Annotated in this window: 48 protein-coding genes (1 of these 48 running past the window's edge); 19 read left to right on the top strand and 29 right to left on the bottom strand. The window is 73.8% G+C overall.

Annotation, left to right across the window (positions count from 1 at the left end; translation table 11 throughout):
* The 3 genes in view from ettA to ABZ354_RS05520 are tightly spaced (at most 4 nt apart) and all read left to right on the top strand, a layout consistent with a single transcriptional unit that may run on beyond the window.
* Positions 1-697, top strand: partial view of an energy-dependent translational throttle protein EttA gene (gene ettA, locus ABZ354_RS05530; protein ID WP_358653261.1) — the end only. The gene continues 968 nt to the left of window position 1, outside the view; the window shows 697 of its 1,665 coding nt (coding positions 969-1,665); its start codon lies off the left edge, out of view; the stop codon is at positions 695-697.
* 4 nt (positions 698-701) lie between these two features.
* On the top strand, positions 702-1,154 hold the full coding sequence (locus ABZ354_RS05525) for a thioesterase family protein (protein WP_358653260.1): 453 nt from the start codon (positions 702-704) through the stop codon (positions 1,152-1,154).
* On the top strand, positions 1,151-1,831 hold the full coding sequence (locus ABZ354_RS05520) for a hypothetical protein (protein WP_358653258.1): 681 nt from the start codon (positions 1,151-1,153) through the stop codon (positions 1,829-1,831). Before ABZ354_RS05525 ends, ABZ354_RS05520 begins: the two co-directional genes overlap by 4 nt.
* Before the next feature lie 37 nt (positions 1,832-1,868).
* Here the strand turns inward: ABZ354_RS05520 and ABZ354_RS05515 are convergent, their stop codons facing one another.
* The 9 genes from ABZ354_RS05515 to ABZ354_RS05475 form a co-directional block, all read right to left on the bottom strand.
* A complete protein-coding gene (locus ABZ354_RS05515) occupies positions 1,869-2,273 on the bottom strand; it encodes a globin (RefSeq protein ID WP_358653256.1) in 405 nt (134 codons plus the stop codon).
* Positions 2,274-2,378: 105 nt separating this feature from the next.
* Positions 2,379-3,731 carry an FHA domain-containing protein gene (locus tag ABZ354_RS05510; RefSeq protein WP_358653254.1) on the bottom strand — a complete coding sequence of 451 codons (1,353 nt, stop codon included), beginning with the start codon at positions 3,729-3,731 and terminating at the stop codon, positions 2,379-2,381.
* A gap of 118 nt (positions 3,732-3,849) precedes the next feature.
* Positions 3,850-5,196, bottom strand: coding sequence for a VWA domain-containing protein (locus ABZ354_RS05505; protein ID WP_358653252.1), 1,347 nt, complete (start codon positions 5,194-5,196; stop codon positions 3,850-3,852).
* A gap of 133 nt (positions 5,197-5,329) precedes the next feature.
* Complete coding sequence (locus ABZ354_RS05500; protein WP_358653250.1) at positions 5,330-6,832, bottom strand: protein phosphatase 2C domain-containing protein; 1,503 nt, start codon at positions 6,830-6,832, stop codon at positions 5,330-5,332.
* Positions 6,833-6,835: 3 nt separating this feature from the next.
* Positions 6,836-9,409 (bottom strand): tetratricopeptide repeat protein, encoded by a 2,574-nt coding sequence (locus ABZ354_RS05495; protein ID WP_358653248.1) that lies wholly within the window; start codon positions 9,407-9,409, stop codon positions 6,836-6,838.
* Between the two features lie 22 nt (positions 9,410-9,431).
* Positions 9,432-10,745: a hypothetical protein gene (locus tag ABZ354_RS05490; protein WP_358653247.1), complete on the bottom strand. Its 1,314-nt coding sequence runs from the start codon at positions 10,743-10,745 to the stop codon at positions 9,432-9,434.
* Positions 10,746-10,848: 103 nt separating this feature from the next.
* Positions 10,849-11,895, bottom strand: a complete 1,047-nt coding sequence (locus ABZ354_RS05485) for a glutamate ABC transporter substrate-binding protein (RefSeq protein WP_358653245.1) — start codon at positions 11,893-11,895, stop codon at positions 10,849-10,851.
* A gap of 14 nt (positions 11,896-11,909) precedes the next feature.
* Complete coding sequence (locus ABZ354_RS05480; RefSeq protein WP_358653730.1) at positions 11,910-13,307, bottom strand: hypothetical protein; 1,398 nt, start codon at positions 13,305-13,307, stop codon at positions 11,910-11,912.
* Positions 13,308-13,811: 504 nt separating this feature from the next.
* A complete protein-coding gene (locus tag ABZ354_RS05475; RefSeq protein ID WP_358653729.1) occupies positions 13,812-14,948 on the bottom strand; it encodes a mechanosensitive ion channel family protein in 1,137 nt (378 codons plus the stop codon).
* Between the two features lie 318 nt (positions 14,949-15,266).
* On the opposite strand from ABZ354_RS05475, the gene ABZ354_RS05470 reads away from it, so the two are divergent.
* Positions 15,267-15,803 (top strand): HNH endonuclease, encoded by a 537-nt coding sequence (locus ABZ354_RS05470; RefSeq protein WP_358653243.1) that lies wholly within the window; start codon positions 15,267-15,269, stop codon positions 15,801-15,803.
* A gap of 86 nt (positions 15,804-15,889) precedes the next feature.
* On the opposite strand, the gene ABZ354_RS05465 is transcribed toward ABZ354_RS05470, so the two are convergent.
* The 3 genes from ABZ354_RS05465 to ABZ354_RS05455 are packed head-to-tail and all read right to left on the bottom strand — an operon-like array spanning position 15,890 to position 18,464.
* Entirely contained in the window at positions 15,890-17,218 is a 1,329-nt protein-coding gene (locus ABZ354_RS05465; RefSeq protein WP_358653241.1) for an ABC transporter permease, read from the bottom strand.
* Positions 17,215-17,934, bottom strand: coding sequence for an ATP-binding cassette domain-containing protein (locus tag ABZ354_RS05460; RefSeq protein WP_358653239.1), 720 nt, complete (start codon positions 17,932-17,934; stop codon positions 17,215-17,217). The genes ABZ354_RS05465 and ABZ354_RS05460 overlap by 4 nt, the downstream gene beginning before the upstream one ends.
* A complete protein-coding gene (locus tag ABZ354_RS05455; RefSeq protein WP_358653238.1) occupies positions 17,931-18,464 on the bottom strand; it encodes a PadR family transcriptional regulator in 534 nt (177 codons plus the stop codon). Before ABZ354_RS05455 ends, ABZ354_RS05460 begins: the two co-directional genes overlap by 4 nt.
* 759 nt (positions 18,465-19,223) lie before the next feature.
* Here ABZ354_RS05455 and ABZ354_RS05450 point away from each other — a divergent pair.
* On the top strand, positions 19,224-19,391 hold the full coding sequence (locus ABZ354_RS05450) for a hypothetical protein (RefSeq protein WP_358653236.1): 168 nt from the start codon (positions 19,224-19,226) through the stop codon (positions 19,389-19,391).
* 169 nt (positions 19,392-19,560) lie between these two features.
* Here ABZ354_RS05450 and ABZ354_RS05445 read toward each other — a convergent pair whose 3' ends face one another.
* Complete coding sequence (locus tag ABZ354_RS05445) at positions 19,561-22,512, bottom strand: beta-N-acetylglucosaminidase domain-containing protein (RefSeq protein WP_358653234.1); 2,952 nt, start codon at positions 22,510-22,512, stop codon at positions 19,561-19,563.
* A gap of 393 nt (positions 22,513-22,905) precedes the next feature.
* On the opposite strand from ABZ354_RS05445, the gene ABZ354_RS05440 reads away from it, so the two are divergent.
* From ABZ354_RS05440 to ABZ354_RS05430, 3 genes are all read left to right on the top strand, one after another.
* On the top strand, positions 22,906-23,208 hold the full coding sequence (locus ABZ354_RS05440) for a hypothetical protein (RefSeq protein ID WP_358653232.1): 303 nt from the start codon (positions 22,906-22,908) through the stop codon (positions 23,206-23,208).
* Positions 23,209-25,521 (top strand): 4-alpha-glucanotransferase, encoded by a 2,313-nt coding sequence (gene malQ / locus ABZ354_RS05435; protein ID WP_358653231.1) that lies wholly within the window; start codon positions 23,209-23,211, stop codon positions 25,519-25,521.
* Positions 25,522-25,632: 111 nt separating this feature from the next.
* On the top strand, positions 25,633-25,902 hold the full coding sequence (locus ABZ354_RS05430; protein ID WP_358653229.1) for a hypothetical protein: 270 nt from the start codon (positions 25,633-25,635) through the stop codon (positions 25,900-25,902).
* A 132-nt stretch (positions 25,903-26,034) separates the two neighbouring features.
* Here ABZ354_RS05430 and ABZ354_RS05425 read toward each other — a convergent pair whose 3' ends face one another.
* Both ABZ354_RS05425 and ABZ354_RS05420 read right to left on the bottom strand, forming a co-directional pair.
* The gene (locus ABZ354_RS05425; RefSeq protein ID WP_358653227.1) at positions 26,035-26,814 is read right to left on the bottom strand and encodes a GntR family transcriptional regulator; all 780 of its coding nucleotides are present in this window, start codon (positions 26,812-26,814) and stop codon (positions 26,035-26,037) included.
* Complete coding sequence (locus tag ABZ354_RS05420; protein ID WP_358653727.1) at positions 26,811-27,347, bottom strand: UTRA domain-containing protein; 537 nt, start codon at positions 27,345-27,347, stop codon at positions 26,811-26,813. Before ABZ354_RS05420 ends, ABZ354_RS05425 begins: the two co-directional genes overlap by 4 nt.
* 97 nt (positions 27,348-27,444) lie before the next feature.
* Between ABZ354_RS05420 and ABZ354_RS05415 the strand changes: the two genes are divergently transcribed.
* Positions 27,445-27,894 (top strand): ATP-binding protein, encoded by a 450-nt coding sequence (locus ABZ354_RS05415; protein WP_358653225.1) that lies wholly within the window; start codon positions 27,445-27,447, stop codon positions 27,892-27,894.
* A gap of 280 nt (positions 27,895-28,174) precedes the next feature.
* Here the strand turns inward: ABZ354_RS05415 and pepN (ABZ354_RS05410) are convergent, their stop codons facing one another.
* The gene (pepN, locus tag ABZ354_RS05410) at positions 28,175-30,742 is read right to left on the bottom strand and encodes an aminopeptidase N (RefSeq protein WP_358653223.1); all 2,568 of its coding nucleotides are present in this window, start codon (positions 30,740-30,742) and stop codon (positions 28,175-28,177) included.
* 289 nt (positions 30,743-31,031) lie between these two features.
* Positions 31,032-32,048, bottom strand: coding sequence for an aspartate-semialdehyde dehydrogenase (locus ABZ354_RS05405; RefSeq protein WP_358653221.1), 1,017 nt, complete (start codon positions 32,046-32,048; stop codon positions 31,032-31,034).
* Between the two features lie 371 nt (positions 32,049-32,419).
* Between ABZ354_RS05405 and ABZ354_RS05400 the strand changes: the two genes are divergently transcribed.
* Together ABZ354_RS05400 and ABZ354_RS05395 are read left to right on the top strand one after the other, a co-directional pair.
* The gene (locus ABZ354_RS05400) at positions 32,420-32,944 is read left to right on the top strand and encodes a sigma-70 family RNA polymerase sigma factor (protein ID WP_358653725.1); all 525 of its coding nucleotides are present in this window, start codon (positions 32,420-32,422) and stop codon (positions 32,942-32,944) included.
* 1 nt (position 32,945) lies between these two features.
* Positions 32,946-33,719: a hypothetical protein gene (locus ABZ354_RS05395; RefSeq protein WP_358653219.1), complete on the top strand. Its 774-nt coding sequence runs from the start codon at positions 32,946-32,948 to the stop codon at positions 33,717-33,719.
* 67 nt (positions 33,720-33,786) lie between these two features.
* On the opposite strand, the gene ABZ354_RS05390 is transcribed toward ABZ354_RS05395, so the two are convergent.
* The 3 genes from ABZ354_RS05390 to ABZ354_RS05380 form a co-directional block, all read right to left on the bottom strand.
* Positions 33,787-37,095: a S8 family serine peptidase gene (locus ABZ354_RS05390; protein WP_358653217.1), complete on the bottom strand. Its 3,309-nt coding sequence runs from the start codon at positions 37,093-37,095 to the stop codon at positions 33,787-33,789.
* Positions 37,096-37,461: 366 nt separating this feature from the next.
* A complete protein-coding gene (locus ABZ354_RS05385) occupies positions 37,462-37,890 on the bottom strand; it encodes a hypothetical protein (protein WP_358653215.1) in 429 nt (142 codons plus the stop codon).
* 10 nt (positions 37,891-37,900) lie between these two features.
* Positions 37,901-38,644, bottom strand: coding sequence for a hypothetical protein (locus tag ABZ354_RS05380; protein WP_358653213.1), 744 nt, complete (start codon positions 38,642-38,644; stop codon positions 37,901-37,903).
* A 183-nt stretch (positions 38,645-38,827) separates the two neighbouring features.
* On the opposite strand from ABZ354_RS05380, the gene ABZ354_RS05375 reads away from it, so the two are divergent.
* The 3 genes from ABZ354_RS05375 (at position 38,828) to ABZ354_RS05365 (ending at position 42,583) form a co-directional block, all read left to right on the top strand.
* On the top strand, positions 38,828-39,559 hold the full coding sequence (locus ABZ354_RS05375; protein WP_358653211.1) for a Crp/Fnr family transcriptional regulator: 732 nt from the start codon (positions 38,828-38,830) through the stop codon (positions 39,557-39,559).
* A 159-nt stretch (positions 39,560-39,718) separates the two neighbouring features.
* Positions 39,719-42,313, top strand: coding sequence for an ATP-binding protein (locus ABZ354_RS05370; protein WP_358653209.1), 2,595 nt, complete (start codon positions 39,719-39,721; stop codon positions 42,311-42,313).
* A gap of 48 nt (positions 42,314-42,361) precedes the next feature.
* A complete protein-coding gene (locus tag ABZ354_RS05365) occupies positions 42,362-42,583 on the top strand; it encodes a hypothetical protein (protein WP_358653207.1) in 222 nt (73 codons plus the stop codon).
* 89 nt (positions 42,584-42,672) lie between these two features.
* Here the strand turns inward: ABZ354_RS05365 and ABZ354_RS05360 are convergent, their stop codons facing one another.
* Together ABZ354_RS05360 and pepN (ABZ354_RS05355) are read right to left on the bottom strand one after the other, a co-directional pair.
* A complete protein-coding gene (locus tag ABZ354_RS05360; RefSeq protein ID WP_358653205.1) occupies positions 42,673-43,701 on the bottom strand; it encodes a hypothetical protein in 1,029 nt (342 codons plus the stop codon).
* A 231-nt stretch (positions 43,702-43,932) separates the two neighbouring features.
* On the bottom strand, positions 43,933-46,581 hold the full coding sequence (gene pepN / locus ABZ354_RS05355; RefSeq protein ID WP_358653203.1) for an aminopeptidase N: 2,649 nt from the start codon (positions 46,579-46,581) through the stop codon (positions 43,933-43,935).
* A gap of 220 nt (positions 46,582-46,801) precedes the next feature.
* On the opposite strand from pepN (ABZ354_RS05355), the gene ABZ354_RS05350 reads away from it, so the two are divergent.
* The gene (locus tag ABZ354_RS05350; RefSeq protein WP_358653202.1) at positions 46,802-47,452 is read left to right on the top strand and encodes a DsbA family protein; all 651 of its coding nucleotides are present in this window, start codon (positions 46,802-46,804) and stop codon (positions 47,450-47,452) included.
* Positions 47,453-47,483: 31 nt separating this feature from the next.
* Here the strand turns inward: ABZ354_RS05350 and ABZ354_RS05345 are convergent, their stop codons facing one another.
* The 6 genes from ABZ354_RS05345 to ABZ354_RS05320 form a co-directional block, all read right to left on the bottom strand.
* Positions 47,484-48,605 carry a glycerophosphodiester phosphodiesterase family protein gene (locus tag ABZ354_RS05345; protein ID WP_358653200.1) on the bottom strand — a complete coding sequence of 374 codons (1,122 nt, stop codon included), beginning with the start codon at positions 48,603-48,605 and terminating at the stop codon, positions 47,484-47,486.
* A gap of 30 nt (positions 48,606-48,635) precedes the next feature.
* On the bottom strand, positions 48,636-50,060 hold the full coding sequence (locus tag ABZ354_RS05340; RefSeq protein WP_358653198.1) for an FGGY-family carbohydrate kinase: 1,425 nt from the start codon (positions 50,058-50,060) through the stop codon (positions 48,636-48,638).
* Positions 50,061-50,135: 75 nt separating this feature from the next.
* Positions 50,136-51,176: a 2-hydroxyacid dehydrogenase gene (locus ABZ354_RS05335; protein WP_358653196.1), complete on the bottom strand. Its 1,041-nt coding sequence runs from the start codon at positions 51,174-51,176 to the stop codon at positions 50,136-50,138.
* Positions 51,173-52,258 (bottom strand): ABC transporter ATP-binding protein, encoded by a 1,086-nt coding sequence (locus ABZ354_RS05330; RefSeq protein ID WP_358653194.1) that lies wholly within the window; start codon positions 52,256-52,258, stop codon positions 51,173-51,175. Before ABZ354_RS05330 ends, ABZ354_RS05335 begins: the two co-directional genes overlap by 4 nt.
* Positions 52,236-53,063, bottom strand: a complete 828-nt coding sequence (locus ABZ354_RS05325; RefSeq protein ID WP_358653192.1) for a DeoR/GlpR family DNA-binding transcription regulator — start codon at positions 53,061-53,063, stop codon at positions 52,236-52,238. The genes ABZ354_RS05330 and ABZ354_RS05325 overlap by 23 nt, the downstream gene beginning before the upstream one ends.
* A 7-nt stretch (positions 53,064-53,070) precedes the next feature.
* Complete coding sequence (locus ABZ354_RS05320) at positions 53,071-53,256, bottom strand: hypothetical protein (RefSeq protein WP_358653190.1); 186 nt, start codon at positions 53,254-53,256, stop codon at positions 53,071-53,073.
* A 186-nt stretch (positions 53,257-53,442) separates the two neighbouring features.
* Between ABZ354_RS05320 and ABZ354_RS05315 the strand changes: the two genes are divergently transcribed.
* The 3 genes from ABZ354_RS05315 to ABZ354_RS05305 all read left to right on the top strand — a co-directional run bounded on the left by ABZ354_RS05315 (position 53,443) and on the right by ABZ354_RS05305 (position 56,536).
* Entirely contained in the window at positions 53,443-54,915 is a 1,473-nt protein-coding gene (locus ABZ354_RS05315; protein ID WP_358653188.1) for an FGGY-family carbohydrate kinase, read from the top strand.
* 163 nt (positions 54,916-55,078) lie between these two features.
* Positions 55,079-55,717, top strand: coding sequence for a histidine phosphatase family protein (locus tag ABZ354_RS05310; protein WP_358653187.1), 639 nt, complete (start codon positions 55,079-55,081; stop codon positions 55,715-55,717).
* Between the two features lie 42 nt (positions 55,718-55,759).
* The gene (locus ABZ354_RS05305; RefSeq protein ID WP_358653185.1) at positions 55,760-56,536 is read left to right on the top strand and encodes an SAM-dependent methyltransferase; all 777 of its coding nucleotides are present in this window, start codon (positions 55,760-55,762) and stop codon (positions 56,534-56,536) included.
* A 34-nt stretch (positions 56,537-56,570) separates the two neighbouring features.
* Here the strand turns inward: ABZ354_RS05305 and ABZ354_RS05300 are convergent, their stop codons facing one another.
* Positions 56,571-56,699 carry a hypothetical protein gene (locus tag ABZ354_RS05300; RefSeq protein ID WP_358653183.1) on the bottom strand — a complete coding sequence of 43 codons (129 nt, stop codon included), beginning with the start codon at positions 56,697-56,699 and terminating at the stop codon, positions 56,571-56,573.
* 270 nt (positions 56,700-56,969) lie between these two features.
* On the opposite strand from ABZ354_RS05300, the gene ABZ354_RS05295 reads away from it, so the two are divergent.
* Positions 56,970-57,554, top strand: coding sequence for a biotin transporter BioY (locus tag ABZ354_RS05295; RefSeq protein ID WP_358653181.1), 585 nt, complete (start codon positions 56,970-56,972; stop codon positions 57,552-57,554).
* The last annotated feature ends 117 nt before the right edge of the window (positions 57,555-57,671 follow it).

Below are 57,671 nucleotides of genomic sequence, written 5' to 3'. Positions count from 1 at the left end.
GGTCAACAACCTCAGCAAGGCGTTCGGCGACAAGGTCCTCATCGACGACCTCAGCTTCACCCTGCCGCGCAATGGCATCGTCGGCATCATCGGCCCGAACGGCGTCGGAAAGACCACGCTCTTCAAGATGATCCAGGGCTTCGAGCAGCCCGACTCCGGCAGCATCAAGGTCGGCGACACGGTCAAGATCTCCTACGTCGACCAGAGCCGCGAGAACATCGACCCGAAGAAGACCCTGTGGGCCGTGGTCAGCGACGAGCTGGACTACATCAACGTGGGCCAGGTCGAGATGCCGAGCCGCGCCTATGTCTCCGCCTTCGGCTTCAAGGGCCCGGACCAGCAGAAGCCGGCCGGCGTGCTCTCCGGCGGTGAGCGCAACCGCCTCAACCTCGCGCTCACCCTCAAGCAGGGTGGCAACCTGCTGCTCCTCGACGAGCCGACCAACGACCTCGACGTCGAGACCCTCTCCAGCCTGGAGAACGCCCTGCTGGAGTTCCCCGGCTGCGCCGTGGTCGTCTCCCACGACCGGTGGTTCCTGGACCGCGTCGCCACGCACATCCTCGCCTACGAGGGCGACTCCAAGTGGTTCTGGTTCGAGGGCAACTTCGACTCGTACGAGAAGAACAAGATCGAGCGACTCGGAGCGGACGCCGCGCGGCCGCACCGCGCCACCTACAAGAAACTGACCCGGGGCTGATCCCGTGCGGCACATCTACCGCTGCCCGATGCGCTGGTCGGACATGGACGTGTACGGCCATGTCAACAACGTGGTCTTCCTCCGCTACCTGGAGGAAGCCCGCGTCAACTTCCTGTTCCGGCCGGACAAGAACTTCAAGCAGGGCTCCGTGGTGGCCCGCCACGAGATCGACTACAAGCAGCAGCTCGTCCACCGGCACGAGCCGGTGGACGTCGAGCTGTGGGTCACGGAGATACGCGCCGCCTCCTTCACGCTCACCTACGAGGTGAAGGACGGCGACCAGGTCTACGTCCGCGCCTCGACGGTGATCGTGCCGTTCGACTTCGAGCATCGGAGGCCGCGCAGGATCACCGACGAGGAGCAGGAGTTCCTGGAGGAGTACCTGGAGGAGCCCGAGGTCAAGAACCGGGCGAAGGGCAAGGGAAAGAAGAAGGACCAGGAGGCCGTCACCGTATGACGGTGCTCCACCTCGCCGACGAGGGGGAGGCGGCGGATCTCGCGGCCTTCCTCTCCCGGTTGCTCCACTACGACCGTGGAGCCGCGGTGCGCCTCCAGGCTGCGGGCACCGCGCTCGCCGTCTTCGGACGGCCCCCCTCCTTCGAGGTCCTGGCGATCCGCGCGACCCGCCTCGCGAAGCCCTACGAGAACGGCCTCGACGCCAGTCTCGACGCGACGGTCTCCGCGGGTGAGCTGCTGGAGTCGGTGGACGAGCGGGCCGCCACCGCCCTGCTACCGGCCGTGGTGACCGGCCCGCCGTGGACGGGCGTCCTGCCCCCGCGCGGCGGCTGGCAGCCCGAGCCGGGCCTGCCGGCACCGGACGAGCTGCGGGCGACGGTCGCCGCCGCCGTCTCCGAATTCCGCTCCCGCACCGACGGACTGGGCCCCGAGCGGCGCACCCGCGCCGAACTCGACGGCATCGGGCGGGAGATCTGGTCCCGCCCGATCGGGAACACCGGCCTGCCCGTCCGCGCGGTGCACGCCGCGCAGTCCCTCGGCTTCCTGCGCCCCACCGCCGGTCCCGACGACACGCCCGCCCTGTTCGCCTCGGGCGCATGGCTGCGGCTGCGCACCCCGTACGGCTCGGTCGCCGTACGACGTGCGGGACTCGCCACCCTGAGTGTCAGCGTGCGCTGACGCGGCGGCCTAGGGGGTAGGCGCCACCGGCGGCCGCTCAGCTCTCCGTGTTCACCATCGACGCCGCCGCGTACGTCAGGTAGTTCCACAGTGTGTGCTCGTGTTCCTCGGACAGGCCGAGTTCGTCCACGGCGACCCGCATGTGCCGCAGCCAGGCGTCGTGTGCCGCGCGGTCGACGGCGAAGGGGGCGTGGCGCATCCGCAGCCGGGGGTGGCCGCGGTTCTCGCTGTACGTCGTGGGGCCGCCCCAGTACTGGATCAGGAACAGCGTGAGCCGCTCCTCGGCCGGGCCGAGGTCCTCCTCCGGGTACATGGACCGCAGGGCCGGGTCCTCGGCGACGCCCTCGTAGAAACGGTGGACGAGCCGGCGGAAGGTCTCCTCCCCGCCGACCTGCTCATAGAAGGTCTGCTCCTGAAGCGTGCCGCGCCGAATCTCTTTCACGCCCCCATGTTCTCAGACCGGGGGACCGAGGACTCAAGACGTAGGACCAAGGCCGCCGGCCCCGGCCGACGGCGACCGGCTCCCCCGAGGGAGCCGGTCGGGTAGTCAGCCGCGTCGGACCGTGATCGTCGTCCATGCTCCGACGTGGACCCGGTCGCCGTCCTGCAGCGGTACGGGCATGAACGGCTGGATCGGCTCGTCCGAGCCGTTGACCGTCGTACCGTTCGTCGAGTTCTGGTCGACCACGGCCCAGCCGCCGTCCGGCTGCTGCACCAGCACCGCGTGCTGGTGCGAGACGCCCGGGTCCTCCGGTGGCACCGACAGGTCGATGTCGGGGGTCTCGCCGGTGGAGTGGCGGCGCCTGCCGATGGTGACCTGGTTGCCGGTGAGCGTGCGCTGCTGTTCCGGGGAGTACGCGGGCAGGTTCAGGCCCGCGGCCTCGGGGCCGGAGCGCTGCATCATCGCCAGGAAGTAGTCGCGGTCCGGACCGATGGTGGCCTGCCATGTCGCCGGGCCCTGGCCGAACGTCGGACCGCCGTGCGGCGGGGCCTGGGCCGGGCCGGGGGGCGGGTAGCCGTAACCGCCGCCGCCGTGCGGGCCGTTGGACGGAGGGGGCAGCGTCCAGTCGTCCTCGCCGCCGCCCGCCGGGCCGCCCGGCTGCTGCCGGTGCGTCTCCTGCGGGAATCCGGGCGGCGCCGGAGGGCCGGCCTGCTGGAACGCCTGAGGGCCGCCACCGGGGCCGGCGGGCGGGGTGGGGCCGGGAGGGGGCGGCACGGGACGCGACGGGTCACCGAAGGGGGACGGGGCGCCGGGGCCACCGAAACCGGACGGGCCACCGGGACCGCCGGAGCCCTGCGAGCCTCCGGGGGCGCCCGGACCGCCACCGTACCCGGGCTGGCCACCGAACCCGGACGGCCCGTCGGGACCGCCCTGCGGGCCACCCGTACCGCCGGGTCCACCCGGCCCCCCGCGTCCCGACGGGTCGCCGTAGGGCGACGGGCCCGGGGGGAGCGGCTCGGCCGGGCGGTTCATCTGCGACGGGCGCGAGCCCTGGTAGTCGAACGAGTCGTGACCGCCGTACGACGGACCGGGCGGCGGCTGCGGGAAGCGCATTCCCTGACCGGGCCCCGGCGGGGGCGGCGCGGCCGGGGTGTACGACGTCGCCGTGTTGGTGAGGAAGTTCCACCGGCACTCCTCGCAGAACGGCGCGCCGCCCTCACGGGGCGTGCGGCACTGCGGGCAGAGCTCCGGCTCGTGCTGACCACGAGGGCCACCGGGGCCACCGGGGCCGCCATGACCGCCGGGGCCGCCATGACCGCCGGGCGGCGGGAAGCCGTAGCCGCCGCCGGGCGGGGGCGGCGGGGGAGGGGGCGGAGGCACGGCACCGGCCATGCGGTGACCGCAGACCTCGCACCAGTCGTCGGAACCCGACTGGTGTCCGTTCGGGCAGGTCGGCATGTCGGCGCTTCCCCCTCTCCTTTTCCGGCCGCTCGGCCGGAGTTCTCCAGCCCCAGGGGGCCGGGCTCGCCGTGATCCGGATCGTCTTCCGGACCGGCTTCTCTTCGGTTCTTCTACGTCACTTCTTTACACGAACAGTCTTTGTCGACCGAGTCTCGAGCGTCATCTCATCGGCCTCATCGACCTTCGCCTTCAGTCGCACAGTACCTGTCGCGGCGTCGACCACGTCCACCACCTTCGCAAGCAGTTTCGCGGTGTCCGCGTTCCCCGAGGCGCTCGCGAGCTGAACGGCGCGGCCCAGTTTGGCCGTCGCTCCGTCCATGTCACCCACTTTGCGAAGGTCGAGACCCTGCTGGATGGCCCGTGCCAGTTCTTCCTGTCCGGTGTAGTGGGCGACCTGGGGGTTGATCGACGTGGACGCGACCATGTCGTCCGTCCACACGGCCCGTACGAGACCCTGCGCGCCGAGGTTGTGGACGCTGCCGTCGGGCTGCGGGACCACCAGCGAGACACGGGCCGCGAGCATTTCCCGGCCGAGGTCCGCGGGCGGTACCTGCACGCAGATGTGGTAGTCACGGGACTCGTCGCCCCAGGAACCGGTGGGGTAGTCGCCGGCGCGCGGGCCCGCCCCGGTGCGGCGGTGGGACAGTTCCACGACGGTGGGCGCGACCTGCTTGACGAACTGCACGGTCGTACCGACCGGGGTCCACAGCCGCAGCGCGACGTCCGCGACCTCCTTGCCCATCGCCGTCTCCATCATCTGCGTGAAGTCGGCGGCGAGTCCGGCCGGGTCGGCGACGATGTCCGCGCTGCCGAGCAGGGCGGAGGCGATCCCTGTGACTTCTTTCACTTCCCAGTCGGTGCCCACGCCACGGGCGTCACAGGTGAACCGTCCGGCACACGCGTCCAGTGCCGCCCGCAGATCCGTCGGCGACTCGTGTTCGTTGCGGCCGTCCGTCAGCAGAATGCCGTGCCGGATCTCGACGTCCGCCGAGGACAGCAGCCGGTCGGCGAGCCGCAGCCATGTGCCGATCGCCGTGCCGCCGCCCGCGCCGAGCCGGCGCAGTGCGTGCTTGGCCTGCTCGCGGGTTGTGGCGTCGGCCACCGCGAGGCGGCCGTTGCCCGGGTAGACCTCCCGGGCGACGTGCGTGCCGGCGACGACGGCGAAGTGCACGCCGTCGCGGAGGGTGTCGATCGCGGCCGCCGTGGCGTCGCGGGCGTTGCGCATCTTGGTCGGCGGGTAGTCCATCGAACCCGAGCAGTCGACCATGACGGCCACGGCCGCCGCGGGGGCCCGGCCGGAGGTGTAGAGGTGCGGTGCGCCGACCGCGCTGCCGACCGTGCCGCCGCCGGTCGCGGTCACGGTGACGACGGCGTTGACCTCACGGCCGCCTTCCGGCAGGTACTCGTTCTGGTAGACGTCCACCGAGAAGCGCGGCACGTTCGACTTCGAGAAGTTGGCCATGCCTACTCTGATCCCCCTGTCCCCCGGGCCGCCCCACCGGATGGGGCGGCCGCTGTCCTTGGGACCGCTGTCCGCGAGGCCGGTCCCCACCGGTCCTCAGCCCTGGGTCCTCACCCCTCGGTCCTCGTGAACCTCAGGCCGATCCTGCCCCCTGCCGCGCGGCCGGGAACGGCACGACGGCCACTGTTACGTTGTCGTGGCCCCCGCCGTCCAGGGCGTGACCGACCAGTACTTGGGCACTGTGCAGCGGGCGGGCCGCGGCGTCCAGGGGTACGACCGCGGCCATGTCCTCGGCGGCCTCGGCATAGTTCCACAGGCCGTCCGTGCAGACCACCACGACTCCCGGCCGGTCCGGCTTGAACGACGCGGTGTGCGGCTCCAGTTCGTACGCGTCGGCGCCGAGCCAGCCCGTGATCGCGTGGGCGCGCTCGTCGGCGTACGCCTCGGCCTCGTTCATCAGGCCGGCCGCGACCATCTGCGCGGCCCACGAGTCGTCCTCGGTGAGGCGGGCCGGGGGTGTGCCGCGGTCCACCGGAACCCAGTAGGCGCGGCTGTCGCCGACCCAGCCGACGACGAGGAGTCCGGGCGTCACCACGGCCCCGACCAGCGTGCAGGCGGGCGCGTTCTGGTGCGGTCCCTGCTCCAGTGCCGTCGCGGGCTCGGCGGCGAGGGAGTTGACGGCGTGGGAGGCCGCGACGATCGCCTCGTGCATGGCCTGCTGCGGGTGCGTGCCACGGGGCAGTGCCGTGAGCAGGGCCTCGCTCGCGGCGCGGGACGCGGCGAGGGAGGCGTCGTCGGGGCGGGTCGCCGACGACACGCCGTCGCAGACGATCGCCACGGTGGCGGGGGAGCCGTCGGGCAGCACGGCGCGGGTGATCGCGAACGCGTCCTCGTTGCGGTGGTGGCGCAGGCCCCGGTCGCTCACGGCGGCGACCGCGCCGGCGTCCTGCTCCATGTGGTCGCGCTCGCGGGGCTGGGCGTGCCCGCAGTTCTCGCAGTAGCCGTCGCTGTCGACCCGCCCGGCGCGACAGGCCACGCACACCTTGGCGGCGGGGGCCGGGGGCTGCGCCTGCGACGGTGCCCGCGCTGCCGGATCGGCGGCGATCCGGGGATCGGGCGCCTGCAGGGCGTACTCGTCGGGCCCCGGGGGAGGGGTGTCCGCACCGTCCGTCGCGAACGCCGCCGGCCCGCCGAAGCCGACCGCGTCCGACGGCCGGTCGAACCGCACGCCACCGCCGGACGCGGGCTCGGGAGCGGCCGACGGTGTGGCGGGTGCCGGAGGAGCGGCGGGCGGCGGTGGTGGGGGTGGCGGAACCGAGGCGTCCGCCCCCGCAGGCGGAGCCACCGGCGGTGGAGGCGGCGGCGGTGGAGGCGGCGGGACCATAGGACCCGCACCCGGCGCGGTCTGCCCGGCACCGCTCGGCGGAGCGGGTGGCGCCGCACCCGCCGGCGGCGTGACCGGCTCGGCGCGCTCCGCGGGCGGCGTCCCCGCGCCGGCCAGGGGCACCGTCGGGTGGTCGCCCGGTGGGGCCGGTACGGCGGACAGGTCGTATCCGCACGCTCCGCAGAAACGGTCGCCCGACTCGAGCGGTTCCTCGCAGCTCGGGCAGGTGGACAACTGGGGCATCTGTGACATCAACTACACCCACGTCCGGGGGCGGTAACGGTTGGCTCGTTCCACCAGGTCGATCCTCTCCTCGCCGCCTCGGGCGAGCCGGGCCAGCGTGCGGTACGAACGCTCCAGGCCGAAGCGCAGGCCCCGCTCCTCCAGCTCGCTGCCGAGCAGCACTCGCCGGGCGGCCGGGGCGGAACCCTGGCCACCGGAGAGTACCCAGTCCAGGGCGCAGCCGAGGACTTCCACGGACAACTGCTCGCGGCGCGCCGGATCCAGCCCGTACGCGTCCAGCGCCTCGATCTGCCCCGCGGCGGCCGACAGGTCGTCCAGGAACGGTCCGTCACCCGCGGTGGGCGTCCGCTGCCGCAGCCGGGCCCGTACGGCCGCCACGCGGGCCGCCGTGTAGTGGATGGACGACTCCGGCACCGACTCCAGCGTCCGTACGGCGCCGCGCCGGTCGCCGGACGCGAGCCGCACGCGCGCGAGGCCGAACGCCGCGCTCACGTAGCTCGGGTCGGTCGCCCACACCAGCCGGTAGTACTCGGCGGCGTTGTCCAGCTGCCCCAGCACCTCGGCGCACAGACCGAGGGCCAGCTTCGGGGCGGGCTCGCCCGGGAAGGCGTCGTACACCGCGTCGAAGGCGAGCGCCGCGCCCTCGTGGTCGCAGGTGACCAGCGAGGACACGCCCCGGTACCAGACGACCCGCCAGTCCTCGGGCCGTTCGTTCTCCACGCGCCGCAGGGCGTCGAGCGCGGTGCAGGAGTCGCCGTTCTCCAGCCAGGCGCGGATCTGCCGCAGCCGGGTCTCCACGGACGGCGACGGCGCCATCGCCAGCGCGCCGAGCAGCTCGCCCGGCGCGGACGTCATCAGGCCCGCCAGGAACCCCGCGTTGGGGTCGGACGGGTCGACCCGCGGGACCGGCAGGGCGAGCCCCGCGGCGGGCGCGGCGAGCGGCTTGACGAGACGCCGGGCACCGCCGGGAGCGGCAGCGCTCCCCGTCGGCGCGGACGCCGTGGGTCTGCCCCGGCCGGCCACCGGCCGCGCGCCCAGCCGGGACACCTCGCCGTCCAGCCCCGGGAACAGCTCGGCGTCGGTCACCTTCACTTCGGGCCCGAACAGGGTCGACAGGGCGGGCCGGGCGCGGCCCGTCTGGAGGGACACGACCTCCCGCAGCACGCCGGTCAGCTGCTCGGCCATCTCCTGCGCGGACGCGAACCGCCGCGCCGGGTCCGGGTCGGTGGCCCGCACCAGCAGCCGGTAGAACGACTCGTACTGCCGGAAGACCTCGATGTGGTCGGGGTCGGGCAGCGAGTCGGCGAAGACGGTCGTGTAGCCCTGGAAGTCGAAGGTGAGGACGGCGAGCGTACGGCCCACCGTGTACAGGTCGGAGGCCACCGAGGGGCCGACCTCCGCGACCTCCGGCGCCTGGTAGCCCACGGTGCCGTAGATGGCCGACTCGTCGTCGTCCATCCTGCGCACCGCGCCCATGTCGATCAGCTTCAGCTGGTCCTCGGTCTGTATCGCGTTGTCGACCTTGAAGTCGCAGTAGAGGAGATTGCGGCTGTGCAGGTGGCCCAGCGCCTCCAGGGCCTCGATGCCGTACGCGCACGCCTGCTCCACCGGCAGCGGGTCGCGTCTGCCCTGCGGGGTGCGGCGGCCGTTGGCGATCTCCTTCAGCGACCTGCCGCCGACGTACTCCATGACGATGTAGCCGTCGAGGGAGCCGGTGCGCTGGTCGAGATGCTCCACGAAGTTGTAGATCCGCACGATGTTGGCGTGCTCGATCTCCGCGAGGAACCGCCGCTCGGAGATCGCCGCCGCCATCGCGTCCTGGTCGCCCGTGTCGAGCAGGCCCTTGAGGACCACCCAACGGTCGGAGACCGCGCGGTCCACGGCCAGGTAGACCCAGCCGAGCCCGCCGTGCGCGAGACAGCCCACCACCTCGTACTGGCCGTGCACCACGTCACCGGTGCGCAGCTTGGGCACGAACGAGTAGGGGTGGCCGCACTTGGTGCAGAAGCCCTCCGTGCGGCCCGGCCTCCCGCCGCGGGCCCGCCCGACGGGCGCCCCGCAGTCCGACCGCGAGCAGAACCGCTTGCGCTCGGGCACCTCGGGGTTGGCCGGCACCATCGCGCGCGGGTCGGGCCGCGGGATCGGCGGCACCTGCACCAGACCGGCACCGAGCCGCCCGCGCGAGGCCGAACCGGTCCCGGAACCGGAGCTGCGCACCGACACCGACCGGCTCCCCGACCGCCCCGACACCGACCGCGACAGGCGGCCCGACACCGAGCGCCGTGACCTCGCCGACTGCGACGACGACGTACGGGAACTGCGGCTGCTCGGGCGGCTCGGGTGCGCTCCGGCCGACGAACCGCCGGAGTCCTGGCCGCCGGCCGGAGCGCCCCCCGGGTCCCGCGCGGCGACCGTGACCCCGGTCGGGGCCGAGCCCACCGTGCCGGCCGAGGACACCACAGGGGCGAGACCGCACAGGTCGCAGTACAGCTCGCCGCCGCCCACGTCCTCGTACGCGCCCTCGCAGCCCGGCCGCTGACAGCTCCGCCCGGCCGGACCGCCCGGCTCGTTCCCCGTCCGGCTCATTCCGCCGCCTCCCCCTCGCCGCTCACGCGCCCGGTCCCCCGCGGTCCTCGGGCCCGGCCCGGCCCGCCGTCCGCGCGGCGGCGCCGAACAGTTCGGCCGCCGCGTGCTGGTAGCGCAGCACCGCCTGCTCGGCCACCCGCAGGTCGCAGGGCGCGCTCCACAGCATGCGGCGCGCCTTCTCGTACTTCTCGACCAGCTCGGGGTCCTCCGCCAGCCCGTGCCGGGCGACCTTCGCCTTGTACGCGTCGAGCCGGCCGCGCAGCTCGGCGCGGACCGCCAGCGGAGCCGTGACGGCGGTCAACTGCTCCCGGGCCCTCAGCAGTTCGTCCTCCGCCTTGCGCTCCAGGGACTCCAGCAGCGGCGACAGACGGTGCCACCGCGCGTGCCTGCGGTACTCGGCGGCCGTCGACAATTGCTCCTGGAGCACCGTCGGCGGGCCGCTGACCACCGGGACCTCCGTCGCGGCGATCTTCGCGAGGACCTCGACGCGTGCGGAGCGGGCCTCGGCGAGCGTGCGGTCCGCGCGGGACAGCAGGTCCCGCAGCTTCAGGATCCGCGCCTCCGCGTCCTTGCGGACCTCCAGCACGGCGTCGATCTCCCGGCGTACGTCCTCCAGCGCGCGGGCCTCACGGTCGTACACCGTGGTGTCCGGCCTGCCGCCGCCCGGCGCCGAACTGCCCTCGGCGGGCTTCCAGAACGCCAGCGGGTCCGACACCACCTGCTCGCGCAGCCGCGTCAGCGTGCGCGTGATGCGCTCCAGGTCGTCGCCCGCCGGGTGCTCGCCGGGGCGCACGCCGACGGAGTGCGCGAGCTGCCGGGTGCGCTGCAGCTCGGCGGCGAGCAGATCGATACGGGCCGGCAGCGCCGACCAGACCGCGTCGGCGGCGACGACCATGTCGAGCGAGTGCGCGTACAGGTCGTTCATGCGGTCCACGAGCGTCGACAGGGAGTACCGCTCGCTCAGCTTCGCCCGCCCGCCGGGCAGTTCGGGCGCGGCGGCCAGCGTGACCGACTCACCGGTCAGCAGGTCGCTCAGTTCCACCAGGTCCTCGTGGCTGGACCAGCGGCGCCGGGTGCGGATCTCCCGGGCGGTGCGCAGCGCGCCCGCGTACGCGTCGAAGTACGTCCACAGCAGCGTGATCGCCGCGTCGGTGGCCGCCCACCGTTCCCTGGTGACGCCGGTGAGTTCGGCGCCTTCGAGGAGTCTGCGGCCCGCGTGGTCCTGGAGGGCGAGCAGCGAGGTCTCGATCGCCTCGTGCTCGGCGCCGAGCCGCGCCAGCGCACGGTCCACCTCGTCCCGGTCCAGTACCGGCCCGGTGGATCCCGTGACGCCCATCGATCACCTCTCGCTGCTGTAGTTGACTGGCGGTTGTGGTGCTTGTGGCAGGTGTGGCGGTGGTGGCGGTCGTTCCTGCGGTCCTTCGTCCGTCGGCGTGCCGTCAGCTCTCACGTTCGTACCGCGGGGCCGGCGGTTCCGACTCCGCCGAGTTCTCTCCCAGTGTCTCCGACAGCCACCTGTCGTAGGACGCCTGCCATCCGTTCGAGGTGTCCTCGCGGTAGTCCTCCAGGACGTGGTTGACGCGGCGGACCAGATCGTCGGCGTCCCTCTTCATCGCGACGCCGTAGTACTCGGTGGTGAACGCGTCGCCCTTCAGCTGCACCATCGGGTCCTGCGCGGCCTGGCTCGCCGCGAGCGCGCCGTCGGTCACCACCGCGTCGACCTCGCCCAGTTGCAGCCGCACCAGGCAGTCCAGCTGGTTGGGCACGGTCGTGGAGATGTCCGCGGAGGTCGGCAGATCGCCCGTCCTGAGCCCGTCCGTCAGCGTCGAGTACGCGGTGGAGCTCTCCGCGGTGCAGATCCGCATGCCCGCGAGCGAACCGTCGTAGCCCTTGATCCCGGACGACTTGGGTGCCAGGACCTGCTGGCCCGTCTTGAAGTACGGCGCGGAGAACGCGACGTCGGAGATGCGGTCGCAGTTGATCGTCATGGTGCGTACGACCATGTCGACGCGGCCGTCCTGGATCGCCCGGATGCGCTGGTCCGTCGGGATCGCCTTGAACTGCACCTCGTCGGGGTCGCCGAGGATGTCCTCGGCTATGCGGTGCACCAGGTCGATGTCGAAGCCCTCCAGGTCGCCGGACGGGCCCCGGTTGGGGTTGCGGTAGCCCCAGCCGTAGCTGTTCTGGTCGACGCCCACGATCAGCTTGCGCTTCTCGCCCTGCCGGTTCTTGATCGCCTCGATCGCCGACCCGTCCTCGTCGGACGGGGACAGCGTCTGCTTCTCGGGGTCCACGCAGTCGGGCTCCGCGCTGATGCGGGTGCCCTCGGCCACGCCGGCACCGTCGGTGTCCGCGCCGCCGCCCCCACCGGCCCGCCCCGCGTGCGGCAGCAGCAGCGCCGAGAGGACCGCCAGGGCGCACACGAGCGCCATCGCACTCACACCGCCCCAGCCCTGCAGGCCGGCCCGCAGACGTCGTGCACGCATCGTCACGCCCCCGTTCACCGATACTCCGACAGCCTGCGGCCGATGCCCAGCACGGCCCCCGCCGCGCCCAGCACGGCGAGCACACCGGCGCCCGACGGCAGGCCCGTCATGGCGTCCAGGCCGTCGCCGGCCGCCGACTCGAACTCCGCCGTCTCGTGTCTCAGCGCGCTGGCCAGGTTGTCGTCCACGCTGTCGAAGCACTCGCCGGTCGCGCCCTTCGCGCCGATCACCTTGTCCAGCGCCGCGTCGTAGTTGCCGTACTCGTCCTGATCGCGGGCGGCCTCGTGGCGCTTCCGCCACTCCGCCATGTTGCTGACGGCCGTCGCGACCGGCTGCTCGCCCGCCCTGTCGTCCGCGAGGCGCCGCGCCTCGGCCAGGCCCTTGCCGAGGAGGCGCATCTCGGTCCGGAAGTCGTGGTCGTAGGCGTCGACCTCGTCCGCGCCGACCTTGACGGTCTCCGCGCCACGCGCCACCAGCGTGAGGTTCTCGTTGCCGCGGGCCTTGAGGGAGGCGATACGGGCGTCGTGCAGCACGTTCAGCGAGCGGACGCCGTGGTCGTAGGAGTCGTCGAGGGACGCCCGCGCGACGCTGTGGCCGACGATCAGCCACAGCAGGACCACCGTCGACGTCGCCGTCGCCGCGACCAGGCCGTGGTTCAGGACGCGGTTCGTGCGGCGGTAGTTGCGGTGCTGGGCCCAGCCGAGCGCGGCCAGCGTGAGCACGCCGAGGCCGATCGCCGCCCAGGGGTAGGGCGTGGCCCGCGCGTAGTCCGCGCGCAGCCGCCGGTTCTCGTCCGTGTACAGGTCCTCCGCGGCCGGGAGCATCTGCTGGTGCATCTTCTCGTTGGCGTACCGCAGGTAGGCGCCGCCGACCGGGTAACCCTGGCGGTTGTACGTCCTGGCCCGCTCCACGAGGCCCTTGTACTCGGGCAGCAGGCGGTTGAGCCGGGCGATCGTCTGCGCGGAGGGTGAACCGGGCTCGGAGTTCGCCGCGGCGTTGACGAGTTTGTCGGCCGCCGTGCGGATGTCCTTCTCGTAGCTGTCGCGGGAGGCCTTGGGCTCCTGCCCGCCGGCGAGGAAGCCGCTGGAGGCGGCGGTGTTGGCGTCGGCGAGGGAGCGGTAGATGTCGGCCGCGTCGGAGCTGAGGGGCTGGCTGCGGTGCAGGACGGCGTCGGCGGCGGACGCGCGGTCGCCGGTCTGCCAGGCGGTGACGGCGCCGAACGCGACGACGAGCACGGCGAGCACGGCACCGATGACGCGCAGCCGGCCGGGCTCGGTGGTCGCGGCCGTACGCAGCCGGTCCGCGCCCTCGGCGAGGGCGGTGCGGCGAGGCGCGGCGGGGGCACCGCGGCCGGACGCTGCGCCGGGGCGGCCGGCCGCGGTGCCGGAACGCTGGGGCGGGACGGCCGGCAGGACGGGCGCGCCGCTGGGCGGGCCGTCGGCACCGGCGGCACTGGCGGTGGGGTCCGGGCGCCCCCGGCCCGGTGGCGCCGTGCTGTTCGTCGGCGGCTGCGTCACTGCTGACCTCCCCCATGGTCATCCGTCGCGGCAAGTATCGCCGCCGGGACCGGCATCCGCACCGGGCTTCACTGGATCTTGCTCGGATCCGGCGCGGTTCCCCCATGAATCCAGTGGGTCCCTTGAGGGATACGCCGGAGGAAACCCTTCGGTTCCCCCGGAGGAAGACCGGCCTGTTCCAGGAGGCCCGTCAACCAGCCTCCGCGTCCATCGGTTTTCGAGCCGGTTTTCCGGCGGGAGGTGCCGAAGGGGTTCGGGGCCCAGGACGCAGACGGGGGCGACGGGACCGGTGGCGAGCCGGGTCGCCCACGTCCGCCGGGAACTTACGGCCGGCGGAACGCGGGCTGCCGCGGACGGGACGACGCCAGGGGTACGCGCGTCGCCCTCCGGGCGCGGGGTCTACTTCGTCGTACTGGGCGGCGGAGTCAGCGGGGACGCCGCCACCGACTGGGGCGAGGCGGTGCTCGCGTAGGCCGAGGGGGCCGCCATCCCGGCCGTCGGGTCGGCGGCCGGGGCCGCGTCCTCGGCCGCCGTGGGGCCACCGACGATGCGGATGCCGGCCGCGTCGAAGGCCCGCTTGACGCGCCAGCGCAGTTCGCGCTCCACCGTGAGCGACTTGCCCGGCATGGTCTTGGCGGAGACCCGGACCACCATCGAGTCCAGCAGCACGCTGTCCAGGCCGAGGACCTCGACCGGACCCCACAGCATCTCGTTCCAGGGCTCCTCCTTGCCCAGCTTGGCGCCGACCTCGGTGAGGGCGGCCCGCACCTCGTCCAGGTCCCCGTCGGAGCGGACGGTCACGTCGACACCGGCCGTGGCCCAGCCCTGCGAGAGGTTGCCGATGCGCTTCACCTCGCCGTTGCGGACGTACCAGATCTCGCCGCTGTCGCCACGCAGCTTCGTCACCCGCAGGCCCACCTCGATGACCTCGCCGGAGGCGACGCCCGCGTCGATGGAGTCGCCCACGCCGTACTGGTCCTCGAGGATCATGAAGACGCCGGAGAGGAAGTCCGTGACCAGGTTGCGGGCGCCGAAGCCGATCGCCACGCCCGCGACCCCGGCGGACGCCAGCAGCGGGGCGAGGTTGATCTGGAACGTGCCCAGCACCATCAGGGCGGCCGTGCCCAGGATCACGAAGCCGGCCATGGAGCGCAGGACCGAGCCGATGGCCTGCGAGCGCTGCCTGCGCCGCTCGGCGTTCACCAGCAGACCGCCGAGCGGGGAGCCGTCGACGGACTGCGCCGTGCGGCTCATGCGGTCTATCAGCTTGGTGATCGCGCGCCGGACCATCACGCGCAGGACGGTCGCTATCGCCACGATCACGAGCACCCGCAGGCCGATGGCCAGCCACGTCGACCAGTTCTCCTCGACCCAGCCCGCGGCGTTCGTCGCGTGCTCCTGGGCCTTGTGCAGCGAAGGGACGACGGGCGCCGGGCTTCCGGCCGGGGACGTACTCCCGGACGGGGACGGCGACGGCGAACCGGCGGCCGTCAGGACGGCGGCGGACAGGGACACGGCAGGTACCTCCAGATGCAGCGGTCTGCCTCCGGCGCGGGGGGCCACGGGGTCCACGGTGGTCCAGGTCACGGAAAGGTCACCGGAAGGGCAGGTTTCACCACACTAACGGGGCATCGCGTGCCGATCGGCGTCATGGTGCGGGAACAGACCGTGCCCATTCATACGATGAACAGGTGGGATGAAAGCCGCATCATTCGGGGGATGAATGAGATGTGGTCGAAAACACTCCCAGCCCGTTACCGGGACATGGTGGCGCGTCCACCAGGCATGAGGGGAGACTGACTACGAAATCGTCCCGGCGCGAGCCACGCGCCGCCGGCGTACAAGGAGGCATCCGTGCCGCATGTCCTGGTCCTCAACGCGTCGTACGAGCCACTCGGCGTCGTACCGCTCCGCCGCGCGCTCGTCCTCGTCCTCGAGAACAAGGCCGTATGCCTCGAGGAGTCCGGCGCCCATGTGCACAGCGCGACCGTCACAGTCCCCGCACCCAGCGTGGTCCGGCTCAAGCGATTCGTCCGGGTTCCCTACCGGGGCCCCGTTCCTCTCACCCGTCGGGCGCTGTTCGCCCGTGACGGCGGCCGGTGCATGTACTGCGGTGGTGTCGCAACCAGCGTCGACCACGTCATCCCGCGCAGCCGCGGGGGCAAACACGTCTGGGACAACGTGGTGGCGTCCTGCCGCCGCTGCAACCACGTGAAGGCCGACCGTCATCTGTTCGAGCTGGGCTGGCGGCTGCGCCACAAACCCGCCCCGCCCACCGGCCTGGCCTGGCGCATCATCGGCACGGGTCACAGGGATCCGCGCTGGCTGCCGTACCTGCAGCCGTTCGGCGCGGACGACGCCCTGGCCCGGATCGACGGCATTTCCGCCTGACGAGGATCCGGGCCTTCGTGTTGCCGGGCCCGCCCGGCCCGGAGCCCGGCCCGGGGACCTGAGCGCCCCGGGCCGGGCTCGCGCCGTCACATGTGGCGCAGCTCCGCCGGGTGCGCCGTGCGGCGCAGCAGCGGCAGCGCGGTCGCGGCGGCCAGCAGGCAGCAGGCGTACACGCCGACGGGTACGAGGAGCGCCGCCCACGGCAGGGACCCGCCACCGGCGACGAGCGCGTAGCCCGAGCCGATCGCCATGCCCGCGACACCCGCCACCAGCACCGTCGGTGCCAGCGGCAACGCCGTCTCCAGGAGCATTGCCCGGCCCAGCACCTGGTGCGGCACCCCGGCCGCGGCCTGCGCGGCGAGGCCCCCGCGGCGGGCCGCGACCGATTCGGCGGTGCCGACGGCGAGACCGGACAGCGTGATGGCCAGGGCGACGCCGAATGCCGCAGTCGTGAGACCGATGCCCGTGGTGTAGAAGGAGCGGTTCGCCACCGGCAGGCTGTCCAGCAGCGCCTCCCGGACGCCCACGAAGGCCGTCCCGGCGACGGTCGCCAGCAGCACCGCCGCATGCGTACGGGCCTGGGCCCACGGGTCCTCGCGCAGCCGTTCCGCCGCGATCAGCACCGCGGGGCGGTCCGTGCGGCCGGCGAGCACCCGCCCGGTCAGGCGTGCCGTCGCGCCCGCCAGCCACAGCACGAGCGCCCCGGCCGGCACCACCAGGGGCAGCACCAGTGCGGGCGACGAACCGGGCCCGCCCGGCGACCGGCCGTCGTGCGTCACGGCGTACGAGAGACCCGCCACGGCGACCGACAGCAGCAGCACCGCCAGGAACACCGGGACGGCACGGCCCCGCGGACGCACCCGGCGCACCGTGCCCAGCGGTGAGGCCACCACCCGGCGCAGCGCGAGGACGCTCACCAGCGCGCCGAGTGCCGGCACCGCGAGCAGCACCACCGCGAAGCCCGCCCAGGCGGTGGCGGGCGCGTCCGGCCACCGGGTCCGTACCAGCACCGCGCAGCACGCCGCCGCGAGGGCCGAGCCCGCCAGGCACGTCAGCCCCGTCTCGGCGGCGGCGATCCGGCGCACCTGACCCGGCGAGGCGCCGGCCAGCCGCAGCCGGGCCAGCCGCCGGTCCCGGTGGACCGCCCCGATCCGGGCGCACTGGCCGAGGAAGCCGAACGCCGGCACCAGCAAGAGCAGCAGCCCGACGACGATGCCCTGCCGCTCGCCGGGACGGTCCAGCAGACCGTTCGCGAACGGCACGGGCCGTCGGCCGCGCAGCGAGACGACCGCCACGGCCGCCAGCGCGAGCCCCGTCGCGAGCAGCGCGCCCACCCCGGTGAGCGCGACGCGCCACCCCTCGCGCCGGCCGGAGCCCCGCACCAGCTGCCAGGCCAGCCGCAGGTCGCCCGTCACCACGTCACCCCCGTCGTCACCGCGGCCCCGGTCACGACCGCGCCGTCCCGCAGCGACAGCTCACGGTCCGCGTACGCCGCGACCTGCGCGTCGTGCGTGATCAGCAGTACCGCGGTGCCCGCCTCCCTGGCGGTGTGCACCAGGGCCGTCATCACCTGCTCGCCCGCCAGTGAGTCCAGCGCACCGGTCGGCTCGTCCGCGAACACCACGCGCGGCCCGGTGACCAGGGCCCGCGCGAGCGCCGCCCGCTGCGCCTGGCCGCCGCTCATCTCGCCCGGCCGCAGGTCGCCCCGGCCGCGCACCCCGAACCGTTCCAGCCACTCACCGGCGCGCTGCCGTGCCCGGGCGCGGGCCGTGCCGGCCAGCAGCAGGGGCAGGGCCACGTTGTCGAGGACGGTGAGCTCGGGGATGAGCTGCCCGAACTGGAAGACCACTCCGAAGTCGGTGCGGCGCAGCTCGCTCAGCCGCGCCTCCGGCAGGCCGTCCAGGCGCTGCCCGTCGTACGTCACCGAGCCGCCGTCCGGGCGGACGATGCCCGCGAGGCAGTGCAGCAGCGTCGACTTTCCGCTGCCGCTGGCCCCGGTGACGGCGAGGACCTCGCCCGCCCGCAGCTCGGCCGAGGCGCCGCGCAGGGCGTCGCTCCTGCCGTACGTCTTGACGAGATCCCGGGCCGCGAGGAGCGGTTCCCGGGCGTCTCGGGGCGCCGTGTCGTTCATGTGGGGTCGACCTCCGCGGTCAGGGTGGACAGCCGGGCCGCCGTGGTGGTCATCCAACGGAGGTCGGCGTCGAGGTGGTTGAGGGCGTAGTCCGCCGAGAGCACGGTCGCCAGGTCGGCGGCGGGCGAGGTCTTGACGGCCGTCAGCTCCCGCATCCGCGCCATGTGGGCGGCGCGCTGGGCCCGGAGATAGGCGGCGGGGTCGCCGCCGCCGAGGATCGAGACGACGACCTTCGCGAAGATCTCGTTCGTCACGAAGGGCGCGGGCGGCGCGATCTCGGCCGCCCAGCGGGCGAGTTCACGGGTGCCGTCGGGTGTCGACCGGTAGGCGGTGCGCTCCGGTCCGCCCTCCGATCCGGTGCCGTCGACCTCGGCGAGGCCGTCCCGGACCAGGCGTTGCAGCGTCGTGTAGACCTGCCCGTAGGCCACCGGGCGGGCCTGCGGGAAGCGTTCGTCGTGCCGTCGCTTCAGGTCGTAGCCATGGCTCGGCCCCGAGGCGAGCAGCCCCAGCAGGATGTGGCGGGTGCTCATGGAGATCAGTATGCACTGAGTACATGTACGGAGTGAATAGTGGGCGGAGTCCGGTCTCCGGGATGGGGGAGAGCCTCGGCCGCCCGGGTGGTGTGCCGGTGGCGTCCGTCGGCGGACGCGGCGGACGCGGTGGGCGCGGTGTGCGGCGCTGCGAGCGAGGGTCTCTCGACCCTCCTGCCTCCCGGCGCCGCGCCGCACGCCGCCGCTCCGTTGCCGTACCCGTACTCCGTCCGGGTCCGTCTTCCCTGGTCAGGTCGGCGCCTGCGGCCCCAATGCGGCGTCACTGCAGTAGGTGTGCGTGGTGCGGGCCGCGTGCGGCGTGGCAGCCCGGACAGACGGACCCCCGCGACCGTGCGACCGGTCCGGGGGCACGAACCACCCGAGGAAGCAGGAAGCCGTCATGTACCTAACAGGATTGCCCGAACGGGTGGGAGCGGTGTTCCGGCGACATGCCCCCGGCAGGCACAGCCGTACGGCGATGCCTCCTCAGGCACGCCCCGCGCGCTTCCCCCGGCCCTCGCCCTCCGTCCACGGCGCCCGCCCGGCCGCCGCCCCCGGGCACGCCCGCGGGCGGCACACGCCGGGCACGCCGACGGCCCGCCCGCGCGGCCCCCTCCCGACCCCGCCGCCCGATGACCGCACGCGCCGCGGCGCTCCGCCGCGGCGCTGCGCCGCGCCGCGCACCCCGGCCGGGCGAGACACCGAGGGCGGGCCGGCGCGTCCCGTCCCGGCGCGTTCGTCCCGGAGTAGTGAGGCGTGATGCACGACTGCGCGCAGTGCCGGGAACTCGAAGCGCTCAAGGCGTCCACCCGCGACAGGAGCCTGCAAGTGGACTGCGCCGTCCTCCTGCGCCGTCACCCGGACCACACCCCCTACCCGGCCTCCGTCGTCCGGGCCCTGCGCACCGCGCGGGGAGGAGGCCGGTGAGCCCCCGCCGGAGCCGGCACGACGCCAGGACCGGCACGCCGCACCGCGACCCCGTGGCGCGGGCCGGCGTTCCCACCGCCGTGCCTCCGCGCCCCGGGAGCGGCGGCCGGGCACGGACCGTGCCCGTGGCGGACGTCCAGCCGGTGACGGAGGCCGGGACACGGAGGCCTCAGCCGGCCCCGTCCTGCCCTTCCGCGACCGCGTACGCCTCCACCGACCACAGCGAGTAGCCGTACCGTGTCGCCCGCCTGTCACCCTGTACGCGTACGTACCGCACGTCCGGCTCGTCCATCCGGAGCGACTCCCGGCCCCCCTCGCCGTCCCGGACGGTCGTCGCCGTGCGCCAGCGGCGGCCGTCGGGGGAGACCTGGACGCGGTAGGCGGCGGCGTAGGCGTCCTGCCAGTGCAGGACCACGCGGCCGAGCCGGACCGGGCGGGGCAGTTCCAGCTGCCACCAGGCGCCGTCCTCCGGAGGGGACGACCAGCGGGTCGAGTCGTCGCCGTCGTTGGCCGCCGACGCCGGGAAGGCGGGCGTCTCGTCGGCCGACGAACGCGCCGTCGCGGTGCGCGCCAGGTCGGGCCCGTCCGTGCGCGGGAACGCCCGCACGATGAGGGTCCGCGTCACGCCCCCGAAGGCGATCCGGATGTCGTACGACCGGGCCGGCGAGCCCGCCGCCACGCTCACCTCGACCGGGACGTCCACCGTCGTGCCGCGCGGCAGCGTCAACGGGGCCTCCGGGAGCCGCACGCGGACGCCCTCCGGGGCCTTCGCCGTCAGCCTGCCGCTCACGTCGGACGGGCGCAGCGAACCGAGGTGCGCCGTCAGGTGCTCCCCGCCGCCGATCTCCACGTCCGTCCGCTCCCGCGTCAGCTCCATGGACACGTCGGGGGAGTCGCCGAACCACGGCACCACATGCCGTATGCCGCCCGGCCCGGCGCCGGTGACGCGCACGGCGTCGGCGGGCAGCCGCGCGGGCGCCTCCGTGGCACCCGCCCCGTCCAGCCGGCCCACCCGGCGCCAGCCCTCGCCCGGCACATGGATCTCGACGTCGCCCTCGGTGCCCGGCTCGGCCAGCACCGTCACGGCCGTCAGGGGCCTGGCCCGCGGGAAACGTACCGTGTGGTCCCCGGCCTCCGCGTCCCGCGGCTCCTGCGCGCCGCCCGTGCCGCTCCCGTCGCTCGCCGCCGGTTCGTGGTCGATGCCCGTCCACGCCCGGTACGCCTTCCGCGCCCGGCTCAGGAACGGGTCCAGTACGCCCTTGCCGACCGTCACGCGGGCCGAGCCCAGCCGCTCCCGCTGGCCGCCCAGCCTGCGGTACGCCGTCCAGGCCGCCGCCGCGTCGCCCGAGCGCTGCGCCCGCAGCATGTCCAGCGCCGTCGTGCCGGCCTCGCCGTAACGGGCCAGCTGCTCGGCCCACGGCGCGACCTCCCGGCCCAGCGCCGTGCCGGACAGCCGACCGGGCAGCTCCCGCAGGACACCGAAGGCATCCCTCAGACGGTCCTCCTGACGGAGGGCGGCGCGGTTCGCCGCCCTCGCGCGCGCGTGCCAGTACGCCTCCATCAGCGGACGCAGATACGCCGACTCGTCCCCGCCCAGCACCGACGACGCGTCGTTCCCGGCCAGCGCCGCCAGAGCCTCCTCGCGGCCCTCGTCGCCCGCCGACAGGTCGTCGATCGCCGCCCGCCAGGACTCCCGCGGCCGGTACGCGCGCGGGTTCCACGCGTAGTCGGCGGCCGTGAACAGCGGGATGCGGGACGCCTCCGGCTGCTCCATCGCGTTGGCCAGCAGGGCGGCCGAACCGGTCGCAACGGCCGGTTCGCGGCCCTGGTAGGGGCCCAGGAAGACCCGGCCGGGCGCGTAGTCGTTGACCGGGTAGTTGTCCATCGTGACCAGCGGATGCCGGCCGAAGGCCGCCCGCGCACCGGCCAGTTCCCGGCCCGTGATCGTGCGGGGCACCACGCCCACACCGGTCCACGCCACCTCGACGCCCGCCGCCAGCTCACCCGCCAGCGCCCTCCGGTACGGCGTCGCACCGTCCTCGTAGTACTCCGTCGGCATCAGGGACAGGGCGGGGGAACCTGGGTGACGGGCTGCCAGGTGCCGTGCCACCGCGTTCGCCACCCGCGCCTGCGCCCGCGCCGCCGCCCCGGGTCCCGAACCGAACCGTGCGGCGTCCGCGTCGCAGTGCCACTCGCTGTAGCTGACGTCCTGGAACTGCAGCTGGAAGGCGCGGAAACCCAGCGCCCACATCGCGTCCAGCTTGCGCGTCAGCGCCCGCACGTCCTGGTCCGACGCGAAACACAGCGCCTGACCCGGCGACACCGCCCAGCCCGGCGTCACATGGTTCGCGCGGGCCCGCTCCGCCAGCTCCCGGAACTGCGCGCGCCGCTCGGCCGGGTACGGCTCACGCCAGCGCGCCTGCCGGTGCGGGTCCTCGCCGGGTGCGTACAGGTACCGGTTCTGCTTCGTACGGCCCATGAAGTCCAGCTGCGCCAGGCGCTGCGCGTGCGTCCACGGGGTGCCGTAGAAGCCCTCCGTGATGCCGCGTACGGCGGTGCCCGGCCAGTCGCGCACCTCCACGGCCGCGACCGTGCCGTCCTCGCGCACCAGCTGCCGCAGCGTCTGCACGGCGTGGAACAAGCCGTCCGGGCCCGCGCCCACCAGCACGATGCCGCCGGGGCCGGGGCCGGGGCCCGCGTCGCCCGCGACGGTCAGGAGGTAGCCGCCGGGCGGCAGCTCGTGCCGCGGGTCCCCGTGCGACCTCTCCCGGCCCGCCCGCACCACCAGCGCGCCCGCGGGCAGGGGCTCACCGGCGGCGACCTCGGTGATCCGGCGCGCGCCCGCCTCCCGCAGCAGCGCCCGGAGCGCCGCCAGGGCGTGACGGTCCGCCGTGCCCTCCGCGACCAGCGCGACCTCGTCCGTGACCGCGACGGGCGCGCCGTTCGCCCGCAGCGACTGGGGGCGCGGCCACACCGAGACCTCCGGGCCGGCCGAGTCCGGCGAGGTGGTGGCCGTACCGGGGGAGGGCGGCGCCGCCACGGCGCCGGGTGCCGCGCCCAGCGTGCCGGTGACGACGGCGAACGCGAGGGCCGCCGCCCTCTTCCCACGCCCGAACTGCACGAGCCCCCTCCTCGTCGCTCCACGTGCCCCGCGTGCTCCACGCGCCCCACGCGCTCCCCGTGGTTCCGGGTGACTCCGCTCCACGCGGCGCGGGCCTCACATTGCGCCGCGTGCAGGTGCCTGTCACGGAGAGCACACGGCTCCGAGCCCACCATCCGTGCGGTGAAGGTGTCAACGACACGGGCGTGTGTGGGGGCGTTTGCCCCTGACTGGGAGGTGGGCAAGGCTGAAAGATGTGACCAGGAACACGATGTCCGGCTCAAGGCGCCTGCCCTCGCGCGCACTGGGTAAGGGCTGCATCAGCCCCCGGGTCGCCCGCCCGCCAGAACGAGCACCCCGCACCCCGTGACGACCCACCACCCGCACAGAAGCCGTGCCCACAAGGAGACCACCGTGGCTGTTCCGGTTCGCGTACCGATCCCCACCCCGTCCAAACCCGTGGCGGAGCCGTCCGCCGACATCGACACCACACGCGTGTGCGTGTTCAGCGCGGAGGGAAACTGCGCCGAGGCCCCGCTGACCAGCGAGCCGCCGCTGCCCGACGCCGAGCCCCTCACCAGCGAGCCGCCGCTCGCCGACGCCGCCCCGCTGGCCAGCGAGCCGGACACCTACCCGGAGGCGTCGTACCCGGACTACCCGGGCCACGACTACCAGGACTTCCCCGACAGCCCGGACCTGCTGCGCCCGGAGCCCTAGATGGCAGCGCCCGAGCCGGCCGAGCCCCCCGCCGAGGAACTGTCGCGGCTCGCCGGCCTGCACGGCGTCGCCACCTCCTACAGCCCCTCCCCGGACCGTACGGTCACGGCCTCGGCCACCGCGATCACCGCCGCCCTCGGGGCGCTCGGCGTCGACGCGAGCGGCCCCGCGGCCGTACGGGCCGCGCTGGCCGTCCGGGAGCGGGAACTGCGCGAGCGGCTGCTGCCGCCGGCCGTGGTGTGCTGGAACACCGCGGAACCCACCGCGCCGGCCGCCCTGGCCACCCTGCCCGCCGGCACCCGGCTGCGGATCGAGACCGAACAGGGCGAGACCCGTCAAGGCGAGATCCACCGGGGCGAGACCCACCCGGGCGGGGCCCGCGCCGTCGCCGCACACCTCCCGCCCGGTGTCCACCGGCTCACCGCCACCGCCCCCGACGGCCGCACCGCCACCGCCCACCTGATCGCCGCCCCGCCCCGGCTGCCCACGCCGCCCGAGCGCTCGTACGGCCTCCTCGTCCAGCTGTACTCCGTCCTGTCCCGCCGCTCCTGGGGCATGGGCGACCTCGGTGACCTCGCCGAGCTGACCGCCTGGGCCGGGCGCACCGTCGGCGCCGGATTCGTGCAGGTCAACCCGCTGCACGCGGCCGTGCCCGGCGGCGGTGCCCCCACCGACCCCTCCCCGTACCGGCCCTCCTCGCGACGCTTTCCCGACCCGGTGCACCTGCGCGTCGAAGACGTCCCCGAGTTCGCCCGCGTCGCCGGCTCCGACCGGGTGCGCGGCCTGCTCGACCGTGCCGCCCTGCTGCGCCGGGCCGTCCTCGGCCACGGCGCCCTCATCGACCGCGACGCCGTGTGGGAACTGAAGCGGCAGGCGCTGGAAATAATCCTCGACGTGCCGCTCGCCCCCGCGGGACGGGCCCCCTACGACGACTTCGTGGCCGAGCAGGGCCAGGCCCTGCAGGACCACGCCACCTGGTACGCCCTCGCCGAGGCGCACGGCCCCGACTGGCACCGCTGGCCCGCCGGCCTCCAGGACCCCCGCTCCGCGGAAACGACCCGCGCCCGTACGGACCTGAAGACCCGCGTCGACTTCCACCGCCGGCTCGCCTGGCTCACCGACGCCCAGCTCACCGCCGCCCAGCGCACCGCCCGCGAGGCCGGCATGCCCGTCGGGATCGTGCACGACCTCGCCGTCGGCGTGCATCCCGGCGGCGCCGACGCCTGGGCCCAGCAGGACCACTTCGCCGCCGGCATGTCCGTCGGCGCCCCGCCCGACGCCTTCAACGCCCGCGGCCAGGACTGGGGCCTGCCGCCCTGGCGCCCCGACCGCCTCGCCGCATCCGGCTACGAGCCCTTCCGCCGCCTGCTGCGCGCCCTGTTCCGCTACGCGGGCGCCCTCCGCATCGACCACGTCATGGGCCTCTTCCGCCTGTGGTGGGTCCCCCACGACCGGCCGCCCACCGAGGGCACCTACGTCCGCTACGACGCCGACGCCATGCTCGCCGTCCTCGTCCTGGAGGCCTCCCGCGCCGGGGCCGTCGTCATCGGCGAGGACCTCGGCACGGTGGAGGCGGGCGTACGGGAGAGGCTGCGCGAACGCGGCGTGCTCGGCACCTCGGTGCTGTGGTTCGAACGGGACTGGGACGGCGACGGCCGCCCCCTGGCCCCCGGCCGCTGGCGCGCCGACTGCCTCGCCACCGCCACCACCCACGACCTGCCGCCCACCGCCGCCCGCCTCACCGGCGAGCACGTCGCACTCCGCGACCGCCTCGGCCTGCTCACCCGCCCCGTCGAGCAGGAACGCTCCGAGGCGGCGGCCGACACGGGGGAATGGCTCGCCCGGCTGACCGAACTCGGCCTGCTGCACGACCGGGGCGCCGGGCACGGCACGGATGCCGGGCGCGGCACGGGCACGGGGGTGGACCTCGGCCCGGGCGCCGGGCACGCTACGGGCGTGGACCTCGGCACGGGCGTGGACCTCGGCACGGGCGCCGGCCGTGCCGCGACCGACGAGGAGGCCCGCGTGCAGGCCGTCCACCGGTTCCTGACGCACACCCCGGCCCGCATGATCGGCGTCTGGCTCCCGGACGGCGTGGGCGACCGCCGCCCGCAGAACCTGCCCGGCACGTCCGACCAGTACCCGAACTGGCGCCTCCCCGTCGCCGACGCCGACGGCCGCCCGGTCACCCTGGAGGAACTCACCGCGTCCCCCCGCCTGCGCGCCCTGACGGACGTACTGCGGGAAGGGACGGGCAGAGGAGGAGCGACGGGAGCGGCGGGGGGAGCCGGCCGGCCGGGAAAGACCGAGTGAGGCCCCAGCCGGGGTGGCCCGAGGGCTCCCCGAGGGCGGGGAAACCGGCGGACGGGTTCCGTACGGCACCCCGGGCGCGCGACCCGTTCGGGCGTTCGCTACTTTTGCTGCGTGGACAAGAAGAACGCCCTGCGCGCCGGCGCCCTGGCAGCCGGTACGACGCTGATGATGCTGCTCATGTCGTCCCCCGCGCTCGCTGTCACGCGCGACGACGGTGACGACCCCGGGCCGGGCCTGAGCGTCATCGAGACGCTGGGCTTGTACGTCGTCGCCCCCCTCGGGCTGTTCCTGATCATCACGGCTGCCGTGCTGGTCCTGGACAAGTCGACCATCCGCCACACCAAGCCGAAGACCAAGGCCGAGATCCAGACCCAGGCCTGACACCGGCCGGGCCCGGCACACCCGGCCCGGCACATTCGTCCCGAGGGCGCCGTCCTCGCCGTCGTACGCATGCGCGTGCCGCACGTACGACACCGAGGCCGGCGCCTTTGGCGTGCGCCGAACGCCGTGGACTCAACCGGACGTGAACTCGTACCGCAGCTCGTACAGGTGCCCCGCCTTCACCATGACGGTGGCCTCCACCGGACGGTCCCCGTCGCTCTGCACCACGCGCAGGGTGCGCAGCACTGGCAGGTCACCGGGGAGGCCCAGCCGCCGATACTGCTCCTGGGTGGGGACCCGGGCCGAGACCCGGTCGACACTCAGCCGGGGCGGGAATCCGAGCTCGCGCAGGAGCGTGGGCGTACCGCCGCGGATCTTCCGCGGCTCGGCGAGGGCAGTGCCCCGGGCGATCGCCGAGGGGTAGTACGACGTGACCAGCTCGACCGGTTCGCCGTCGACGGACAAGAGCTGATGACGTGAGACGGCCGGCTCACCCTCACCGAGACGCAGGGCGGCCGCCACGTCGGCCGGGGGACGGGCCTCACACACGTCGAGCAGCGCGCTGTCCGCCCGGCTGCCGGACTCCGCGATCCGACTCAGCCACGGGTACGGCTCTCCTGGGGCGGCGGGTGTGAGGGAGCCCGCCGGGCTGACGGTCAGTTGCCGGTGCGCGCGCACGGTGACGGCGGCCCCGGCACGGCCGACCACCAGCCGCTCCTCCTTCAGAATCTGCAACGCCTTCTGAATCGTGGCGTTGGAGGCGCCGAACCTTTCCTTGAGCCGGGCCGTGGACGGCAGGGCTGCATCGGGCGGAAGGTCGCCGGTCATGATCTCGTCCCGGAGGTCGGCGGCGATGCGCTCGTGGAGTGAGCGGCGGTCCGGGGAATCGGGGCTGGTGAGGGGCATGGTCATCCGATCCGGATCTCGTAGCGCAGTCGCTGCCGGTGGGCCGGCATGGTCATCAGGTCGACCTGGATGGGCCGGTCGCCGCTGTCCAGCGTGACCCGGCTCAGCAGCAGAACCGGCTCGTCCGGCCCCAAATGGAGGGTCTCGCGCTCCTCGTCCCCGGGCACCCGCGCGGTCACGTCCTCCTGGACACGGACACCGACATGCCCCAGCTCGGCGAGAAGACGCACAGTCCCGCCGGGGATCTTCCTCGTCTCGGCGAGAGGTGTGCCCCGGGCGATCTCCACGGGGTAGTAGGTGTCGGTCGACTCGCACGGCACCCCGTCGAATTCGATGACCCGACGCCGTACGACGACGGTGGCATCCGCGTCCACCCCCAGCAGAAGGGCGACGTCCGCCGAGGCCGGGACCTCACCCGCGCACACGATCCGCTGCGTACCCTTCCCACCCCGACTGGCTGCCTCGGCCTGCCACGCGTCGGGCTGTCCGGAGGGTGTCAGATACGTCAACGAGGAACTCACCCATGCGTTGTCTCTCACCATGTCCTCCAGGGTGTGGGCACGACCTTGCCGCTTTACACATTAAGCGACGTGCCTAGGCGTGCAGCCCGCTCAACCTGTCTGCTTTTCGCGAATAGTGGTACGTTTTCGCTGTCTCCGTACACCACTGGAACAAGGCGGTGGTCCGCCCGTGCTTCTGTCACGACAACGTCGATTTCCCCGAGCCCGCGACTCCGTGCGTGCCGCGCGCGCCTTCGCTCTCGAAACGCTCGCCGAGTGGGGCTGCGTCGACCGGTGCGACGACGTACGCCTCTGCGTCTCCGAACTGGCCACGAACGCGCTGCTGCACGGCGTGCCACCGGGCCGTGAGTTCTCCCTGACGCTGGTCGCCGACGGCCCGTTGATCCGGGTAGAGGTGCGGGACAGTGGCGACGGGATACCGCTGACGGGGCGCGGGGAGGTGGAGGACTGCGGCGGCAGAGGGCTCCGCCTCGTCACGGCCCTCGCCGACGATTTCGGCTTCACGCCATGTCCCCCGGGGAAGACGGTCTGGACGGTCTTCAAGGTGCGGGAGGTCACGCGCTGATCCCCCCTCAGGACGAGGGCCGGCCGGGGGGGGGTGCCCCGCATGACCGGGTGTTGCGGCTGTTCCTGCCGCGACAGCCGCGATCTCGTAGGGTCCGGCGAGACGCCTTCGCGTCGCCGGCAGGAGAGCGCGAGACGGAGAGCGACAGCCCTCGGCGGAAGGTCATGACCGCTGCTGAACGCACGTACGGCCCTCGTTTCCTGCCGCCGGCAAAGCCGGCGAAGCCAGGGGCGCCCGGCCTGCTCGATGCCGGGCGCCCCTCGTACGTACCGCCGGCCGGCTAGGCCCCCGCGTCCGCGGTCTGGGCCCGCAGGGCGCGTTCCACGCCCGCGCGGGACTCCGAGACCAGGCGGCGCAGGGCCGCGTTGGGGGCGGCGTCGGTCAGCCAGGTGTCCGTGCGGGTCAGCGTGTCCGCGGAGACCTGGATCGACGGGTACAGGCCGACCGCGATCTGCTGGGCCATCTCGTGGGAGCGGGACTCCCAGATGTCCTTGACCGCCGCGAAGTACCGCTCCGTGTAGGAGGCCAGGAGCTCGCGCTGGTCCGTCTGGACGAAGCCCGCGATCACCGCCTCCTGGAGGGAGTTCGGGAGCTTGTCGGACTCCACGACCGACGCCCACGCCTCCGCCTTGGCCTCCGGCGTCGGGCGTGCCGCGCGGGCCGTCGCCGCGTGGCGTTCGCCCGCCGCCGTCCTGTCCCGCTCGTACTCGGCGGAGATCTCCGCCTCGTCGAACCGGCCCACCGCCGCCAGCCGCTGCACGAACGCCCAGCGCAGCTCCGTGTCCACGGCCAGGCCCTCGACCGTCTGCGAGCCGTCCAGCAGCGCTTCCAGCAGGTCCAGCTGCTCCGGCGTACGGGCCGTCGCCGCGAACGCCCGCGCCCACGCCAGCTGGTGGTCGCTGCCGGCCTCCGCCGCCCGCAGGTGGGCCAGCGTGGCGTCCGTCCAGCGGGTCAGCAGCGCCTCCCGGGCGGACGGGTCGGCGTACTGGTCGATCGCCAGCTTCACCTGCCGGTGCAGCGACTGCACCACGCCGATGTCCGACTCCTTGCCGATCCCGGACAGGACCAGGGACAGGTAGTCGCGGGCCGGGAGTTCCGCGTCCCGCGTCATGTCCCACGCCGACGCCCAGCACAGCGCGCGCGGCAGCGACTCCGTGAAGTCGCCCAGGTGGTCCGTGACCACGGCGAGCGACTGCTCGTCCAGGCGGACCTTCGCGTACGACAGGTCGTCGTCGTTGAGCAGGATCACCGCGGGGCGGGGCCTGCCCGTCAGCTGCGGGACCTGCGTCAGCTCGCCGTCCACGTCCAGCTCGACGCGCTCGCCGCGCACCAGCTTGCCGCTCGCGTCGAGGTCGTAGCAGCCGATGGCGACGCGGTGCGGGCGCAGCGTCGGCTCGCCCTTGGCGCCGGCCGGGAGCGCCGGGGCCTCCTGGCGGATCGCGAAGGACGTGATCAGGTCCGCCCCGTCCGTCTCGATCTCGGGACGCAGGACGTTGATGCCGGCCGTCTCCAGCCACGCCTTCGACCAGGTCTTCAGGTCGCGGCCGGAGGTCTCCTCGAGGGCGCCCAGCAGGTCGGACAGGCGCGTGTTGCCGAACGCGTGGCGCTTGAAGTAGGCCTGCACGCCGTGGAAGAACGCGTCCTCACCGACGTAGGCGACGAGCTGCTTCAGGACGCTCGCGCCCTTGGCGTACGTGATGCCGTCGAAGTTGACGAGCACGTCGTCCAGGTCGCGGATGTCCGCCATGATCGGGTGCGTGGAGGGCAGCTGGTCCTGCCGGTACGCCCACGTCTTCATGGAGTTGGCGAACGTCGTCCACGAGTGCGGCCAGCGCGACCCGGGCGCGTCGGCCTGGCAGGCGGCCTCGGCGTAGGTGGCGAACGACTCGTTCAGCCACAGGTCGTTCCACCACTCCATGGTGACCAGGTCGCCGAACCACATGTGCGCCAGCTCGTGCAGGATCGTCGAGGCCCGCACCTCGTAGGCGGCGTCCGTCACCTTCGACCGGAAGACGTACTGGTCGCGGATGGTCACCGCGCCCGCGTTCTCCATCGCGCCCGCGTTGAACTCCGGAACGAACAGCTGGTCGTACTTGGCGAAGGGGTACGCGTAGTCGAACTTCTCCTGGAACCAGGCGAAGCCCTGCCGCGTGACCTCGAAGATCGCGTCCGAGTCGAGGTACTCGGCGAGCGACGGGCGGCAGTAGATGCCCAGCGGGACGGACTGCCCGTCCTTCTCGTAGGAGCTGTGGACGCTGTGGTACGGGCCGACGATCAGGGCCGTGATGTACGTCGAGATGCGCGGCGTCGGCTCGAACTCCCAGACACTGTCCTTGGGCTCGGGCGTCGGCGAGTTGGAGATGACGGTCCAGCCCTCCGGCGCGCGCACGGTGAACTGGAACGTCGCCTTCAGGTCGGGCTGCTCGAAACTCGCGAACACGCGGCGGGCGTCCGGCACCTCGAACTGGGTGTAGAGGTACGCCTGGTCGTCCACCGGGTCGACGAAGCGGTGCAGGCCCTCGCCGGTGTTGGTGTACGCGCAGTCCGCGACGACACGCAGGACGTTGCGGCCCTGGCGGAGGCCGGGCAGCGCGATCCGCGAGTCGGCGAAGACCACGGCGGGGTCGAGGGCGTCGCCGTTCAGCGTCACCTCGTGGACGGCCGGGGCGACCAGGTCGATGAAGGACTCGGCCCCGTCCTCCGCGACGTCGAAGCGCACCGTGGTCACGGACCTGTAGGTACCGCCCTCCTGCGCGCCGGAGAGGTCGAGATCGATCTCGTACGAGTCAACGGCGAGCAGCTTCGCCCGCTGCTGAGCCTCTTCGCGAGTCAGGTTTGTGCCAGGCACGCGGTCATCTCCTCGGTATGTGTGGGTTCGGACATCCTTCCATGGGCGGGGTCCGGTCCGGGGTGGCCGGTCGCGGTCTCCCGGTCGGCCGTGGTCCACGCCGCCATGGGGATGCCGCGGCAGTCACCACTGGAGCACCAGTACGAACCCGCCTTCGCCGAGTGGGACGAGAGGGGCGGGAGAGGCGAGATCGACGCGGCCCTCCGGTGGCACCTCGCCCCCCGGCCCGTGCGGAAGGGGGCGCCCACCGTTCACCGGTGGGCGCCCCCTTCCGCACGTCCATGCCTGCTTACTTCTTCAGCTCCGCCGCCACCAGCTCCGCGATCTGCACCGCGTTCAGGGCGGCGCCCTTGCGGAGGTTGTCGTTGGAGACGAACAGCGCGAGGCCGTGGTCGACGGTCTCGTCCTCGCGGATGCGGCCGACGTACGACGGGTCCTGGCCGGCGGCCCGGAGCGGGGTCGGCACCTCGGTCAGGGCCACCCCCGGGGCGCCCGCCAGCAACTCCTTCGCGCGCTCGGCGCTGATCGGCCGGGCGAAGCGGGCGTTGATCTGGAGGGAGTGGCCGGTGAAGACCGGCACGCGCACGCAGGTGCCCGACACCTTCAGGTCCGGGATCTCCAGGATCTTGCGGGACTCGTGGCGGAGCTTCTGCTCCTCGTCGGTCTCGTTCAGCCCGTCGTCCACGACCGACCCGGCCATCGGCAGCACGTTGTACGCGATCGGCGCCACGTACGTGCCCGGCTCCGGGAAGTCCACGGCCGCACCGTCGTGCGTCAGCTTCGGGGCCTCGTCGCCGACCTTCCTGACCTGCTCGAACAGCTCGTCCACGCCCGCGAGACCCGAACCCGACACGGCCTGGTACGTCGCCACGACCAGCGCCCGGAGGCCGGCCTCGTGGTGCAGCGGGCGCAGCACCGGCATCGCGGCCATCGTCGTGCAGTTCGGGTTGGCGATGATGCCCTTGGGGCGGTCGGCGATCGCGTGCGGGTTGACCTCGGCCACCACCAGCGGCACCTGCGGGTCCCGCCGCCACGCCGACGAGTTGTCGATCACGACCGCGCCCTGCGAGGCGACCTTCTCGGCCAGCGCCTTCGACGTGGCCCCGCCCGCCGAGAACAGCACGATGTCCAGGTCCGCGTAGTCGGCCGTCGCCGCGTCCTCCACCGTCACACCGTCGATCACCTTGCCCGCCGAGCGGGCCGAGGCGAACAGGCGCAGCTCGTCGGCGGGGAAGTTCCGTTCCGTGAGGATCCTGCGCATGACCGTGCCGACCTGACCGGTGGCTCCGACGATTCCGACCCTCACGGCGACTCCCTTTGCGTCTCTTCTGCGTGCTTGTTGCCTGGCCGAGGCATTTCCCCTTCCATCATGCGGCCCACCGCCGTCCACCTCCACTTCTTTGCCCCCGGGTGTCCGGGGGGTGGGACGGGGCGCACGCGGTGCTCCGCACGGCGGCCGCGGGCATTGCGCCCTCACCCCCGCCGGAATGCAGGAATTCAGGCGGAACGGGCCCCCGGCCGCAAGCTGTGCCGGTCGGCACCTGCCCAGCGCCCTTCCGCGCACACGGCGGTGTGACGTACACCTCCCCCACCCGTCGAGTCCGTACCGAACGTTCCGGGCCGCCGCGGCGTCGTAGGGGGGACGCGGGGAGGGAAGGGGTGGCCGTGCTGCGCAGAATGACCCGCCGGGGCCACGGGACGGGCCACACGGTGGACGACCCGCTGGACGCGGCCCAGGAACGCCGGGTACGGGCGGTGCTCGCGCTGGGCGGCGTACCGCAGGCGGACCTGCCGGACGGGGTGCAGCAGGTGCGGCTGCGGCTGCTGGAGCGGGCCGCGAGCGGGCGCGAGGCACCGCGCGACGTGTCCGCGTGGGCGGCCGTCGTCGCCTCCAACCTGGCCATGGACTGGCACCGCGCCCGGCGCCGCCAGGAACGGCTCGGCGAGCGGCTCGCCTCGCTGCGGCAGCCGGACCACCACCCTTCCGGCGAGGACACCCGCCTGCTGTCCCTCGCCGTCGCCCGCGGCCTGGACGAGCTGCCCGACCCGCAGCGCCAGGTCGTCGTGCTGCGCTTCTACGCCGACCTGCCGGTTCGCTCGATCGCCGAGGAACTCGGCGTCCCCGAGGGCACGGTCAAGAGCAGGCTGCACACGGCGGTCCGGGCCCTCAGAGCCCGCCTGCACGAGGACGAGGTGGTGTGACATGCCCGCCGAGCAGGAATTTCCCGAGCACGGGCACGATCTCCCCGAGCAGAATCCGCCCGGGGGCGTCGACCCCCTGATGGCCGTGATCGGCGGCGAGCCGCTGCCCCCGGCGGCCCGCGCGGACGCCGGTCTCGTCGCCGCCCACCGCGCCGCCGCGGCCGACGTGGCGCTGCTGCGGGAACAGCTGGGCCTCCTCGGCGACGCGCTCGCGGACGCCGCAGTCGACGGGGAGGCCACCCCCGTACGGTCTTCCGCCCCTGCCCGTGCCCGGCGCCGCCGTCCCTTCGCCGTCGCCCTCGGCGGGCTCGCGGTGGCCTGCGCCGCCGCCCTCCTGTCGGGCACGGCCTGGCTGCTCACGCAGTCCGGGAGCGCGGGCGGCGCCGGTGCCGACGACGCGGCGGCGGGCTCCCAGGAGGCCGGGGGTGTCCTCTTCGGGTCCCCGCGCCACCTGGCCTGCGCCCGGCTCGTGGCCGAGGGCACGGTCACCGGCACCGAGCCGGTGCCCGGCACCGACCGGACCCGGATCACCCTGCACGTGACCCGCGCGTACAAGCCCCGGGTGGCGGCGAAGGACGTGGACCCGGTCGTGTTCCTCGTCCGGGACGGCGTCCTGGGCCCGCTCCACGAGGGCGACCACACCCTGATCGGTCTCCCCCGACAGGGCGACTATCCGGACGCCCTGTTCACCGACGAGGAGGAGATCGCGACCGAGCGGGCCGCGATCCTCCGCTTCCTGCCCGCGTCCCGCGGACTCACCTGCCCGCGGGGCTGACGCCGGGGACGCGAAAGGGGGCGGGCGTCCGACCGGACTCCCGCCCCCTCGCCGTGAACCCCGGGGGTTACGGCGTGACCTTCTCCAGGGCCACGCTGCCCGAGCCCGCGACCGTGCCGCGTGCGTTGACCAGCTGGACCCGGCCGAAGAACTCGCGTCCCTCGGGGGCGGACGCCGCGGCGGTGACGCTCGCGGTGACCGTGGCCGAGTCGCCCGTGCCGAGCTTCACCGGCGTTGCCCCGTCCACGGAGACCGTGCCGAGCGTCGTGGCGAAGAACACGTCCCGGTAGTCGTACGCGGTCGTGCCGGCGGGCACGGAGTAGCCGACGACCTCGATCGTGTACGTGCCGGCGGCCGGCGTCGGGATGGAGACGGCCTCCTCCGAGTCGCCGTCGGCGGAGCTGCCGACCTGGGTGCCGTCCTTGTCGTACACGGCCAGGTCCAGGTCGGCGGCCGTGTCGGAGACACCGCCGATGGCGACGTCCAGGGACTCGGCGCCCGCGGGCACCTCGACCGTGATGGTGTGCGTCTCGCCCTGCTTGATGCTCGGGCGGGCCGACTTGGCGGAGCCGAGCGGGCCGCCGGTGAGCTTGCCGTCGAGGGCGGCGAATCCGTTGGTCACCTTCCAGGACGCGTCGACGGGGGTGCCGACCTGCGCCTCGGGGACGGTGACCGTCTCCGGGTCGAAGGTCGCCCCCAGGACGGCGACGCCGACCTTGTACGGGTTGTCGAGCAGCGGCGACGTGCGGCGCGACTCGACCTCGATCTCCCACACGCCGGCCTGCGGGTCGGCGTACGAGCGCAGGTCGGGGCGGCAGGTGTTGTCCGGGTTGGCGTAGTCCGGGTAGCAGTTGACCGTCGAGGTCGGGTCGGACGGGACGCCGTACGGGTGGATGGAGATGAACCGGGTCTGGCTCTTGGCCTTCAGCCCGCTCAGGGCGACCTCGAGGGTCCGGGCGCCCTCGGGGACGGTCACGAAGTACGACGTGGTGCTGTTGCGCTGCACCGAACCCGAAGCGGAGAAGGTGTAGTCGACCGGGGAGGCGACGACGACGGTCGCCAGGACCTGGCGGTCGACGCCCTCGGTGCGCGGGTCGTCCACCTCGAGGACGGCGCTCTTGACGCCGCCGGAGCGCGGCGCGGCCTGCACCTGGACGGTGACCGGTTTGTTCAGCGGCAGACCGACCTCGTCGGAGCCGACGATCCGGAAGGTGCCGGCGGCGTTGTTCGCGAGGTGCAGGTCGTGCCGGATCGTCCGGTCGGCGCCGGACGTACGGGTCAGCGTGATCTCGTACGTCTTCTTCTGGCCGGCCTTCAGGCCGCCCTCGCGGTCGTAGAGGCCGGTGCCGAAGCCCGGCGTCTTCAGGAACTGGTCGATCGCGGTGTCGACCGGAGCCTTCACCGTGTACTGGTGGGCGCTCGCGTCGTGCCGGATCGCGTCCCAGGCGTCCACGACGTCGATCAGACCGGCGCCTTCCTCGTACGCCTGGACGCCACGGATGTGGTCGGCGGTGGAGGTGAGCGCGGTGCGCAGCTTCGCGGGCGTCAGGTCGATGCCCTTCTGCCGGGCGGCGCTCAGCAGCAGCGCCGAGGCGCCCGTGGCCTGCGGGGAGGCCATCGAGGTGCCCTGGAGCATGGAGTAGCCGGGCGGCAGGGAGTAGCCGGCCTCGGCGACCGGGCCGCCGGGCAGCCACGTCTGCGTGGTGTTGATGGCGGCGCCGGGCGCGGTCAGCGTCGGCGTGAAGCCGCCGTCCTCACGCGGGCCGCGCGAGGAGAACGGCATCATCGCGTACCGCTTCTCCACGACGGAGCCGTAGTTGGCGGCCCAGGTCGCCCGGGAGACGGACGCGCCGACGGAGATGACCTTGTCGGCCAGGCCGGGGTCGCCGATGGTGTTGGCGCCGGGGCCGGAGTTGCCGGCCGAGATGACCAGCTGCACGCCGTAGTCGTCGATGAGGCGGGTGTACAGCTCGGAGCGGGCGTTGTTGCCGTCGTTGAGCGCGGGCAGGCCGCCTATCGACATGTTGACGATGTCGACGCCGCGCTTGGTGACGAGGTCGATCATGCCCTCGGTGAGCGCGATGTTGGTGCAGCCGCCGCTCCAGGTGCAGGCGCGCGAGGAGACCAGCCTGGCGCCGGGCGCCGCGCCGTTCATCCGCCCGCCGAACAGGCCGTTGGCGGCGGTGATGCCGGCGACGTGCGTGCCGTGCTCGGACTCGATGACGCCGATGTTGACGTAGTCGGCCTTGGCGCCGGCGGCGTTGTAGACGACGTCCTTGCGGATCTCCACGACGAACGGGATGCTCTCGGCGATCGCGGTCGCCGGGTCGTCCGTGCCGAAGTGGCCGACCTGGTGGCCGTCCTTGTACGGCTTCATCGCGGTGTCGTCGGTGAAGTCGAGGTTGTCGTTCAGGTCGACGCGGGCGGTGCCGGCGGCGGCGTCGTACAGCACGCCCCAGACGTCCGTCTTGTCGCCGTCGCGGTTCAGGTCGCCGGCCATGTCGCCGCCGGTGGTGGCGGACTCGGAGAAGTAGTTGAACTTGTAGTCGCCCGCGGGGGCCTTGAACGTCTCGGTGCCCAGGCCGGCCGTGGTGATCGAGAAGGCCGGCCCGGCGACCGAGGTGGTCATCCGCCGCCAGGTGCCGTCGCCGTCGCCGACCGGGTCGGTCGCGGTGACCCAGTCGACGATCTTGCGCTCGCCGGTGGTGGTCTTCTGCAGCGCCGGGTGGCCGAGGTCGACACCGGAGTCGAGGATGCCGATGGTGATGCCGCGGCCGTCCGCCTTCGGATGGTCCTCGACGAAGTCCACGGCACCCGTCTCGAAGGACGGGTTGTACGGGTTCTCGGCGGGGGTGTGCTTCCCCGGCGCCGGATAGCCGCCCCTGGAGCCGGTGGTCGCGCCCTCGGCGCGGTCCCCGGCCGGAGTCGGGTCGTCCAGCGGGATCTCGTCGCGCAGGTCGATGCCGTGCACGGAGGACAGCTTGGCGGCGGCGGCGATGGCGGCGTCCGCCTTCGCGGTGGGGACGGTGGCGCGGACGTAGCCCAGCTTGTCGTCGCTGCGGCCCACGATGCCGCCCTGGACCGCGTCCAGCTGCCCGGCGACCTGTTCGGTCCGGCCGGGCGCGGTGGCGATCATCATCGTGACGTTCTTCTCGCCGTCGGCCTTGGCCTCGGCGAGCAGGTCCGCGTCGGCGGAACCGAGTTTGTCGTGCGCGGACTTCACGGAGCCGTCCGCGGTGGGGGACGGCTCCCCGGCCGAGAAGGCCATGGGTATGGGACCGGCCGCGGACAGCGCGGCCACCAGACCCGCGGCCACGGCTATCCGGGCCACGCGTCTCGCGCCCGATGTCGGAGCGCGCTCAGGGGTGAAGGTCATCGGCATCCCTTGTAGCTAAAGGAACGAGAGTGGAGCGACAGAAGCCGACCGGCTCCGGTCGCGACAGTCCGGAATGCGACCCCGGACGATCGCTCAGCTTTACCCGAAGGGGGGACGTTTGGGGAGAGTCGCCCTGGCCGAGCCCGGCGTATGGCGTACTTCCGCCATACGCCATCGGGAACGTACTGGGGCGCAACGGGGTAATTCGGCGCCCCTCGCGTCCTGTTACGCGCGTAGCCCAGGCCGTTCCGCCGCCCCGGTACGGGACTGGCCGATAATCATCGGTGGGGAACGGCGTTCGCCGTCGGCGTCCGTGGGACGGACACCGACGTGACGCGACCCGCCGGGACGGCGGCCGCTCCTCCGTCAGCTCCCGGCGGCCCGCTCCTGACGCTCGTGGATGTGCTGGGACCCGCCCTGTACGGCGAACACGGTCGCGGAGTCCCGGGCCGTGTTCGTCTGCCGCACCACGCCCGCACGGGGATCGTCGGCCGGGAGGCCGCCGAGGGAGGCGACGAGCCGGGCGAGTTCATCCCGGCCCGCGGGATCCTGCCGCAGCAGCGCCGCCAGCTCCTGCGCCCAGTAGCCCAACAGCGCCCGGCGTACGTCGTCGGGGCTCGGCGAGTCCCGCACCAGCTCCGCGTTGCCATCGAGCTGGGCCTCCAGCGCGGCCCGGCGGCCACGGCGGAACAGCCCGGCCATCGCGCCCCTCGTTTCCTGCCACGTGTCCGTGGCCATGGCCGCGACCAGCGCGGCGGCGCCCGCCTGCGCGAGTGCGGTCAGCTCGTCGTGCACAGCGGCTCCCTCACCCTTCCTTGACGACGCGGATGTGCATGTCGCCGTTCTGCGTGGCGTGGACGACGCCCTTCCGGGAAGCCTTGTTGACCTGCTGGGAATCACCCCGCGGCCGCTCGCGCCTCCGGCCGGCCGCCTTGCGCGCGGAAGCCTTCGCCTCACGCGGCGGCGTCCACCCGGGTGTGTGGAGCCAGGCGTCGGTGGTGAGTTCCTTCAGGGTGAAACCCACCCGGTGGAAGGTGTCCGGATCGATGCCCTCGTAGCCGTGCCGCGCCGTCTCGTCGTAGAAGTGCTGCGACATCAGCAGCGCGACGGGCACCGTCCGCGGCGCCCTCTGCAGGGCCTTGCGCGCGGGACGCGCGTCGAGCAGCCGAGCCAGCGTCTCCAGCGGCGCGCCGGCGACTTCGCCGTCCGGCGTCAGGCACACGTCCCCGGCGTGCAGTGCCGCACGGACCCGGATCCGGGTCGACGGCCCCGGGCTGCCCGCGTTGTGGTCGCGCAGCAGCTCGGCCAGTTCGGGCACGAGCGGGTGGACGAGGCTCGCCTTGCGCGTCCCCGCGGGCGCGGTCACCCGCAGTCCGTCACCCAGGTCCTCCCGTACGCACGCCCCCCAGTCGAGGCCGCTGCGCACGAACGCCGTACGGAGCAGGGCCCGCAGCGTCGCGCGGTTGTGGACCAGCGCCACGTTTCCCCGCCCGGACGACTTCTCGATGTCCACGGCCAGGACGGCCCGGTACTCCCACTGTGCTTCCATACGGCACCTCTCGGCTCGGCGGCGGACGGACGCGGTACGGCGTGGAACCCGGCTGCACGGGCCCCACGCCACCGTCCCCTTCCTCCACTGTGCCCGTGGTGCGCCGCGCGCATCTCGTAGGAATACGGGGTTCGGGGACACTGGGTCCGGGCGATGTGCCGGACCGGGGAGGAGAGGTGGGACATGGAAGGCGGATGTCACAGCCGCACGGGGAACGGGCGTCGGCCCGCCGAACAACGGGCCTGGCATCCGGCAAGCCTGCTGGGCCGCCTCGACCGGGCCGACCGCGACCGGTTGCTCGCGCTGGGGACACGGGTGCCGCACCCGGCCGACCAGGTGCTCCTGCGGGAGGCGGAACACACGGACCACGTACTGGTGCTGCTGCAGGGCCTGGTCAAGGTCACCGGGCACGCCGACGACGACCGCGAGGCCCTGCTCGCCGTGCGCGTGCGCGGGGACCTGCTCGGCGAACTGGCCGCGCTGGACGGACAACCCCGCTCGGCCACGGTCACCACCTGCGGGCCCGTCGTCACGCAGGTGGTGACCCGGACCGCCTTCCTCGCCTGCCTGCGGGACCGGCCCCGGATCGCACACGCCGTCAACGAGGCCGTCGTGGCCAAGCTGCGCGCCGCCACCACCCACCGCGTCAACTTCATCGGCTGCGACGCCGCCACCCGGCTGGCCCGGGTGCTCCACCACCTCGCCATGACCTACGGGGAGCGCGACGGCGACGGCGCGGTGATCCGGTGGCCGATCACCCAGCCCGAACTCGCCACCATGGCGGGCGCGTCGGAGCCCAGCGTGCAGAAGGCGCTGCGCAGACTGCGCGCCGAGGGAGTCGTCACCACGGGCTACCGCTCCATCCGGGTCGAGGGCCTCGCGCGCCTGCGGTCGATCGGATACCCCGACCTCTGAAGTCCCCCTGCCCCACAGGGCCTCGTTCCAGTTGTGTGCGTCGGGCGACGAAGATGAATGGGTCATCACAAAACCCGTAATTTGACGGTGGGTCCGTGTGAGCCTGTGGCTAGCGTGCCGCCTGGACAAACGGACGCGACCACATCAAACGGGGTAGTCATGGCGAGCATCGACGACGACAACGAGCAGAACGGCGGCGGTCGGCACGCGGACGGGGAACAGCCCGGGGCACGGACGCCCGTCGGCGACGGAACACCGGACGAGGGCGGGGCGGGTGACGGTGGGGCGGCCGACGACCGGCCGACGGTCAACCGGATCACGATCGGCGGGAACGCCACCGCGCCCGTGATCGCCGGAAACCACGTCGCGTACATCGGCGCACACCACGGCTCCACCGTGAACGTGCTGGTGGAGGGCGAACGGCCGCGGCCGAGACGCCGCACACGGGTCGACCTGCTGCCCCGGCGGCAGAGCGCCCCGTTCGGCCGCGCCGCCGACCTCGCGTCGATCGACGCCGCGCTCCGCGACGGCGACACGGTGCAGCTGTGGGGGCCGCCCGGAGTCGGCAAGAGCGCACTCCTGCGGCACGCGGCCCGCACGCTCGGCGCGGGACCCCACGGAAAGCTCTTCCTCGACGCCGCCCGGCGCGAACCCGAGGACCTGGCCCAGGACGTCTTCGAGGCCTGCCACGAGACCCACGGCTACGCCCCGTCGCGCACCGAGATGCGCCGCCTCATGGCGGGCATGGAGGTGACGGTGTACGTCGACAACGCCGACTACACCGCGGAACAACTGCGCACCGTCATGGACGCGGCCCCGGACGCGACGTTCGTCTTCGCCGCGCGGAACAGTTCACTGCAGGGAGCCGACGGCAGGGCGCAGCGGCTCACGGGCATCGACCGTGCCGCCGCGCTGGAGCTGCTGGCACGGGAACTGGGCCGTCCCGTCGACGGACCGGACCGGCAGGACACCGCCGCCGCGCTGTGGGAGACCGCGGCCGGCACGCCGCTGCTGCTGCTGCGCGCGGCCGCCGTGGCCCGGCTCGACCCCTCGGGCGAGGCCGTGCTGCCCAAGCCCGGCGCGGTGCGGGAACTGCTGCCGCTGCTGTTCGACCGGCTCGACGACCCCTCGACGCGCACCCTGCACCTCCTGGCGACCTTCGGCGACGTCGACCTCGCCCCCGTACACGTCGGCGCCCTGACCGGCACCTCGGACCCCGCGGCGCTGTGCGGGGACCTGGCGAGGCTGGGCCTGGCACGGGAGACGGAACGGGGGTACCGCGTCGCCCCGGATGTCGTCGGGGCCCTGCGGCAGCGCCCCGGCCTGGTGCCGTACTCACTGGAGCGGCTGTGCGCCTACTTCGCCGACTGGGCGGCGCGGCCCACGACCGGGGCGTCCCAGGTGGCCGACCACGCCCCGGCACTGGAGGCGCTGGCGGAACTCGCCGAGCGGTCCGGCCGGGCAGACCTGGCGGTCCGGATCGTCCGGGCCGCCTCACCCGCCCTCGCCCGCTCGCTGCGCCTCGGAGCCTGGGGGCGCCTCCTCGACCAGGGTGTGCGGGCGGCGCGGCACGCGGGGGACCGGCGGTCCGAGGCGTACCTCACGCACGAGCGCGGCATCCGCAACATCCTGACCGGCAACCGGGCCCTCGCCGCGGTGCTGCTGGTGGAGGCGGGGGTCCTGTGGCGGCAACTGGGCGACACGCAGGGGGCCGACGCGGCGTCGGCGGCCCAGCAGTACGTCCCCGGCCAGGCGCCGCCCGCCGACGCGGGTTCCGGGGCGCTGCCGCAGGGCGACGCGGGTGCCACACCGGATGCGGGCGGAGCGACGGACGGGAGCGGCGCCGGGGACCCGGGCGGCGCGGGTGACGCCGGCGGTGTGCCGGACGGGAGCTCCTCGGCGGCCGGTCCGGCCCCGGCGCAGGACCCCGGGTCCGCGTCGGTCGATCCGTCGCCCGCGCCGGACGTGAGCGGGGCCCACGACGTGAGCGGCGCGGCCGCGCCCGATCCGGCATCCGTGCCGGACGTCGGTTCCACGGTGCCGGACCCCGCCTCCGGGACGCCGGACGTCGGTTCCGCGATGCCCGACCCGGCCTCCGCGCACGGCACGGTCGCCCAAGGGACCGGCATGCCCGTCGACCCCGGAACGGCCGCCTCCCCCGGGATGGTGCCACCGCCCGGTGTCGTGGAGGGGGCCGGCCTCGGCGCCACCACAACAGGCGTGACCGGAACCGGGATCGCCGCCGCGCTCAAGGTGGCCGCGGTGGTCGCCGCCCTCGTCATCGGCGCCGTCGCCGTCGAGCAGCGGCAGAACTCGTCGGACTCCGGCGGAGGCAGTCCGGCCGTGACGGTCACCGAGTCGGGCCGGGACGGCGGGGCGGGTTCCACGGGCGCGGCCGAGGGCGAGCCCACGCCGGATCCGACCGGTCTGGAAGGCGTATGGCTGAGCAGCAGGGGCGGCGGGATCGAATTCGTCGACGCGGGCGGCGGGACCTACTCGGCGGCGACGAGGGACGCCTGCGGCGACACGGTCACCGTCCGGTTCACCGGCAGCGGCAGTACCTACACCTCCACCGCCCCCGTGTACGACATGGCCGACGGCTCGTGCGGAGACATCCTCGGTGAGGTCACCACGACCATCACCATCAACCCGGACGGCGACACCGCCGACGGCACGCGCGAGATGACGGACTCCGTCAGCGACGCGGTGACCTGCTACGACTGCACCCCGTTCACCCTGAACCGCCTCTCCTGACCGACGTTCCCCCTTTCCCTCACCCACTTCCAGCCAAGGAGCCCACCCATGGCACGCCGGCCCTCCAGCCAGAACAGGATCCACATCGGCGGGGACGCCTCCGGCCCCGTCGTGGCCGGTGAGCACATCACCGTCACGACGACCGGGACCGCCGAGACGACCCAGACGAACACGGCCAAGGAGGACGGCACGCTCTACGCCGCCGCCCACGGCGACATCCACGTGCACCACGCGGAGGCCATCGAGGTGCCCGACGAGCAGGAGGGCTGAGGAGAGCCGACGACCGCGAGGAGGGCCGTCGGCACACCCGCCGACGGCCCCTCCGCCCCCCTCCTGGTCCCGCCCCGCTCGACGCCCTCCTACCGGGGAAGCACCACCACGTACGCCGCGGGATCCCGGTCGACCGATGCCATCAGGGCCGTACGGATCACCACGGCCTGCTGCTCGCTCGCGTCGCGCAGTTTGCGCGGGGTCACGTGGACGACCGTGATGCCCAGCCCTTCCAGGTACTCCCGCCTGCGGGTCTCTTCGGAGTCCAGGGGGTCGTTGTCCGGGCCGGGTGTGCGGGTGTCCAGGAACAGGGCGACCGCCTGGTCCGGCCAGTAGGCGTCGACGTGGCCGAGGTGGGAGCCGCTCGGCAGCCGGAGTTCGGCGTGCCACACCGGGTCGGGGAGGTCGTAGTCCCGCACCATCGCGTACAGGCGGTCCTCGGCGACGGCCCGGCCCTCCGCGAGCAGCGAGTCGACGGCGGCCACGACGTGCGGCCGGCCGAGCAGCCGGGCGCGGGCCAGCTCCCGTACCAGCGTCGCGGGTTCGCAGTGGCCGTCGCGGACCGCCTCCGTCAGCAGGCGGCGCACCGCGCCCCCGTCCGTCAGTCCCGTCACCGCGTCCGTCAGAGCCCGCTCCACGGGCGCCACCGGCAGGCCCCTCACCTGCTGCGGCACCGGCATCTCGGCGGCGCGGACGATGCGGGCGCAGCCGGTGGAGCGCAGCCGGCGCAGCCGCGGGACCAGCACGTCGACCGCGTCCAGCGCCAGCAGTGCGGGAGCGGTGGCGAAGCCGTGCAGGGACAGCGCGGCCAGGCCGGTGATCACCGCCTCGGTTTGGGCGGGGGCGGCCGGTCCGGCGCTGCCGCCCTGGGACGGCACCCGGCCGGTGCGCTCGCGCGTCGCGTACAACAGCACCGCGTGCAGTCGTTCCTCGTGCGTCGGCGGGCCCGGGTGGAGCAGGACGACGCCGGGGAGGACCTGCTGCCAGGGCCCGCCGGGCCGGCACCGCTCGTTCGTCTCGGCGGCGGTGACGCCGTGCGCGCGCAGTTGCGCCGCCGTCAGGACGCGGCGGCGGACGTCGGTCGGCACGGAGAGGGAGGTGAGCGGGGTGTCGTTCATGTCCTGGGACTTTCCCGTGTCCGTTCCCTCCGTATAACCCCTGTTACAGGCCTGTTGGAAAATCAGGACAACTCTGCCGAGAGGGACACATGTTCAAATGTGCGTAACCCCTGGTCCCTTCGAGCGGGGCCAGGGGTTACGGGGCCGGTCATCCCTGTTCCGTAACAGTTGCGGTGACAACAGCGGGACCGTGACGGCCCCTCCGGGACAGGGGACAGGGGAGGGGGAACGTCACTCCGCCGCGGCGGCGTCGCGGGCCTGGGCGCGCAGGGCCCGTGCCAGGTCGTCGCGGGCCTCCAGTACCAGCCGGCGCAGCGCCGGTGCCGCGTCCTCGTGGGCCGACAGCCACGCGTCCGTCGCGTCCAGCGTGTCCTGCGAGTCACGCAGCGCCGGGAACAGGCCCCGCACCACGTCCATGCCGATCTGGATGGACCGCCCGGTCCACACCCGCTCGATCGCCGCGAAGTACTTCTCGGTGTACGGGGCGAGCAGGTCGCGCTGCGAGGACTGCGTGAAGCCCGCGATGGTGGCCTCCACCAGGGCGTTGGACAGTGCGTCCGACTCGACGACCTGCGCCCACGCCTGCGCCTTCACCGCCTCCGACGGCCGGGCGGCCAGAGCGCGGACCTGGTGGCGCTCGCCGGACGCGGTGTCGTCCCGGGCGAGTTCCGCGGCGAGCACCTTCTCGTCCACGGCGCCGTGCGCGGCCAGCGGCTCCAGGAACGCCCAGCGCAGCTCCTGGTCGATGTCCAGGCCGTCGATCTTTCCGGTGCCCTCCAGCAGGTCGCGCAGCAGCCCGAGGTGGTTCTCGTCGGACGCCACCGACGCGAAGAACCGGGCCCACGCCAGCTGCGGTTCGCCACCCGGCTCCGCGGCCCGCAGCTCGCGCAGGGCGCCCTCGGCGAGCAGGCGCCCGCCCGTCTCCCGCCACCGCGGGGCCGCGTAGTGGACGAGGGCCGAGCCCGTCCAGGCGTGCAGCATCTGCAGGACGCCGATGTCGGACTCCCGGCCCGCGTACCGCAGCACGAGGTCCACGAACTCCCGGGTCGGCAGCAGCGCGTCCCGCGTCATGTTCCACAGCGCCGACCAGCACAGCGCGCGGGCCAGCGGGTCGGTGATCGCGCCCAGGTGCTCGCGCAGCGTCTCCAGCGACGTCTCGTCGAAGCGGATCTTGCAGTAGGTCAGGTCGTCGTCGTTGACCAGCACCAGCTCGGGAGCCTCGGCGCCGGCCAGCTCCGCGACGAGCGTGCGCGGACCGTCCACGTCGGCCTCGGCGCGCGCGTACCGGGCGAGGGCGCCCGCGGCGTCACGCCGGTACAGGCCGACCGCGACCCGGTGCGGGCGCAGCCGCGGGTGCGACTCGGCCGCCTCCTGCACCACGGCCAGCTCCGCGACCCGGCCGTCCGCGTCCAGCAGTACCTGCGGGGTGAGCGAGTTGACGCCGGCCGTCTGCAGCCAGGACCGCGACCACGCCGCCATGTCCCGCCCGCTGGTCTCCTCCAGCACCGCCAGCAGGTCACCGAGGCGCGTGTTGCCGTACGCGTGCCGCTTGAAGTAGCGCCGGGCGCCCTCCAGGAAGGCGTCCTGCCCGACGTACGCCACGAGCTGCTTGAGCACCGAGGCGCCCTTGGCGTACGTGATGCCGTCGAAGTTCAGCTTGGCGTCCTGAAGGTCGCGGATGTCCGCGGTGATCGGGTGCGTGGACGGCAGCTGGTCCGCGCGGTACGCCCACGACTTGCGGCGGTTGGCGAAGGTGATCCAGCCGTCCGTGAAGCGGGTCGCGCCGACCAGCGAGAACGCGCCCATGAAGTCCGCGAAGGACTCCTTGAGCCACAGGTCGTCCCACCACTCCATGGTGACCAGGTCGCCGAACCACATGTGCGCCATCTCGTGCAGGATCACGTTGGCGCGGCCCTCGTACGACGCCCGCGTGACCTTGCCGCGGAAGATGAACTCCTCCTTGAAGGTCACCAGACCCGGGTTCTCCATCGCGCCGAGGTTGTACTCGGGCACGAACGCCTGGTCGTACTTGCCGAACGGGTACGGGTAGTCGAAGTGCTCGTGGAAGAAGTCCAGGCCCTGCTTCGTCACCAGGAACACGTCGTCGGAGTCGAAGTGCGGCGCGAGGCCCTTGCGGCACATCGCGCCGAGCGGGATCTCCAGCCGCGTACCGTCCGCCAGCACCCGCTCGTAGGAGTCCGTGACGTAGTGGTACGGGCCCGCCACCACGCACGTGATGTACGTCGAGATCGGCTTCGTCTCCGCGAACCGCCACACGCTCCCCCGGCGCCCGCCACCGTTCTTCTGCGGAAGCGTGTCGCGCCCCTCTTCCCCGCGCTCGCCCACGCCGTTGCTCCACACCGTCCAGTCCTCCGGCGCCCGCACCTCGAAGCGGAACGGCGCCTTGAGGTCGGGCTGCTCGAAGTTGGCGAACACCCGGCGGGAGTCGGCCGGCTCGTACTGCGTGTACAGGTAGACCTCGCCGTCCTCCGGGTCGACGAAGCGGTGCAGGCCCTCGCCCGTGCGGGAGTAGGCGCACTGCGCGTCCACGACCAGCTCGTTCTCCGCGGCCAGGTCCTCCAGCACGATGCGGGAGCCGTCGAACACCTCGCTCGGGTCGAGGTCCCGCCCGTTGAGCGACAGGGCGGTCACGCTCGGCGCGACCAGGTCGGCGAAGCTCGACGCGCCGGGCTCGGCGCAGCGGAAGCGGATCGTGGTGACCGAGCGGAAGGTGCGCGGCCCGCCACCTGCCTCACCACCGTCGCCGTCCCCGTCCCCGCCGACGGCGGAACGCACGTCGAGGGACACGTCGTACCCGTCGACGGACAGCAGGGCGGCCCGCTCCCGGGCCTCGTCGCGGGACAGATTCTCACCGGGCACGGGCGGCACTCCCTGGGGGGTTCTCGGGTGGTCGTGAAGGGGGGTGGCGTGGTGCTCGGGCCGGTTTCACGACGTGGACAGCACCGATCCTGCCATGCGGACCTGACACGCAGCAGCCGGGAATGCGCCGGGCCGCCCCGGGCCGGCGGGGACGGACCGGGAATGCGCCGGGACGCCCCCGGTGTTGCGCGAGACACAGAGACCATGACCGAGGAGAACCATGTCCGAGACCGCCTCCGGCAAGACCCCCGTCGACTTCTGGTTCGACCCGCTGTGCCCCTGGGCCTGGATGACCTCCCGCTGGGTGCTGGAGGTGGAGAAGGTCCGCGACATCGAGGTCCGCTGGCACCTGATGAGCCTCGCCGTGCTCAACGAGGACAAGCTGGACGAGCTGAACGACGGCTACCGGAAGTGGCTCACGACCAAGGCCTGGGGCCCGGTCCGCGTCGTCGTCGCCGCCCAGGAGGAGCACGGTTCCGCCGTGCTCGGCGACCTCTACACCGCGATCGGCACCCGCGTCCACAACGGCGGCGAGGACTCCGGCAAGGAGACGATCGGCGCCGCCCTGAAGGACGTCGGCCTGCCGGAGTCCCTCCTGGACCACTGGGACGACACGCCGTACGAGCCCCAGCTGCGCGCCTCCCACAAGGAGGGCATCGACAAGGTCGGCCAGGACGTCGGCACGCCCGTCATCGCCGTGCCCGGCGCCGACGGCAACCAGATCGCCTTCTTCGGACCCGTCGTCACCCCGGCGCCCCGCGGCGAGGAGGCCGCCAGGCTGTGGGACGGCACCCTCCTGGTGGCCTCCGTGCCCGGCTTCTACGAGATCAAGCGCACCCGCACCAAGGGCCCGGACTTCAGCAACCTGTGAGCCCGGCCGGTCCGGTGAGCCCTATGGCCCGTCAGGCGCGGGCGAGCCGGGCGATGTGCGCCAGGTCCGGGTAGTCCGTCACCACGGCGTCCACTCCCAGGCCGTAGTGCAGGGCGTACTCGGCGAACGCGTCCCCGAACCCGTTCGCCGAGGTGCCCCGCCGGAAGTCCGCCGGGAGGAACCGGTTCTCGGCGCGGAAGGTGTACGCCCCGACCCGGAGACCGGCCGCGTGGGCGTCGGACAGCAGCGCCGTGGGGGTGCCCAGCCTGCCGTCCGCGCCCACCGGCACGATCGACGACTTGTCCGGCCCGATCCAGTCCGCGTACGCCGCGATCCGCGCCAGCCCGGCGGGCGTCATCATGTCGCGGTACGTCGTCGGGTCGCCGGAGGACACCAGGTCGTAGGGGCCGCCCGTGGTGCCGAGCGCCTGCCACAGCGGTACGCCCAGCTTCTCGGCGGCGATCCGGGCGAGGCTCGTCGGCTCGAAGGACTGCACGACGCATTCGCGCGCCCCCAGCCGGTTGCGGCGGATCAGCCGCGCCAGCTCCGGCTCCAGGGCCAGCCCGATCGAGCGGAAGTACGTGGGGTGCTTCGTCTCGGGGAACACGGTGACCGTCCGCCCGTGCTCACGGGACAGCCGCCGCGCCAGGTCCACGACCTCCTGGAACGTCAGGATCTCCGCGCGGCCGTCGAAGACGGTGTTGCGGTTGCGGACCAGCGGCAGCCGCTCCACCGCGCGCAGCGTCTTCAGCTCCGCCAGTGTGAAGTCCTCCGTGAACCAGCCGGTCACCCGCCGCCCGTCCACCGTCTTCGTGGTGCGGCGGTCGGCGAACTCCGGGTGCCGGGCCACGTCCGTGGTCTCCGACATCTCGTTCTCGTGCCGGACCACCAGCACATGGTCCTTCGTCGGCACCAGGTCCGGTTCGATCCAGTCCGCACCGGTCTGCACGCCGTACGTGTACGCCGGCGCCGTGTGCTCCGGGCGCCAGCCGGCCGCGCCGCGGTGCCCGACGACCACCGGCCGCCGGGCCCGCCGTGGCGCGGAGCCGGCCTCCGCGGACGTGGACGCCGTCGCGGGCGGGACCGTGGCCGCCGTGGCCGCCGCCCCCGCGCCGGCCGCGGCGAGCAGCAGGGACCTGCGTCGCACCTGCATGAAAGCTCCTCGAGTCGATGGCCGGATGTCTCAGTTCCGCGTCCGTTCCCGGGCCTGTGCCAGCCGGGTCAGGTGGTCCTCGAAGCCCTTCGCGTAGTACGTGGCGCGGCCCGGGTCGGGCTCCACGACCGCCGTCGGACGGGTCCACGCCGCCGCGTCCAGCGCGACCCCGTACCGTTCGGCCGCCGCGAGCACCGCGCCCCGCGCGCCCACCTCGCCCTCGACCACCGCCAGCGGCCGGCCCAGGACGTCGGCGAGGAGTTGCATCCAGGCGGGGCTGCGGGTGCCGCCGCCGCACACCGCGAGGGTGCCCGTGAGCCCCGCGGCCCGAAGGCAGTGCCGGGCGGCGTAGCCGATGCCCTCGCAGGTGGCGCGGACCAGGTCGGCCCTGGTGGTCTCCAGGGTCACGCCGGTGAGTTCGGCGCGCAACCCCGGCGCCACGAACGGGGCGCGCTCGCCGGACGGCGCGAAGTACGGCAGTACCCGCACCCCGTGCGCGCCGGGCGGGGTGCCGGCCAGCAGCCCGTCCACGTCCTCGTGGCGGACGCCGGTCGTGGACAGCACCCAGTCCAGGGCGGCCGTCCCGACCATGGCGGGCATCGCGCGCAGCCAGTGGCCCGGCCGGTCGGTGGAGATGTACAGCCCCGCCGGTTCCCCGCCCGTGTCCAGGTCGGTCGTCGCGACGAGGGCGGCCAGGCAGGTGCCGACGATCAGCAGGCCGTCCCCGGCGGCGCTCACCCCGGCGCCGAGCGCGCTCGCGGGAAGGTCGTACGGGCCGTTCGCGAGCCGGGTCCCGGCGGGCAGGCCCTCGCCGCGCGTCCCGGCCGTCGCGGCGGGGTCGCTGACCGGGGCGAGCAGCCGACGCCGGTGGGTGAGGCCGAGCAGCTCCACGACCCGGTTGTCGTAGCGCCGGGTGCGCGGGTCGAGGAACGGCATCGACGCGTCCGACACGTCCGTCGCGGCGGGCGCGCCCGTCAGCCGCCGGAACACCATGTCCTTGCAGTACAGGGCGGTCGCTGCGGCGTCCAGCGACGCCGGTTCGTGACTGTCGAGCCAGGCCAGCAGCGGGCCGGGGCTGCCGGGGAACATGGCGCTTCCGGTGAGCCGGAACACCGCCTCGAACGTGCCGTCCGCCAGCCACCGGTCGACCAGCCGGTGGGCCCGCCCGTCCATCCAGGACGCCGCGGGACGCACCGGCCGGCCCGCCGCGTCCACCAGCCACACCCCGTCGCCCTGCCCGGTCAGCCCGGCCAGCTCCACCGGCTCCGGGACGGCCGAGGTCAGCGCGTCGAGGACGGCGACGACCGCCCCGTACACCTCCTCCATGTCCTGCTCGGCGTGGCCGCCGCGCAGCGACAGGGCCACCGGGCGTGCCTCGACGGCCAGTTGGCGGCCCGTGGCGTCGAACGCGGCGGCCTTCACCAGGGACGTGCCCACATCGATCCCGACGTACATGCCGCCTCCTCAAGGCTCGGCAAGGCTTGCGAAGACTTCCGCGAGGCCCCCTGGGCCTCGCGCAACCTCCGGCTCTCAGGTGAGGCAGTGCGCCAGGGGTTCGCCGCGCAGCCAGCGCCCGACCTCCGCCGCGGCGATCCGCGCCGCCTTCTCCGCCACCGCGCGCGACGCGCCGCCCAGGTGCGGGGTGAGGACGACCCGGTCGGTGAGCCCGAACAGCCGCGCGTCCGGGGGCAGCGGCTCCCGCTCGTACGTGTCCAGCGCCGCCGCCGACAGCTGCCCGCTCTCCAACGCGTCGCACAGCGCGCCCTCGTCCACCAGCGGCCCCCGCGCCACGTTCACCAGGACCGCGCCGCGCGGCAGCAGACCCAGCTCGCGCGCCCCGATCAGGCCCCGGGTCTCGGCCGTCAGCCGGGCGTGCAGCGTGACGACGCGCGAGCGGCGCAGCAGCTCGTCCAGGGACGACACGCGCAGCCCGTCGATCTCGCCGCGCGCATACGGGTCGTACACCACGACGTGCGCCCCGAACGCGTGCAGCACCCGCGCCACCCGGCTGCCCACCGCCCCGTACCCGATCAGCCCGACCGGCAGGCCCTCCAGCTCCAGACCGGCGTGTTCGTACGTGTAGTAGCCGGCGCCCTCCCAGCTGTGCCGCCCGGCCAGCAGGTCGTTGGCCTGAGGGATGCGGCGCAGCGCGGCCAGCAGCATGCCGACGGTGAACTCGGCGGTGGCGGCGGCGTTCCGGCCGGGGGCGTAACACACCCGCACGTCGTGCGCCTTGGCCGCGTCCAGGTTGACGTTCACCGGGCCGCCCCGGCACACCACCACGAGCCGCAGCTGGGGGCAGGCGGCGAGGACGCGTTCGGTGACCGGGCCCATCTGCGTGACCAGGACCTGCGACCCGGCCAGCGCCGCGATCAGCTCGTCCTCCGCGTCACTGGCCTCGTCCACCTCGGCCACCGGACCGAACGGCTCCAGCGGCCAGCCGAGCGTCAGCTCCCTGATCTGCACGTGCTGTTCACCGGCCGCGACCCGCACGGCCGTGCCGATCAGGCCGGGCAGCACGAAGTGGTCACCGGCGGCCACCACCCGTACGTAGGTCTGCTCGTAGGTCATCGGACGGCGTCTCCTGTCTCCGCGTCGAACACATGGGTGAGCCGGGCGTCGGCCGCGACCCGGACCGGCTCGTCGTGCGCGAGCCGCACCTCCGGGCCGGTGAGGACGACCAGCGGCCGGTCCACTCCGGGGAGCGACAGCGTCGCGATGCCCGTCTCCAGCAGCGGCTCGTGGGCCACCACCCGGGCGGGCAGGCCCTCGGGCGCGAGCCGCAGGTCCTCCGGGCGCACCCCGACGACCACCTCACGGCCGGCATCCACCGGCACGGGCAGCGCGAGCCGCGCCGTGTCCGACAACCGGGCGTGCCCGTCACCCGTCGCGACGCCGGGGAGCAGGTTGATCCCGGGTTCGCCGACGAAGTCCGCCACGAACACGTTCGCCGGGCTGTCGTAGATCTCGTACGGCGTGCCGAGCTGCTGGATCACGCCGTCCCTCATCACGGCGATCCGGTCGGCCGGCGACAGCGCCTCCTCCTGGTCGTGGGTGACGAGGATGGTGGTGTGTCCCAGATTGCGCTGGATGCGTTTCAGCTCGCGGCGCGTGGTGTCGCGCTGGGCCGCGTCCAGGTGGGACAGCGGCTCGTCCAGCAGCAGCACGTCCGGCTCGCGGATCAGGGCGCGGGCCGGCGACACGCGCTGCTTCTGCCCGCTGGACAGCCCGGCGGGCCGCGCGTCCGGAAGACCGGTCGGGCCGACCCGCTCGGCGATCTCCCGCACCGTGCGGCCGATGTCGTCCCTGGATCCGCGGGCGGCCCTGCCCCGTGCCCGCAGCCCGAACGCCCCGTGCTCCGCGACCGTCAGCGGCGGATGCAGCGCGTAGTTCTCGAACGCCACCCCGATGTTCCGGCGCTGCGCCGGGCGCCCCGCCACCGACGCCCCGCCGACCAGGATGTCCCCGCCCGTGACCTCCTCCAGACCGGCGATCGTCCGCAGCGTGGTGGACTTGCCGCAGCCCGACGGGCCGAGCAGTCCCAGCAGTTCACCGGACGCCGGGCTCAGGTCGATGCCGCGCACCGCGTCCACCGCGGGCCGCCCCCGCGACCGGTACGTCTTGCGCAGCTCACGCAACTCCAGCGCCGTCATCGCCCTCCTTCGTCGCGCACACCTCGTACCGGACGTTGTGCTCGTCCAGGTCGCGCAGCGCCCGCGGCGAGGCGCCCGCGTCCACCAGCACCAGGTCGAAACGGGACAGCGGCACCACCCGGTGCAGGGCGACCCGGCCGAGCTTGGTGTGGTCCAGCAGCAGGACGTTGCGGGCGGCCGAGTCGAGCATCGCCCGCTTCACGGACACGATGTGCTGCTCCTGGTGGTAGGCGACGCCCCGCTGCACCGCGGACGTGGAGGTGAAACACACGTCCACCTTGAGCTGCTGCACGGCCTCCACGCAGGACACGCCGAGGAACGACGAGTGCAGCGGATCGTAGTCGCCGCCCAGCGCCATCAGGTGGATGCCGCGCTGCGGCGACAGCAGGTTGATGGTTTCCAGGAAGTTGGTGACGACCGTCAGCGGGGTGACCTCGCCGTGCCGGAGCCTGCGGGCCATCTCCAGCGTGGACGTGGAGTCGTCCAGCATGATCGCCATGCCGGGTTCGACCATCCGCACGGCGTGCTCGGCGACGGCGGCCTTCTCCGCCCGCATGGACTTCAGCCGGTACTGCACGTTCGACTCGAACACCCCGGACGGCTGTGCCGTCACCCCGCCGCGGAACTTCCGCACGATGCCCTGCCTCTCCAGCTCGTCGAGGTCCCGGTGGATGGTCATCAGGCTCACCCCGAACCGCTCGGCGAGATCGGCCGCGGCGGCGGTGCCCTCGGCCAGCACGAGTTCCGCCATGGCGGCCTGCCGGGCGGCCGGTCCCTGCTGCGCCCCGTGGTTGCTGCCGCTCATCGTGTCTCTACTCGTCGTTCTTCCCGTCGTAGGAGCCGGTGACGTCGTCGGCGGCCGAACCGTCGCCCTGCTTGCCGCCGTCCCCGCCGATACCGGCTCCGCAGGCGGTGAGCAGCGGGGCGGCGGCCGGCGCGGCGGTGCTCGCGCAGATCGGCGCGAGGAAGCGCCGACGGTCGTGCACGTGCGTGTCCATCCGTGACCTCCACGGGGGGCCGGGTCCGGTCGGGGTGCGAGGTGCGGGCGATGCGGTCACACGGCGAGTCGACTCGTCAACCGAGGGTTTAACGGCTGTAGTTGGGCGTCAATCCCTCGCGCACGCGAAAATATCGGGGCAGAGTGAGAAGTTCACGGCACGCACCGGTGGGCGTGGGAGGTCCGGGTGGTGGCTCAGGGCACGGGCGACGGCTGGCTCGGGATCGATCTGGGCACCCAGAGCGTGCGCGCCCTGGTCGTCGGAGCCGACGGCTCCGTCCTCGGCGCCGGTGCCGCATCGCTGACCGGCCGGCGCGCGGGCGTACGGCACGAGCAGGACCCCGACCGCTGGTGGGAGGCGGTGTGCGCGGCGTCCCGCACGGCGCTCGCCGCGACCCGCGGCGCCCGGATCGGCGGCCTCGCGGTGTGCGGCACGTCCGGGACGGTGCTCCTCACCGACGGCACGGGCCGCCCGCTGACCCCGGCGCTGATGTACGACGACGGCCGCGCCGCCGCGCAGGGCGCCCGGGCCCGCGCGGCCGGGCTCGTCGTGCAGGACACCTGGGCGCTGCCGAAGGTGCTGTGGCTGACCGACGCCTACGGCCGGGGCCGCGTCACCCACCAGCCCGACGTGATCGTCACCCGCCTCACCGGCACGCCGCCACCGGCCGATTCCAGTCACGCCCTCAAGACCGGCTACGACGTGGAGCACGCCACCTGGCCGGCCGCCGCCCTCGGCGCACTCGGTCTGGCCCGCGACGACTTCCCGCGGGTCGTCCGCCCCGGCACCCTCCTCGGCGAGGTCGGCGCGTCCGCCGCCGGGGCCACCGGCATCCCGGCCGGTACGCCCGTCGTCGCGGGCATGACCGACGGCTGCGCGGCCCAGCTCGCCTCGGGCGCCCTGCGCCCCGGCGCCTGGAACTCGGTGCTCGGTACCACCCTCGTCCTCAAGGGCGCCTCTCGAAGCCCGGTCCGCGACCCCACGGGCGTGGTCTACAACCACCGCGCCCCCGACGGCACCTGGCTGCCCGGCGGGGCGTCCAGCGTCGGCGCGGGCGCGCTCACGGCACGGTTCCCGGACGCCGACCCGGCGCTCATGGACGAGCGGGCCGCCGCCCACGAGCCGTCGGGCGCGGTGGCCTACCCCCTGCTCTCTCCGGGGGAGCGCTTCCCGTTCCGCGCCCCGAACGCCACCGCGCTCCTGCTCGGCGAACCGGCCGGCGACGCCGACGTGTGGGCCGCCCTCCTCCAGGGCGTGGCCCTCACCGAACGCCTCTGCCTCGACTACCTCCACCACCTCGGCGCCCCCCTCGACGGCCCGCTCACCTTCACCGGCGGCGCCGCCCGCAGCCCGTACTGGAACCAGCTCCGCGCCGACGTCCTCGGCCGCCCCGCCCGCATCCCCGAGCAGACCGAACCCGCCCTCGGCATGGCCGTCCTGGCCGCCCACGCCACCTCACCCGACCCCACCGCCACCCTCCCCGGCACCGCCGACCGGATGGTCCGGGTCCGCACCTTCCTCGAACCCCGGCCGGAGCGCACCGCCCGCTTCGCCGAGCCGTACACCCGTCTCCTCGACGCCCTGGCGGGCCGAGGCTGGCTGCCCGCTCCGGTGGCCGCGCACGCCCGCGCCCGCCTGCACACCGACACCACCCCCTGACGCGCCGAACCACCCCCGCCACACCGACACCACCCTGACGAGCCGAGGCCGAAGACCTTCGACGCGCCGAGGCCGAAAGCCTCTGACGTACCGAACGCCGGAACCCTCTGACGTGCCAACACCGAAACCCTCTGAGCGCCGCCCCCGAAAGCACGAGGACCCATTGGCTCCCACCACCCTCCTCCTGGCCCGCCACGGGCAGACCGTCTGGCACGCCGAGAACCGGTACGCCGGGATCAGCGACGTCGCCCTCACCGACACCGGCCGCGCCCAGTCCGACGCGCTCGGCCGGTGGGCCACCGCCCACCCCGTCGACGCGGTCTGGACGTCCACGCTGTCCCGTGCCGCCGCCACCGCCGAGCCCGCCTGCCGCACCCTCGGACTCACCCCGCACCGCGACCCCGGCCTGCGGGAATGCGACTTCGGCGTGGTCGAGGGCCGCACTCTGGCCGAATTCGCCGCCGAGCACCCCGAACGGGCGGCGGCCTTCCTCGCCGACCCGGTGGCGCACCCCTTCCCGGCGGCCGAGGACCCGGCGACGGCCGCGGCCCGGGGTGCGGACGCCCTGCGCCGGGCTGCCGGCGCCCACCCCGGCGGCCGGGTCCTGGTCGTCGCGCACAACACGCTGCTCCGCCTCACCCTGTGCTCTCTGCTGCACATCCCGCTGAGCGAGTACCGCCGTGTCTTCCCCCGGCTGCGCAACGCGGCCCTCAGCGAGGTGCGCCTGGACGGCGGCTCCACGGCCCTGCTGTCGCTCAACGTGCCGTGCGAGGCGGAGGTGGCACAGAGTCCCCCGGCGTAGGACGATGTGCGCGCATACCGACCTGGAAGCGAGTTGTGCCCCATGACGGAAATCGACACCTCGGTGCCGCACTCTGCCCGGATCTGGAACTACTGGCTGGGCGGCAAGGACCACTACCCGGTGGACGAGGAGGCGGGCAACGCCTACACCGCCGTCTTCCCCGGCATCGTCACCATCGCCCGCAGCAGCCGTGCCTTCCTGGGCCGCGGCATCCGTCACCTCGTGCGGGAGGCGGGCGTACGGCAGTTCCTGGACGTCGGCACCGGACTGCCCACCGTGGACAACACCCACGAGGTCGCCCAGCGGTACGCCCCCGAGGCGCGGATCGTCTACGTCGACAACGACCCGCTGGTCCTCACGCACGCCCGCGCCCTGCTCACCTCCACGCCCGAGGGGGTCACGTCGTACGAGGACATCAGCCTGTACGAGCCGGAGCGGATACTGCGGGCGGCGGCGAAGACCCTCGACCTGTCGCAGCCGACGGCGCTGATCCTCAGCGGCATCCTCGGCCACGTCGCCGACCACGCCGAGGCGTGCGACCTGGTGCGCCGCCTGATGGCGGCACTGCCGTCCGGCAGTCACCTGTGCGTCAACGACGGTTCGCGGGGCATCGATCCGGCCTACGAGGAGGCGCAGGACGGGTACAACGAGACCGGCGCGGTCCCGTACTTCCTGCGGCCCGTGGAACAGATCGAGGCCTACTTCGCCGGCCTGGACCTGCTGGAGCCGGGCGTCGTCCCCGTGCCCCTGTGGCGCCCGGAGCCCGGCACGTCCCCCGCGCCGATCGGCCAGCACGGCGGCCTGGCCCGCAAACCGTGACCCCGGCGCCCCGGCACGGGGCAGCCCCCGCGCGTCACGTCCTCGCGGGGGCTGCCTGCTCCACGATCAGCCGTCCGCCCAGTGGCTCGCCGCCACCGTCCTGCGGGCCGGTCGTGTTCTGCCGGTAGATCGAGTGCAGGATGTGCCGGACAGGTCCGGACATCGGTGCCACGGAGTGTGGGGGTTCCGGTCGCCCCGCCGGCCGCCGTCCTTTTGGTGAAACCCCACAGTCGCCCGTACGGCCCCCGAGTGAGCGAAGCCTCCCCGCCTCAGTGACCGGCATCACGTGCCCACGGGTGTGAGCGACAGCCCTTGTCCGAAGTCCACCACGCCACGACTCGACCCTTTGTCGAGCGCTGACGGTGATCCGCCGTGCCACGCTGGGATAGCGTCACCGTGTCCCAGCATGCCCACATCACTTCGCGGAGACCTCATGAGTACCGCTGCCGCAGCACCCGCCCGCACCGGACAGGTCCTCGCCGACCTCCTCCCCGCCTCCCGCGTACGGGACGCCGCGCTCGTGGTCGGCGGCGCCGCGCTCACCGGGATCGCCGCCCAGATCGCCCTGCCCGTGCCCGGCTCCCCGGTGCCGGTGACCGGGCAGACCTTCGCCGCGCTGCTCGTCGGCACCGCCCTCGGCGCCGGCCGCGGCTTCCTCTCCCTCGCGCTGTACGCGCTGGTGGGCATCGCGGGCGTGCCGTGGTTCGCGGAGGGCACCTCCGGGGCCGCCGCCCCGTCCTTCGGCTACGTCCTCGGCATGATCCTCGCGTCCACCGTCGTGGGCGCCCTCGCCCGCCGCGGCGCCGACCGCTCCGTGCTGCGCGCGGCCGGCGCGATGCTGCTCGGCGAGGCGATCATCTACGCCGTCGGCGTCCCCTACCTCGGCATGGCGACCGGCATGTCCGCCTCCGCCGCGATCGCGGCCGGCCTGACGCCGTTCCTGATCGGCGACGCCCTCAAGGCCGCCCTGGCCATGGGTCTGCTGCCCACGGCCAGGAAGTTCGCCGACAAGCGCTGACGGCGCCGCGGCCGCCGGACACGAGGAGAGGCCGGCCGGGGGGGGAGCCGCCCCCCCGCGCCCCGGGGCGGGGGCGGGGGGCGGCCCCGGGGGCCGGGGGCGAGCGCAACAACGCCC

The organism is Streptomyces sp. NPDC005925 (assembly GCF_040638805.1).
In the GTDB taxonomy this organism is placed as follows: Bacteria; Actinomycetota; Actinomycetes; order Streptomycetales; family Streptomycetaceae; genus Streptomyces.
Note: the sequence above shows the minus strand (reverse complement) of the source record. Positions and strands in the feature narration are given on the sequence as shown.

Coding starts and splice junctions, on each gene's coding strand:
- ABZ354_RS05485 (WP_358653245.1), bottom strand. CDS start 11,895: ATGCGTGCACGACGTCTGCGGGCCGGCCTGCAGGGCTGGGGCGGTGTG.
- ABZ354_RS05450 (WP_358653236.1), top strand. CDS start 19,224: ATGCACGACTGCGCGCAGTGCCGGGAACTCGAAGCGCTCAAGGCGTCC.
- ABZ354_RS05325 (WP_358653192.1), bottom strand. CDS start 53,063: ATGAGCGGCAGCAACCACGGGGCGCAGCAGGGACCGGCCGCCCGGCAG.
- ABZ354_RS05395 (WP_358653219.1), top strand. CDS start 32,946: ATGCCCGCCGAGCAGGAATTTCCCGAGCACGGGCACGATCTCCCCGAG.
- ABZ354_RS05345 (WP_358653200.1), bottom strand. CDS start 48,605: ATGCAGGTGCGACGCAGGTCCCTGCTGCTCGCCGCGGCCGGCGCGGGG.
- ABZ354_RS05400 (WP_358653725.1), top strand. CDS start 32,420: ATGACCCGCCGGGGCCACGGGACGGGCCACACGGTGGACGACCCGCTG.
- ABZ354_RS05505 (WP_358653252.1), bottom strand. CDS start 5,196: ATGGCCAACTTCTCGAAGTCGAACGTGCCGCGCTTCTCGGTGGACGTC.
- ABZ354_RS05460 (WP_358653239.1), bottom strand. CDS start 17,934: ATGAACGACACGGCGCCCCGAGACGCCCGGGAACCGCTCCTCGCGGCC.
- ABZ354_RS05380 (WP_358653213.1), bottom strand. CDS start 38,644: ATGGAAGCACAGTGGGAGTACCGGGCCGTCCTGGCCGTGGACATCGAG.
- ABZ354_RS05335 (WP_358653196.1), bottom strand. CDS start 51,176: ATGACCTACGAGCAGACCTACGTACGGGTGGTGGCCGCCGGTGACCAC.
- ABZ354_RS05340 (WP_358653198.1), bottom strand. CDS start 50,060: ATGTACGTCGGGATCGATGTGGGCACGTCCCTGGTGAAGGCCGCCGCG.
- ABZ354_RS05370 (WP_358653209.1), top strand. CDS start 39,719: ATGGCGAGCATCGACGACGACAACGAGCAGAACGGCGGCGGTCGGCAC.
- ABZ354_RS05350 (WP_358653202.1), top strand. CDS start 46,802: ATGTCCGAGACCGCCTCCGGCAAGACCCCCGTCGACTTCTGGTTCGAC.
- ABZ354_RS05365 (WP_358653207.1), top strand. CDS start 42,362: ATGGCACGCCGGCCCTCCAGCCAGAACAGGATCCACATCGGCGGGGAC.
- ABZ354_RS05500 (WP_358653250.1), bottom strand. CDS start 6,832: ATGTCACAGATGCCCCAGTTGTCCACCTGCCCGAGCTGCGAGGAACCG.
- ABZ354_RS05495 (WP_358653248.1), bottom strand. CDS start 9,409: ATGAGCCGGACGGGGAACGAGCCGGGCGGTCCGGCCGGGCGGAGCTGT.
- malQ (WP_358653231.1), top strand. CDS start 23,209: ATGGCAGCGCCCGAGCCGGCCGAGCCCCCCGCCGAGGAACTGTCGCGG.
- ABZ354_RS05390 (WP_358653217.1), bottom strand. CDS start 37,095: ATGACCTTCACCCCTGAGCGCGCTCCGACATCGGGCGCGAGACGCGTG.
- ABZ354_RS05320 (WP_358653190.1), bottom strand. CDS start 53,256: ATGGACACGCACGTGCACGACCGTCGGCGCTTCCTCGCGCCGATCTGC.
- ABZ354_RS05305 (WP_358653185.1), top strand. CDS start 55,760: ATGACGGAAATCGACACCTCGGTGCCGCACTCTGCCCGGATCTGGAAC.
- ABZ354_RS05520 (WP_358653258.1), top strand. CDS start 1,151: ATGACGGTGCTCCACCTCGCCGACGAGGGGGAGGCGGCGGATCTCGCG.
- ABZ354_RS05295 (WP_358653181.1), top strand. CDS start 56,970: ATGAGTACCGCTGCCGCAGCACCCGCCCGCACCGGACAGGTCCTCGCC.
- ABZ354_RS05455 (WP_358653238.1), bottom strand. CDS start 18,464: ATGAGCACCCGCCACATCCTGCTGGGGCTGCTCGCCTCGGGGCCGAGC.
- ABZ354_RS05360 (WP_358653205.1), bottom strand. CDS start 43,701: ATGAACGACACCCCGCTCACCTCCCTCTCCGTGCCGACCGACGTCCGC.
- ABZ354_RS05490 (WP_358653247.1), bottom strand. CDS start 10,745: ATGGGCGTCACGGGATCCACCGGGCCGGTACTGGACCGGGACGAGGTG.
- ABZ354_RS05425 (WP_358653227.1), bottom strand. CDS start 26,814: ATGACCATGCCCCTCACCAGCCCCGATTCCCCGGACCGCCGCTCACTC.
- ABZ354_RS05330 (WP_358653194.1), bottom strand. CDS start 52,258: ATGACGGCGCTGGAGTTGCGTGAGCTGCGCAAGACGTACCGGTCGCGG.
- ABZ354_RS05510 (WP_358653254.1), bottom strand. CDS start 3,731: ATGCCGACCTGCCCGAACGGACACCAGTCGGGTTCCGACGACTGGTGC.
- ABZ354_RS05375 (WP_358653211.1), top strand. CDS start 38,828: ATGGAAGGCGGATGTCACAGCCGCACGGGGAACGGGCGTCGGCCCGCC.
- ABZ354_RS05300 (WP_358653183.1), bottom strand. CDS start 56,699: ATGTCCGGACCTGTCCGGCACATCCTGCACTCGATCTACCGGCAGAAC.